The sequence below is a fragment of the Legionella sp. km535 genome (assembly GCF_003990085.1).
Lineage (GTDB): Bacteria > Pseudomonadota > Gammaproteobacteria > Legionellales > Legionellaceae > Legionella > Legionella moravica.
The window spans coordinates 57,672-115,342 of record NZ_RZGU01000009.1; the positions used below are offsets into that span (position 1 = coordinate 57,672).

Here is a 57,671-nt window from a genome sequence, read left to right on the forward strand (position 1 = left end):
TTATCATCAGCTGGGTATCAATGACATACTTTGTACCGACATCTCCTGTGATGGAATGATGTCTGGCCCCAATTTCAACCTGTACCAACAGGCGGTAGAACGTTTTCCCAATATATCCTGGCAAGCTTCTGGAGGAATTCGACACAGAGAGGATATCGCTACTCTTGAATCTCTTGGCGTTGCCGCTGCAATTCTGGGATTAACGCTGTATCAAGGGAGTTTTGATTTAACTGAATTGCAAGAGTATGCTTAATGAAAATGAGGTATCTATTATGCTAACCAAACGCATCATACCGTGCCTTGATGTACGTGATAATAAAGTGGTTAAAGGAGTACAATTCCGTAATCACCGAATTATTGGCGATATTATTCCCTTGGCTGCCCACTACTCAGATTCCGGTGCTGACGAACTGGTATTTTATGACATTACAGCCAGCAGTGATGCACGTTCAGTATCGCCTGACTGGGTCAATCAGGTTGCGGCAGCGATTAATATACCGTTTACGGTTGCTGGAGGAATCCGTACTGTTCATCAAGCCAAATCACTACTTCATGCTGGAGCGGACAAGATATCGGTGAATAGTCCTGCCTTGGAAAATCCATCATTGATTAACGAGTTAAGTGCGCAATTTGGTACTCAATGCGTTGTTATCGGGATTGATAGCCAATGGATTGTCGACGATTATTACGTGTATCAGTACACTGGTAATGAACACAAAAGCATCAATTCCAGACGCAAGACCAGGGAATGGATTAAGGAAGTCCAGGACAGAGGTGCAGGTGAAATTGTTCTTAATTGCATGCAGTCGGATGGTGTTCGATCGGGTTATGACCTGGTTCAGCTACAGGAAATGCAGACTCTCTGTGATGTTCCCTTAATTGCTTCGGGCGGAGCCGGATCAGTACAGGATTTTATCGAATTATTTCTTCAAACCCCAATTAATGGCGCTTTAGCGGCGAGCATTTTTCATGACAACAAAGTGACAATTGCCGAAGTCAAACAAGGCCTTAAGGCAAACACTATAGAGGTACGACTATGAATGAACTGAAACTAAACAGCCTGGATTGGGAAAAAATGAATGGTTTAATACCCGCCATCATTCAGAATGCAGAAAACGGTACCGTATTAATGTTGGGTTATATGAATCAGGAGGCTTTAAGCACTACGCTCTCCAGTGGTGAGTTGACTTTATACAGTCGTAGCAAACAAAAATTATGGCGTAAAGGCGAAACTTCCGGAAACAGCATGCTCATAGACCACATTAGCACTGATTGTGATAAGGACAGCCTTTTAATCCATGTGAGACCGAAGGGACCGGCATGCCACCTTGGCTATACCAGTTGTTTTCAACCCCCTTTAAACAGTACTCTTGGTTTTCTCGATGGATTAATCGAATTAATCAATGAACGAGCCAGACAGAACAGCAGCCACAGTTATACTGCTCAGCTTCTTAATGAAGGACTGAACAAATGCGCCCAAAAAGTCGGAGAAGAGGCAGTTGAAACGGTAATCGCAGCGGTAAACCGGAACAGAGAAGAGCTGATTAATGAAACCTCGGATCTGATCTTTCATTTACTTGTTCTGTTAAAATCCTGCGAATTGAGTTTTTATGAGGTTCTGCAGTGTTTACAGGATAGAGACCGCTCAGTTCATACTTGAAAATCAATGGACAGTCCGGGAAGGCGGGGACTTCCAATTAGCCTTAAGTTTTTCTTGATGAAATGGAAAATCTTAAGGCTAATTGGAAGGGCGGGGGGTCCAGGAATGTTAAGTCCAATAAGATTTGGGGATAGAACAACTGCCAAAAGTCCCTACTTACACAATGATTTTTTCATGCGAACAATACGTTGATACGCCTCATCAATTCGTTGCTCCGAAATCTCACCCGCTTGAACTTTCTGCTCAATAATATCAATGATTTCTTTAGGATCCTGAAATCGTTCAACCAACTGATTCCCAAATATCAACATATCCGCGCCAGCATTAATCGACAAAGTAAGCGCCTTAGCCAAACCATAGTGATTTGTAATGGCCTTCATCTGCAGATCATCAGTAATCACTACCCCATCAAACTTTAAATCATGACGTAAAAGACCTGTAATCATCCTGGATGAAAGTGACGCAGGAAGCCCGGTTGAATCCAGTTTTCTATTCACAATATGAGCAATCATCACCATACCACAATGCCTGGGTTGTTCTATTTGCTTTGCAAAAGGAATTAATTCTTGTGCAGTCCAGGTATCAGTTATATCAACAAAGCCGAGATGAGAATCTTCCAAAGAACTCCCATGCCCTGGGAAATGTTTGTAAGCACATTGAATGTGATTATCCAAAAATTGCGAAGTAAATACTGAAGCATACTGCGACACCACTTCAGGAACTGAAGAAAAACTACGCTCTTTTTTCCCGATTACAGGATTATTGGGATTCACATCAACATCCAGGTCCGGAAAAAAATCCAAATTAATTCCTACTGATCTCATGGTCATGGCCATTAATTTTGCAATGGATTGAGCTTCAGCAAGTGACATAGTACCCATTTTTTTTGCGGAGGGAATATCGGGAAAACCATACAATGGACTCAATCGTATTATTTGACCACCTTCATAATCAACTGAAATAAATAGAGGCAGATGAACTCTATGATGTACTTGATTGGTTTTTTCCGTGAACTCTTGTAACTGATGATTGAGCTTTTTCAGTTGTGCAGGGCTTTCAATATTTTTATCAAAATTCTGTGACTGTTGGTTATAATCAAACAGAATTACCCCACCAATATTATCTTGCTCTATTGATCGAACTATCGGTGACTGTGCATTGATCTCTTTCCCTTGAAATCCAAGTATCAACATTTGCCCTATTTTATCGCGAAGCGTCGGTTCTGTCGCATACAAACAGGAAACCGATAAGCCTAAAAAAACAGTAAGAACAATTCGGTAAATAATCAATTAATTTCTCGATAAAGAAGTAATATTAATTACAATTCTGACTGAGCTGAAATCGCTTGCTGACAAATTGTTCTTAATCCCAGGCTCATTTGTTTTAATGCAGGTATTTGCTGCACATCCAAATGATACTCACTCGCCAGTTTAAGCGGATCAGTAAAACTAAGCCAGACTTGTCCAGAACTGTCCTGAGTTGCCATGATACGCAATGGTAAATCAAGAGCAAAAGCAGCATTGGCCTGCATCAGGGCAGTACCCTTGGCTGGGTTGCCTATAATGATTACCTGAGTATCAGACAGTACCTGATTCGTATGATGCGCTTCCAATGCATGATCAATACGAGCAAAGACAGTTCCTCCATTTTTTTTAATCAAGCTGGAAACGCGATCCAGTGTTTCTGATACGGAATAAGGACTTTGCACCGTTTCAGACCAGTCGGAACCCACGGGCGTCCCCAGCTTCGCATCAAATGAAGCCGCAATTTTTCGTGCTAAACTATCCAAATCCGGCAAATTACCCTTATTTGCCAATAGGGTAACACAAAGCAATTCTGACGGATCTGTAAATCGACTTAAAAACGAAGAATAACCAGGAATGGATCCCTTAATCTCCATCAATCCCTTATGCCCGGGAAACAACCATCCCGCATTACCGGGTACAGAATGATTATTGATAGTTGGAGCACTGTACAAGAAACTCCTGTCAGCAGCGTCTTTAACCAAAATATCTCCCGCCAAGCCTATATCCCATAAGCTAATATCCTCAGCAGAGGCGATAATGCCGCTTGCAGCAAAAGTAGCAGACCAGGTTGGTGATGGAACGGCAACAAGACCCTGTTCCGATTGACTGTACCCCACAGCGGCTTCAACCGGATCTATAAACCCTGGTTTGTGGAGAAATGCGCTGTGTTTAAACGGATTCGTTCCATTTGTTATCTCATTTGCAATGGATTGAGCATTGGAGATAAAAAAGGTATGTTTTAAGCCCAAACGTTCAATTTGATTCTTGGTCACATAATCCTGATAACTCATCCCACTGACTTGTTCGATGATCAAACCCAATAAATAGGGATTGGATGCACTGCTCCGCATCTGGGATCCTGGCTTGAACAGCAGTTCTTTATCACTGATTAAATTCAAAATATCCTGGGTTTGATAGTTTTTGGCATAATTGAATCCGGTAACTAAGGTATAGTCAGGCAGTCCTGAACTGTGCGTTAAAAGCTGTCTGACGGTTATAGGTTGCCAGCGATCCGGTATATTAGGAAGATACTTCCCCAGGGAAGCATCAAGCTGCACTTTCCCCTCCTCCTTCAATTGCATTATCGCAACTGCGGTATAGGCATTGGTTATCTGACCGATATTAAAAACAGTTCTCGTGGCAGCCAACCGCCTGCTATTAGTGTCAGCAAGGCCATATCCTACAACTCGAGTGATATATGGGGCTTGAACTATAGCCAAAGTTAATCCCGGTACATTATTTTCATCCATATATCGGATGATTAAATCATCGACTGATTGCCCCTGATAAACTGTATGAACATCACCTCGACCATTTCCCGCATGAGAAGTTACAGAATCCATAAGAACCCCTGTTAAAATGATCACTATTAAACATCCTTTTATCCAGTTAGTATCCACGGATGAATCCTTGTTTAATCATTTTTAATTGTGTACTGATATTAAGATTAGAAGATAATTAAAGAACTTGCGTAATGTTTTATGTCAGAGTGTTTTGACAACTCCAATTTCGATATTCAGTGGACAATCCATAGAACATCGAAACCTGGAAATAGGCATCTATTGAACTTATTGAGAACTCCTGAATCCGTGAACCAATTTTTAATTCATTGCAAATACGTCGTCGTTGCCAACGAATTAAAGCAGTACATCATGTGAGCAAGGATTCTATCTGGCTTAACCAGGACTGTTGACAATTCAGATTTCGACGTCCCGCCAACAAATACCGAATTCCCGCGGCTCGACCGCGGGATCCAATATCTAAACTCCACAATCATGGATTCCGCGGTCAAGCCGCGGAAATTCGGAGAATAAACTAGCCTCTAACTTTTCGAGGAATGACATGCTTTGATACAATAATTAAATTTTGTTCACGGAACCTAGGTTCTGTTGACAATTCAAGTTTCGACGTCCCGCTACTTGTTCGCGGGATCCAATTCAATCTTTATAAGCGCAATATATTCTTGTTTTGCGCGAGATCTATCGATTCCGCGAACAAGTCGCGGAAAGTAGGCTTGAAAATAATGAAATGTCAACAGCCCCTAGACTACCGCAAATAAAACCGCTGTCAGATAATTTCCTTCAGGAAAAGAAGCCAAAGTAGGATGGCAACTTGCAGGACCATATACACCGAGAATTCGCACCTGTTTACCTACAGCTCCAGCTTGTGCACTGACCAAAGAACAAAATTCTTGCGATGAAAGTGCTGATGAACAGTTGCAGGTCATTAACAGCGAACCTTCTTTCATATGCTTAAACACTTCCCGGTGCAGAAAGCGATAATAATTTTTTGCTTTTTGCACGTGCCGTTGTGAAGGAACTAATTTTGGTGGATCCAGGACAACAATATCATACTCACCTGCCTTTACGAGATAATCACGCGCATCGGCCTCTATAAAATCAATAGTGCTAATGTCATTTAATTTGGCATTGTGTTTTGCCTGGTTGATTGCTTGAGCCGAACTATCAACAGCAGTTACTCGCGTAGCCCCTGCCTTGGCAGCATGCAAAGCAAAACCACCCGTGTAAGTATAGAGATCCAAAAGAGATTTACCTCTGGATAACTCAGCTACGCGTTTATGATTCTCTCTTTGATCAATAAATAAACCGGTTTTTTGCGCATGAGCGAATTCAACTTGAAATTTAATCCCCTCTTCCAGTACTTCTGCTGTCTGCTTGATTTCCCGAGCTTCAATATTGTTCCAACCATCCTGCGCTAATGGCTTGCTTTGCGAAATCCATATCAGTTGATCATTTGGAAGCAATTCGTGAAGTGCTTGAGAAATGAGTTCTTTATTCAATTCAACCCAATATGCAGAGCTGGAAATGACTGTGATCTGATTGAATCGGTCGATAGTCAGTCCGGAAAGACCATCAGCCTCACTGTTGAATAATCGATAAGCTGTTGTCTGCTCACTGGGTAAATTTAAACTTTGTCTTACTCTTTGTGCCTGGAGGAGTCTATGAGAAATAATTGATTTATAACTGCTTTTATCGAATGGCTCATTTGCCAAGGCTAAAACTCGAACACGATATAAAGAGTGCTCATTGTATACGCCAACACCAATGTACTCATCTTCCGCACCATGGATCGCGACCAAATGGCCTGTAACCAGTTTGCCGCTATTGCGAGCAATAGCTTTGGGAAAAATCCAGGGATGCCCTCTTAATACTGTATTTTGTTTTGCTGCTACTAAAAAAATTTTAGCACTCATTTCTATTTCCCACAGACCAAAAGTCGGCTAATCTACACTATTGAATGATATTTCTGCAATGGAGAGAAGAATAATTATGCTGCACTCTATAAAAAAGATATTCATCATCTTATGTTTATCAATTTTTAGCTCACTAACATCCGCAGCTCCCTGGTTTACTGGCCCCCTGCTTGCCCCAGCCGGGCATACCATACCTAAAGGTCACACGAACTTTGAAATTTATGGAATCGATGTATTTACCAATGGCTCCTACAATGCCGCTGGTGATCTCATTCGCACCCCTCTCTTTCGAACATTTAATATCAATCCAATTCTTACTCATGGATATACTGAATGGCTGGATATTCAATTGACGGTTCCTTACTTATTCAACTCCACACGTGGGGTTCACTCGAATCGCTTGGGAGACGTCTCCATTGCAGCCGGAATTCAACTATTTGAACAAAAAGGCGCTCTTAATCGTATTGACACCCGAGTCGTACTCCAGGAAACCATTCCAACAGGTCGATACGACAATCTCAATCCCGAACTTGCTGGTACGGATGCAACTGGGCTTGGCGCTTACCAAACACAATTGAATCTGGATCTGCAGTATTTGCTCCCAGTCTTTAAAACTCATTATTTACGTACTCGATTTATCATTTCCCGAATCTTTGCCACAAGCGTTTATGTTGATGGACTCAGTAGTTTTGGTGGCACACCAACCACTCATGGAAGAATAAGAATCGGAGCTGAAACAGACTACGATCTCGCATTTGAATACACCCTAACGCAAAATTGGGTTGCAGTCATGGAGGGATATATTGCTAAGGGGCAAAATACTCGTTTTAACGGTATCCTCGACATTGGGAATGTAGGAAGTCCACCCACAAATGTCAATATAGGTAATGGTGCTTATATTGAAAAGGCACTGGCACCAGCTTTGGAATATAATTTTAACGCAAATGTAGGTATCATTGGAGGTGTATGGTTTCCTGTCAGTGGGAAAAACACGTCTCACTTCATGACCTATATGTTAGCACTCAATGCATTTTGGTAATCAATAAAGGCTAATACGACTATGGAAAAAAAAAATAAATTCTCATATGGGCTTACGCTGGGGGCCTTGGGTGTCGTATACGGCGATATAGGCACCAGCCCTTTATACGCCTTAAAAGTAACTTTAGCTAATCTTCCTATAACCCAGTCTGCTGTTTTGGGGGTTTTATCTTTGATATTTTGGTGTCTTATCATCATTATTTCATACAAATACCTGATTATTGTATTTCGTGCGGATAATGATGGGGAGGGAGGAATTCTTGCTCTGTTAGCTCTTATGAAGCATAAAAGCACCAAGTACGAACCGTTATTCTATATTGTAGCCATCTTTGGAGCAGGGCTTTTATTGGGAGATGGCATGCTCACTCCTGCCATTTCCGTTATCAGTGCGGTTGAAGGTCTGGGAACTTTATCTCAGACCTTTACACCGTATATTCTACCTACTGCCTGCATCTTGCTTATCGTGCTGTTTATGATCCAATCTCGAGGAACGGAAAGCATAGGCTATCTCTTTGGTCCCTTCATTCTTATCTGGTTTCTTACTATAGCGATACTGGGCATAGTTCAAATCATCAAACTGCCTTTGGTTCTTGAAGCGATAAATCCATACTATGGCATTTCGTTTTTATATCATGAAGGATTACGAGGCTACTTATTACTAGGTGGAATCTTCCTGGTTATGACTGGAGGAGAAGCACTTTTTGCTGACATCGGGCATTTTGGTAAAAAACCCATAAGAGCCAGTTGGTTTCTTGTAGTTCTACCCTGTCTGCTGCTTAATTATTTTGGCCAAGGCGCTAATTTATTATCCCATCCCGAATCGATAAGCAACCCATTTTACATGATTGCTCCAAGCTGGTTTTATTTACCACTCATTATCATTGCCACTTTCGCCACCATCATTGCTTCCCAGGCTGTCATTTCAGCTACCTTTTCATTAACCAAACAAGCCGTATTATTAAGTTTGTGCCCACGTATACCCATCATACAAACGTCCCGAAAACACTCAGGCCAAATTTACGTGCCGCAAATCAATTTCATTCTCTTTGTAGGTACCCTGTTTTTTGCCCTGACATTCAGGACTTCAGACAATTTGGCACATGCATACGGTATTGCCGTCAATATTGATATGCTTTTGGTCGATGCGATGGTCGCTTATGCAGCCATATCCATCTGGAACTGGTCTAAACTAAAAGTGGCATTAATTTTTGGCTTATTCATCGCGGTGGATTTCGCATTTTTGGGTGCTAACTTCCATAAATTCTTTACAGGAGGCTGGGTACCGGTCATTTTTGCCTTATTCATCGCCTTTATCATGTACACTTGGAAGTATGGACTGGAGTATTTAAGAAACAACTTCTATCTTAATAAAGAAGATATTTCAAAAATATTAAAACAGCTTCAATATAAAAGCCTGAACCAACTACCGGGTGTGACTGCAATTTTCATCACAGACGTTTATGATAAAAGCGGAGGAAGCTTTCTTCACTTTTTAAAACTCAGCAGATCAGTGCCTGAAAACGTTCTGATTGTTAATTATGTCGTTGAAAATATTCCCTACGTTCATTACAGCGAACGTTATGAAATTGCCTGCCTTGACGAACGAGTGTGTAAACTGACCTTACATTATGGTTTTATGGAAACTATTTCACTGCCTCGAGCTTTAGAAAAAGCCAGTGAAAAAAATCTTCTGCCGTTCAAATTAAATATTGATCACGCCACCTATATGGTTGAAATCCCAAATGTAATGGCTTCAAAAGCCAAAAAATCGCTAACATTCTATACTCAGGAACGATTGTTTTCCTTCCTAATGCGCAATTATTCAGCAAATTTGAATATCGAATTTTTTAAATTGCCCTACAACCGAACTATTGCTATTGGGACGTACTGTATTTTATAAACTGTTTCAACAGATCAGTTATCCCCTTCATCCAGTGCGCCTGTTGATCAGGATTCAGATCGCAGCGTGCACTATTTCATGGTAAAATTTCATTTTTATTTAAAGGATATAACATGTGGTTTAATAATGCTCTTATATATCAATACGAATTGGATGAAGCATCTGATTTAAATGCTTCTTTAGCTGAAGAAATTCTAAAACCATGTCCTCCTCATGCACGATTTATATACGGATGGCTACCTGCAATGGGAGATGAGATGGTTCATGAAGTTGCTGGTTGTGCACTCATCTGCATGGGCAAAGAAGAGCGTATATTACCTCGTGGGGTAATTAACAAAATGCTTGAAGAAAAAATTCAAATGATCGAAATACAGCACGGCCGTACAGTAAAACGGGCTGAAAAATCTCAAATTGCAGAAGATCTGGAATTTGAATTACTCCCCAAGTCATTTTGTGTCCAAAAAAGATTGCCAGCTATTCTTGATACGGTCAGTAAACGAATCATCGTTAATGCATCAAGTAATAATCAAGCCTCTCAGCTTACCTCACTTTTGAGAAAATCAGTTGCAGGCATTACTATTGAGCCGCTTACTCATACCGAAAATCTGGCAGTACGATTTGCAGAATGGATTCATTCACCCGAAACCTTACCGGAAGATTTTAAGTTAGCGTCTGACTGTTTGCTGTTTTCCCTGGATGATGAAAAAAAACGAATACATTGTAAGGGATATGAATTACCTGCTGAGGAAATATTAACTTTGCTCTCTCAGGGAATGGCGACAGCTGAAATTTCATTAATATGGAAAGAAAGAATTCAATTCACATTAACTCATGATTTTACTTTTAAAAAACTGAAAAGCCTTGATTATTTGATTGATGATTTTAATGAAATCAGAGAACTTGATGAAGAATACCAACGCCAGGACGCAGCGTTAACGTTATTGGGCGGTGAGTTAAGGGAGCTGACAAATGATCTTCTCAAAGCCTTGCTTCCTTCATCTACATCATCGGCTTCAATAAGCACCGAAGAAGCAGCAGAAGAGGCTTTAGCTTAATTGAGTCATAATTTATTCTAATCAATAGTCTATTTAAATGAACCGGGTTGGAGCATCGCTTGTACCCGGTTTCCTTCCCTGTAAAGCCAACGCCCTGAGAAAGTTTATCTTTAGTTCACATAATTAATGTATTTATTATTCAATTAGAGTGAATCCCGGAGGGGAACTCTTCATTCCCCTCCGGTCAAATTATGATGCGACTCGCACCATATTAGACGTGTGATATGTGGCTTGGTAAACCGCCATTGCGTCTTCAGCGGCCTTATTAAGTCCTAATGCCATGTTGGCATCGTACATAATGACCAGAGCTTGTTGAGCACTTGGAGCCTGTGGATAGGTCTTTACCAGGTAATTGGCGCGCTCAATAGCAGCGACGTACATTTTACGTTTGAAGTAATATTGAGACACATTAAGTTCATGTTGAGCGAACATATTGCGTAAATAAACCATGCGCTGTAGGGCATTCGCTTTATATTTACTGTTGGGGAACTTTTGGATTAATGTTGCAAAATCAAGGAATGCCTGGGTTTGCGTACCCGGATCACGCCATGACTCATCCATAGGTAATACTTTGGCAAAAACACCCCTGGTCTGTTGGAAGTTAGCTAAACCTCTCATGTAATAGGCATAATCAACATTTTTAGCCCGCGGGTACAGATGAATGAAACGCTCGGCAGTTGCGGCGGCAGATGGATAATCCTCATTTTGATAATAAGCATAAATTAAATCCATTTGTGATTGCTCTGTATAATCACTAAACGGATACATGGATTCCATCGCTTCAAGCTGTTTCGATGCCGTCGCGTATTCCTTCTTTTGTAAGGATTTTTGTGAAGCAGAATAAAGCTGTTTTGCGGTCATTCCTTTGTATGGATTTTTTTCTTCGTCATCTTTATTCCATTTGGCACAAGAGGACAAAGCAACGATAAGACTGACGAGGAACACTATTTGAAATCGTTTCATAAACTACACCTATTTTTTGTATCTGTTGTATTCAACAACAGTGACAGGAAATTTTGGGACATTATACCTATGACGTACTCATTTGCGAACACTCTCTTGCTGATTCTTTAATTAAAATATCAAGAGCATAAAACAGAAGTACTTTTATCATTCCAATTAGCCAAAGTGCAATAAAAATTTCAAAAACCATTTGCAAATCATCGAGCGTTAGGATAGTATTCTTGGCTGTCGGAGAGGTGGCAGAGCGGTCGAATGCGGCGGTCTTGAAAACCGTTGAAGGGCAACCTTCCCAGGGTTCGAATCCCTGCCTCTCCGCCAAATCTTGTTACTAATTTACTGAATTCAAAATACATCCCTCAACTATCTTTTCAAAAATTGATCCCAAGAACTTCATTAAGAACAATACTTTTCAAGTAACCTATGACTTGAAGAACATTTCAATTTCGACATTCCTCGACATGTTGCCTAATCTTATGCACATCTTCGTAAAGTCCCCCTAGCTTTATTTACTGGATTCCGCAGTAAATGCCGCAGACATTCGAAGTAAAACCGATCCTGTTTGCGAGCACACAAGCTACATGTATTGCCATTCTGCATACAAAGCCTCGAAAATTCGAAGGGTAACACTGACTCACATCTCACCCGAATTCCCGCGGCATTGACCGCGGGATCCAATGTTTTAGCGCGGACAACCTGCGGTCAAAGACGTATAAAGTCAAAGCGTAACGCGGGATCATATCTCAACAGGATCTGCATACTCGGCACCCTGTTCAGGAACGCCCTCTCTAGACTCGGAATGATGTATTTTTGGGGATGAGCTTTCCTTAGCTCAATGAGTCATCCTCAGTTTACAGGATTAAACCATTTCTCCCGTTTTTTTATACACTTCATCAATAGCTTTCAAGGACTCTAACAGTTGTTTCATTTTTGCTAAAGGCCAACTATTCGGTCCATCACTCAAAGCTTTATCAGGATCAGGATGTGTTTCCATAAAAATACCGGAAATCCCAGCTGCTACAGCAGCCCTGGCTAAAACGGGGATAAACTCTCTTTGCCCGCCTGAAACGCCATTATTTCCTCCTGGCAATTGTACAGAATGAGTCGCATCATAAACTACAGGGCAACCTGTTTCTCGCATGATTGCCAAAGATCTCATGTCTGAAACCAGATTATTATAACCAAAACTGACTCCGCGTTCGCAGGCCATAATCAATTCATTGCCTTCAGCTTTGGCCTTTGCAATGACGTGTTTCATTTCCCAAGGTGCCAGAAATTGTCCTTTTTTGATATTCACAGGCTTATTCAATGCGGCAACCCTTTGTATAAAGTTGGTTTGTCTGCACAAAAAAGCAGGGGTCTGCAAAACATCAACAACACTGGACACTTCAAGTAAAGGAGTATCTTCGTGAACATCCGTCAACACCGGCACGCCAATTTGAGATTTTACCTTCTCAAGGATCAACAACCCTTTTTCAAAACCAGGCCCTCTATAACTCGAAATCGAGGATCGGTTTGCTTTATCAAATGAAGACTTATAGATAAAAGGAATTGTGAGTTGATTGCACATTTCCTTTAAATATCCGGCTGTTTCCAAAGCCAGTTCTTCGCTTTCAATAACACAAGGACCAGCGATTAAAAATAATGGTTTATCAATACCTACTTCAAATCCACAAAGTTTCATGCAAGTTCCTTTTCTTGATGTATTTTTCGAGCTGCAAGTACAAACTGTTTAAACAGAGGATGACTTTCTCTGGGGTTTGACGTAAATTCAGGGTGAAATTGACAGGCCAGAAACCAGGGGTGATCGGCTAACTCAACCATCTCCACAAGAGAACCATCAGCGGATCGCCCTGAAATAATCAAACCATGCTGTACTAAATCATGTACATAGCGATTATTCACTTCGTATCGATGACGATGCCGTTCTATAATTTGCGACTTATCATACACTCTACGAGCTAAAGTTCCCTCTTCCAATTGGCATAATTGAGCTCCAAGCCGCATTGTTCCACCCAGTTCGGTGTCTTCAGAACGAACTTGTCTGCTACCATCAGCATCCATCCATTCACTAATCAAACCTAAAACAGGGTAAGGGGTTTCTTTATTAAATTCTGTAGAATTCGCACCAGTCCAACCAACAACATTTCGAGCAAACTCAATCACTGCAGTTTGCATCCCCAGACAAATACCCAGGAAAGGAATTCGTTGTTCACGAGCATATTGGATGGCTTTAATTTTTCCTTCAACACCCCGCTCTCCAAAACCACCAGGAACAAGTATTGCATCCATTCCTTCAAGCAATGTTGTGCCGTGTTTTTCGATTAGTTCCGCATCCATGTAAATGATGTCTACTTTTGTTTGCGTATGAATTCCGGCGTGAAGAAGTGCTTCATTAATTGATTTATAAGCATCATTCAATTCAGTGTATTTACCTACCATGGCAATTTTTACTGTCATGGTCTGAATGGCCTGCATACCCACAACACGCTGCCACTCACTTAAATCAGCAGGATTAACGGTCAGACCCAATTTTTTGACAACAATTTCATCCAATCCCTGTTCATGTAAAATCATCGGAATTTGATAAATGCTTTTGGCATCCTCAAGCGCAATGACCCCTTCCTTTTCGACATTTGTAAACAATGCAATCTTGGCACGATCGGACGAAGAAATGGCCTTCTCTGATCGGCAAATTAAAATGTCAGGCTGTATACCAATTGATCTCAATTCTTTTACTGAGTGCTGGGTCGGTTTGGTTTTGGTTTCACCTGAAGTTGCGATATACGGCACTAAAGTGAGATGAATAAACAATGCTCGTTGAGCACCTAATTCAATACGCATTTGCCGGATGGCTTCAAGAAATGGCAGTGATTCAATATCACCAACCGTACCCCCAATTTCAACCATCGCCACATCAAACCCATCTGCACCGAGTTTGATACATCGCTTGATTTCATTGGTGATGTGGGGAATTACCTGAACCGTTCCTCCAAGATAATCGCCCTTTCTTTCTTTTTTAATCACATTTTCGTAAATTTTTCCGGTCGTAAAATTATTACGTTTTGTCATAGTCGTTTTAACAAAACGTTCATAATGACCCAGATCAAGATCAGTTTCTGCACCATCATTAGTAACAAAAACCTCTCCATGTTGGAATGGACTCATAGTGCCAGGGTCTACATTGATGTATGGATCAAGCTTTATGAGAGTAACACTAAGACCTCGAGCCTCAAGAATGGCTGCGAGAGATGCGGCTGCAATACCCTTCCCTAAAGAAGAGACAACTCCGCCGGTAATAAAAATATAATTTGTCATTTTTGACCCCGTTCAAAATGCCGAATCCACCAAATTGGCGCTAAATTAAATTTGCATGTAAACGGGATTTAATTCTACCAAAATGAGACTATAAATAACACAAATTTAAGAAAATTATTCTCTGGGCTTCAGGATCGCTTGATAATGACCTGACTGAAGCGATTAAAATCCGGTTCAATAAATACACTAACCACCCTATAAAAGCTCAACACAGTCATCACTTAGAGCGTAGTGATTGTTGTTCTGAATAGATAATTGTCCCTGAATTTGGAAACTCCTCATTCCAGTCGGATTCCTGAACGCCGGAAAGAATCTCCTCTATAGGACAAAACCTTCAATTCCTAATCACGTTTGAGAGGCCAATTCTTGCCGAATTTATGTAGAAATTAACGTAATTGCTGGCTGATCAAGTACATCTCAACCGCACAATCTGCCGCATCTCTTCCTTTATGTCCATGACGTCCACCCAGTCGATCCCACGCCTGCTCTTCATTTTCAGTAGTCAAAACACCGAAAACAACCGGAATATCATGATCGAGCATCACTCTCTGACATCCCTGACTCACTTGGTCACACACATAATCGTAATGACTGGTTTCACCTCGAATCACAGCACCTAATGCGATTACCACATCGACTTGTTTATTCTTTGCTAAAATTTGTGCAACAAAAGGTATCTCAACAGCTCCAGGCACCTCAACCAAGGTAATATCCGTTTCTTTAAAGCCAAGTTCTGCCAAACGCTCCAAAGTTCCTGTCTTTAAGGCACTCGTAATCGCGTCATTAAACGTGCTAACCACAACTGCGATAGGGAACGAACTTTTTATTTCATTGCAACGTGCTTTAATTAATCTCATTTCTATCCTAATCTATAGCCAACAAATGTCCCAGCTTTTGTTTTTTTGTTTTTAAATAACCACGATTTTCATCTGTAGGTTCAACCTCCAGAGAAACGCGTTCAGCACAAATACCATAGTGCTCCATAGCTGATATTTTTAAAGGATTGTTCGTTAACATGCGTATGGAATCAATACCTAAATGCTTCAATATTTGATACGCAATCGCATAATCGCGATCATCAGCAGGCAAACCCAGTTTTAAATTCGCATCAACGGTATCGAATCCTTGCTCTTGCAGGGCGTATGCTTTGAGTTTATTCGCTAATCCAATGCCTCTTCCTTCCTGCCTCAAGTAGATTAATACTCCCCCTTCTGCTGCAATTTGCGCCAGTGAAGCATGTAATTGGTTGCCACAATCGCATTTACAGGAGCCAAAAACATCCCCGGTAATACATTCCGAGTGGATTCTAACCAGAGGAACACGATTACCGAATAAAGGAGGTTTAACCAGAACAAAATGCTCTGCAGTATCCAATTCATTTTCAAAAACAGTCATGTCAAATAGACCATTGTCTTTTAACGGTATCCTGGTAGTCGCTGCGGGAGTAACTAACTGTTCGTGTTTAATTCGATAATCAATCAAATCCCTGATCGTCACTAACGGAATTTGATGTTTTTCTGAAAAAGCTACCAACTCATCACGACGGCTCATGGTACCGTCTTCATTAATAATTTCACAAATTACCGCAGCAGGAATTAATCCCGCCATCCGAACCAAATCGACGCTGCCTTCAGTTTGTCCAGCCCGTTCAAGGACCCCTTTACGTCTTGCCCTTAAGGGAAATACATGGCCAGGGGAAATAATATCTGCCGGTCCACTTTCAGGATCGATGGCTACTTTGATAGTCTGAGCTCGGTCCTTTGCGGAGATGCCCGTTGAAACACCCTCTGCTGCCTCAATTGAAACAGTAAACGCGGTGCCGTAAGGCGACTTATTATTATGAGCCATCATCGGCAATTGAATTTTATCAATTAACTCTTCAGCCATGGGCAAACAAATTAATCCACAACCAAAACGTGACATGAAATTTATTGCTTCTGGCGTAGCAAATTCGGCAGCCATTACCAAATCGCCCTCATTCTCCCTGTCCTCATCATCGATTAAAATGATCATTTTACCGGCTTTCAGGGTTTCCATTGCCTGTTCTATACTGACTAATGAATGCTTCATGACTCTACCTCATAGTTCAACTTCCCGGCAATTTGAAGCTGATGAGCAACAATACGGGTAAGATAATCAAATTCTATATTAACTTGCTGCCCCACTCGCAACGACCCTAAATTAGTGTGTAACAGAGTGTGGGGCACCAGCATTACTTTAATGGTTTGGTTTATAACCTCATTAATGGTCAGGCTTACACCTTCCACTGTAATGCTGCCTTTGGGTATCAAATAAAACATGGAGTGTGAATTAAATCCTTCAAGTTCCATTTCAATATATTCATTAAGAGAATGAATGGATTTTATTAAAGCCGTCATGTCCACATGACCACTCACATAATGGCCACCAAAACGTGTTGAGGCAACCATGGCTCGCTCAAGGTTAACAAGATTACCGACCGACAAACTGCCTAAAGTAGTTATTTTTAAAGTTTCAGGAGAAACATCAAAATGCAACTCACCACATTCAGACGGTAATAAGGTGAGGCATACTCCATTGACGGCAATGCTTTCACCAACCTGCAGATGTTCATAAGATGAGGAAACAATCAGTCTGTTTCCACCATTATTTTCATGATTCGCAAGCACCTTACCTGTTTTTTCTATTAAACCAGTAAACACTAAACCTCCTGCCAATCGATACATGCTATCATATTGTCACCCATTTCATGCCAGGAAACTTTATGTTCACGATCAAATAATTCACTGAACTGATAAGCTGAAACGGCTTCAGTACCTAAAAAGATTGGAACCAGGTATAAATAGGTTCTATGTACCAAACCCTCTTGATGCAATGCACTAAAAATTGCTCCCCCAGCCTCTACCCAGACGTCATGGAAACCCAACGCCCCCAAATGGTTGAGAATGGAGTTCAAATCCATTTTCCCTGACTTTAAAGGCATTGCATGGTATGTAGTATTAGGATAAAGAGAATCAGAGCTGCCCGGATAAATGTGCGCGGAATCCATTTTATTTCTATCGATATCACGTGATAAATAGTGTTCGTCGAAATACACGTGACAATGGCTGGCGTTGGAAAAGACCAAAGATTCTGGATTCAGCTTGAGATCACGATCGATAATGGCCACCGGTTTTCCCTGGATCTGATGATTTAATCGAACATTCAATCGGGGATTATCCAGTGCTACTGTTCTCGAACTGGTTAATATCACATCACTTGCGGCACGCATTTGATGAGTAAACTCATCGCACAAGGAATTTGACAACATCACCCGATCATGACTCAAACGCCCTATTTTACCATCCAAAGATTGAGCTATTTTAACGGTAACTCGTGGTCTGTGAGTTAATGTCCAATGAGTGTAGCTTTTATAAAACTCATCAATTTCAGGCAAAGGCAAATGAGTAACTTTTATACCATGTTCTTGTAAAAGAGCTGTAGAATTATTCTTGGCAACAAGAGGATTAGGATCCAAATAAGAAAAATACACCTCTTCTATGCCGTGATTAATAATCGCATTAACACAGGGGGGCGTTTTCCCCCAATGATTACAAGGTTCGAGAGTAATATATAAACTAACCCCTGGCGTTTTAGGGGTAAGTTGTGCTAACAATAGTTGTTCTGCATGTGGCGAACCTGCACCTCTATGCCAGTCCTGTGCTATAATGTTTCCATTTTGCACAGCTACGGCTCCAACACTGGGATTGGGCGCACAGCTCCCCTGACCTAGTTTGGCTTGTTTAAGTGCCGCAAGCAAAAACTGTTCGTGCATCGATTAACCACCTTTTAAAAGTGCACGAATGATAACAAATTATTCAATTTATGAGTAGCCCAATGATTCAATTGAATTTAAAATATAAGCTAAAACCAATTATTTCCAGATTATTTATCTTGGGACGGTTATTTATACTGTTTATTTTGAGTCAACCTTCCTTCTCTGAAGGGCTGTCACCTTATTCAACAAAAGAGCTGGAACAACTGGAACATCAATTCATTCAATTGATTAATCAGTCGGACAGCGTAGAACGCAACCCTTTGGCCAGTCAATACATCAATCATATTGGAAAAAAGCTCGCACACTATGGACGTATCAAATCTCCCTATTTTTTTATAGTCAAATCCAGGGAAATTAATGCTTTTGCAGGGCCTGGAGGGTATATTGGAATAAATTCCCAGCTTATATTAACGACCCAAAATGAAAGTGAACTCGCTGCGGTAATGGCCCATGAAATAGCTCACGTTCGTCTTCACCACTTGTACAGTATGATTGAGCATCAGAAACAGATGCGAGTACCGATGTTAGCCTCTATGTTGGCATCGATTGCCCTTGGTGCGATGAATCCCACGGTAGGAATGGGAGCCATGATGGCATCAATTTCCGGATTTTCTCAGGATAATATTAACTTTACCCGATCCAAAGAAAAAGAAGCAGACCGGATAGGCATCGACATGCTGATTAAAGCAGGCTTTGATCCACGCGGCATGGCGGCTTTTTTCCAAAAAATGCAAGAAAATTCACGTTATTATTATTCAGCGGATGTTCCCGCTATTCTTCGTACCCATCCCATGGACGCGGATCGTATTGCTGAAGCAGAGAACCGCACGGCCCGCCTTGAGAGAAAACGATACTCTGATTCACTGGACTATTCTTTGTTTAAAGAATTGATACGTGTTTCCGTGACGCCACAGAGCAAACAAATACTGGATTACTATGAGCATCAATGTAACAAAAGAAATAACTCCATTGCCTGCCAATATGGATATGTACTCGCGTTGTTAAATAACAATGAATATGCAAAAGCAGCGGAGCGTTTAAGGCCTGTTCTCGACAAGTATTCAGACAATTTATACTTTCAAATCGCTATGGCTCAAGCGGAGCTGGGTTTGTCACAAAATAAAGCAGCAATAAACCGCCTGGCAGATGCACAAAAAAACTATCCGGATAATTACGCCGCGCTAATGGCTTATGCCCAGGGTTTACTTTCTGCCAACCAGGCAGAGAAAGCGACCAGCGTATTGCTTAAAGGCAGCAGAATATATAAAGAAGACTTGCCTTTATGCAGAGAATTGGCTCGAGCTCAAGCAGAGTCGCATCAAAAAAATTATGCTTATTTTACCCAATCTCAATGTTTAGTGCTTGAAGGACAACATCGAGCGGCTATAGCACAATTAAAGGTCGCAAAAAATTTATCAAAAAATGATCCATATCTCTTGGCGCGGATAACCGCAAAAATCGATGAAATCAAATTCATGACCGAAAACTAAAGTTTGTTGCCAACTGTTCTCTTTTCCTTCCGCGCTTGATGCCTGAGGATTGAATTCAATCGAGCATTAAAAGTTTAGATGTAGACTAATAAGTGAAATTAGTCTATATTTAGACTAAGCAATGAATCAGGGCACATTATTATGATTCCAGATAAAACGAATACCGCACTAGCCAAAGAGCACATCCAAACGGCTTTTAAAGTGGTTTTGAATATTTTTGATAAATGGCATTGCACTACTGAAGAAGCACTTATATTGTTAGGCCTGAAACGTTCTACCTGGTTCAAATACAAAAACTCCCCGGAACATGCTTCTTTCAGCCATGACATTACAGAACGTATATCGTATATTTTAAATATACATGCCGCATTAAGAATACTGTTTTCCAATCAGGACTCTGTATACCAATGGGTAAGGAAACCCAATACGGCTCCATTTTATAACGGCCGATCTGCAATGGATGTAATGCTTCAGGGACGAGTTGTTGATTTATGGTCCGTTTCCAGCAGGCTTAATGCAGAGCGCGGTGGAAAAGCTTAATGGCATCACTGGATTCACTCAATAAATTAGCCTTTGTGAAACAACGTTGTTATCGCATCATTCCCTCTCAGTTTCCACCAATTCACTTATTTGAAGATGTCGCTAATCCGGAGGAATTCGAAGCCGTTTTTGCGGTACAAATGCTTACCAATCCAAGAATTCAGGAAGAAATTGGCCTGGTGGAAAAAATACCCAGGGATCAAAGACTGTATGCTGTTCCAGGCTGTGGTTATGTTATGGCAGCGTTTACACACATTAATCCCAATGGAAGCAGATTTTCCAATGGTGACTATGGGATATATTATGCTGCTGAATCAATCGCGACAGCTATTGCAGAAACCGTCTATCATAAAGAGCAATTTCTATCCTACACACAGGAACCCGCTCAGGAGTTAGCGATGAGAAGCTTGATTGCTGAATTCAGTGCTGATTTATTTAATTTAACCTTGCTGGATAAAAGCAGCCACCCCCTATATTCATCAAGTAATTATACGCATAGTCAATTCCTGGGTTCTCAAATTAAAGAACAGCAGGAGGAAGGTATCGTCTATCATTCCGTTCGAGCTGAAGGGACAAATTTCGCGTTGTTTAAGCCAAATTCAATTCATCAGTGCCAGCAAGGCGCTCATTTTAGTTATGTATGGGACGGATCACGCATTTCGACGGTATATCAAAAAGTACTTCAAAATTAAATAGGTCCATTCATGTTCCTGAGGTTTATTTAGCTCTTGTTCTAGGCGTAGATGGTTTCCATTCCCTCTCCCCAACCCTCTTCCCGCGAATGGGCATTATCATTTTATTCTAATTCCTTGCGCGGGAGAGGGAGCAGATTGATGCACGGTGGAGTTCACAGCCGATTAAAACACTGGAATAAATAAAAAATCCAAATCAAATGATAACCGGATAGGTTTGCGTGAAGGTTGAAAGATCGCCATCTTAAAAAAGCGAGGCACACATCAGGATAAAGTACCGGAACAAATCAAAAATCCAAATCAGGTGATAAATGGGTAGATTTGTGTGAAGGTTGAGAGATCGCCATCCTAAAAAATCGAGGCACACATCAGGATAAAGTACCGGAATAAATTAAAAATCCAAATCTGGTGATAAATGGGTAGATTTGCGTGAAGGTTGAGAGATCGCCATCCTAAAAAAAGCGCAGTGCACATAAGTGCATGAGCATTTTTTTAGGATGGCGATCTCTCAAGATTCACCAAAGATGCCCGTTTATCAGACAGCAACCTCTTTCCACCAACTTGTTTTGGTCTCAGCAACCCAATCAGCATTTCTTAAATTTTTAACAAAAACTGCTGTTTCTTCTGGAGTTGAATGCTTAGGATCCAGTTTTATGCACCAATCCCAATCACCAGAAGTAGACCAAAGGCTCTGAACGCCATTCATTTTGGCTATTGAAGAAGAGTCTGACCACGCATTTTTTGTCTTTAAGAAAACAACACTATTCCATGAGTTCATTATTACTTTCCTTAGTATTTAATTATGAAAAAGCGCGTTGAATAAAATTCATCGCGTCATATAAAGTTAGACTATGAATTAAGAGAATTCAACGAATCAGAAAATATTAAAAAGGCTAAGATGGCTTTAATTAGGAGCAGTATGACGAGCTACCAAGCCCCCCCCCTATAGAATTCATCATTATTGTTTATCTCAAAAATGTTCTGAAATATAGTGTCTTATTTCTGCGAAGGCATTTAACAAATCCTGCTGAATCACTAAGGCCTCTTGCCAATTTTGCTGGAGAACCAGTTCTTCCTGTTTCATTGCCAAATCATACATCACATTTGCACCAGTATTTCCACAAGTGCCTTTTAATCGATGGCATTTAGCTTTTGCTGCCAAAACATCGTGTTGAGTAATAACATCACCTACTTCTTGTAATAAATTCTCTGTATTATGAAGAAAAGCGTGGAAGAATTCTTTTATGGCAAGTTCGTTAGAACCAAATATCATTTTTATTCGTTCAATATCGAGAATTTTATTGATTTGTTTTTGTTTCAATGCCGTTTTTGACGCATACGATATGTCATTCTTTAACCAGTGAGATAAAACTTGATCTAATTTAACAACACTGATGGGCTTTGGAATATAATCATCCATCCCTGCTTTCAAACATTGCTCCTTATCACCTTTTAAGGCATGTGCGGTCATAGCAATTATAGGAACATGCGTTAATTTCTTTGAGGCCTCGAGTGTTCTTATCATTCCTGTTGCAGTATACCCATCCATTTCTGGCATTTGACAATCCATTAGAATCAAATCATAGGGGCGCTCCTTATAGGCCCCTATGGCTTCAGTACCATTATTTACAATCGTCACGCGAGTATAACCAAGACGTTCCAGCAAATGTATTGCTACCTGCTGATTTATTGAATTATCTTCAGCTAGTAAAATAGTGGCTTGTTTTGATTCTATGGGTTGAATGGGATCCTGAATTTCATGGGACACTAAATTGTCGATAAATGTTCCACTTTTTAATGTAGAAAGTATTGCTTCATATAATTTTGACTGACGAACAGGCTTGGTTAAGCACGTTACAATATTCAGTTCATCCAATCTATCTCGTGCAACGGGCAAACCCAGAGAGCTTAACATTAAAATTGGAATGTGTGCCAAATCGTTTGTTTTTGCTATACGTTCAGCCAGCTCCAGGCCATCCATTCCCGGCATATTGTAATCCAAAAGGATTAGCTTATAGGAATCATCCGCCTCAACAGCTGCTTTTAGTTGTTCCAATGCTTGATAACCATCAACAGCTGTATCACAATTCATTCCCCATGAATTGGTCTGGGATTGCAAAATATTTCGATTGATCTCATTGTCATCTACTGCAAGAACTCGCATATTTTTTAGTTTCGGGAGATAGCTCTCGAACACCTTAGGGGCATTTCCCTCAACTACTTTAACTCTACAAGTGAACCAAAAACGACTTCCTTGTTTCGGAGTACTTTCAACGCCTATAGTTCCACCTAAAAACTCGCACAATTTCCTTGAGATAACCAGGCCAAGACCGCTCCCGCCAAATTTACGAGAAACAGATGCATCTCCCTGAGAAAATGATTTAAATAACCGCCCCATGATTTCTGGTTCAATACCTATTCCAGTATCGATTACCTCAAATAATAAATGAATATAATTCCCTGGTTTGAGTTTTTGTGACTGTTCCTTTACTCGGGATACCTTTAATTCAATTTGTCCTTTTTCTGTAAACTTAATTGCATTACCTAATAAATTAATTAAGATTTGACTTAATCGAGCTCCATCACTATTGACCCATTCAGGAATATCAGCATCAATTAAAGCACCAATAGCCAAATTTTTTAAATGAGCTTTATAAGCCACTATTTCAACAGCATCTTCTATGACCTGCCTTAAATCAAAGTCGGCATAATCCATTTCAAAATGACCTGACTCAATTTTGGAAAAATCCAGAATATCATTTATTAGCGTGAGTAAGGTTTCTCCTGATAACCGGATAGCCTTTACAAACTCCATTTGCTCGTGTGTTAACACAGTTCCCTCAAGTAAGCTGGTCATCCCAATCACACCATTTAAGGGAGTACGAATTTCATGACTCATGGTCGCTAAAAAGATACTTTTCGCTTGATTGGCCTGTTCAGCCAACTCCTTGGCTGTTCTGAGCTTTAAATTTGTTTCCTGTATTTCCTGTGCTCGCTGATAAATTTCACTTTCCATTTGACCCGCTCTGGATCTTAATAAATCATTAATTTCCTGTTGCTGGGTACCTAACTCCTTCAGGCGAATAAATTCAGTGACATCCTCCGCACGATGAATGATGTACAGCACATTATTATGATCATCAAAAACTGGGGTATTAATAGGACTCCAATAACGCATTTCAAAATGATCAGGATCCATTTCTGAACAACGGACATCGTATTGTTGCACCGCCATAGAATCCGGAATTTTATTTCTTAATACATTTTCCAATGAGGTACGTAAATTCCTTACCCCGGTCGCATTGATATCCTTAGGATTATCTGGAAAAACATCAAAAATATTACGGCCTAAAATGTCGTTACGATTTACCAAAGTAGCCGCAATATAGGTATCACTTGCTTCAACAATTTCAAATTGAACATTTAAAATCAGGTAAAGATCGGGAGATGATCGTAAGATACGCAAAATGTCTTTTTTAGATAGTGCTTTATGGACCATATAACCGTCCTGTCAAATATTGGTATTTTCAATAAACCCCTTCAATCAGACTTCTTATTTTTAACTGTTTTAACTGTTTTAACTGATTTATTTTGTTCCGTATGTATCGCTTTATGACCATGACTATCTCGTTTCTCAACCAAAGAGCCCAGATTTCGTATTTCCTGAGTGAGTTGATGCTGTCTGGCATAAATGTCATGTGCTAATTTTTGAATGGCCAACTGCTCCTCATTACGAAGTTCCCCAAGATTTTGCATGTATTGTTCTAATATGCTCCATTCGCTGTTAATGAGCTGGCTCAATTCAGTCATTTTACTGAAGACATCAGCTAAATCTTTTGTCGATTTTCTTTGTGTTGGTTGCTGTTTCTCAAGCATTCCTTCAAGTTTGTTAGTGAAATTAACAATACGTTGTGCAACAAATAATCGGCTGCGTAATTCAACATAGTTAAATGGCTTGGTAAGAAAATCATCAGCTCCTGAATCTAATGCATTGACTATGTTTGCAGTTCCGGAAAGGCTGGTTAACAAAATCATATAAGGAGGCTTGCTCAAATTTTTTGCTCGGCGACATAAACTAAGCCCATCAATCTTTGGCATCAACCAATCGACAGTAACTATTTGAGGACTGTGCTTACCTTTTAATATATCCCATGCTTCCTCTCCATCAATTGCTTCTATGACCGGATAATCCCATTGAGTAATGGTTGCCCGAAGTAACATACGTGTGGAAGGATCATCATCAGCGATTAATACAGTCGGTTTATTCTCTACACCACAAATAGTACTCATATAAGTCCTTAATCCACATACATCCCATTGTTATCTATTTTATTTTTATACCAGGTAACAAAATCAACCGCAGCTAATGGCTTGGAGATTAAATATCCCTGAATGTGTTCACAGCCTAAATCGATAAGATTATCTACTGCTTCTTTTGTTTCAACGCCTTCAGCAACTAATGATAATCCCATGTTCTGCCCCAAATTAATGATCGCACGCACAATGTGTTTGTTTGCCTTGTTGGTCATTAAATCCGTTACAAAGGACTTGTCTATTTTCAGTTCAGTAAAAGGTAATCGTTGCAATTCTACTAAAGAGGAATAGCCAGTACCAAAATCATCAATGGATAAGGAATAACCCTTCAAACGTAATCGAGTCAGTACTTCTAATACAATATCAGGCCAATGCATTGCTGCTGATTCTGTAATTTCAAAACAAATATGGTTTGGGTTAACTTTATATTCTCTAGACAATTTGTCCAATTCATCAGGTAAAATCAGATCAGTTAAAATTTTGGGGGATAAGTTAATTGCGATATTGATTTTAATATTCTCTTTGCTCCAGAGGGCATATTGGCAGAATACTTCCTTTAATATCCAGTAGGTCATTGGAATAATAAGACCGCTCTCTTCAGCTAGTGGTATGAAACGATCTGGGGAAGTAAGACCATGGTTAGGGCGGTCCCAACGAATTAAGGCCTCCACTCCAACTAACTTTTTATTATGAAGTGCAATTTTAGGCTGGTAATGCATACAAAATTGTTTTTTTTCCAAACCAATAGTAATCGCTTCATCGTCAATAATAACGCTTTTTTTATCAATCAAATCAAGGATCTCTTTTATTGAATCATCACCAAGGGAACTTTGTGGCATCACATGTACAGTTAATCCTTTTGAAACCCCAATTCGATTAATGGAGAGAAGAATTTTTTCTTCACAATCACCTACAACCAATATTGGAATGTTACAGTTCAAATTAGCCAGCAAATCGAGCAAATCGATAATGCATGGCTCCTGAATAGATGTATCCAGTAATATAAAAGCAATATGAGAGGAATCAATGGCCGTGGGCAACTCCCGTCCATTATGTATAAAGAGCACGTCAAGTAAAGAGATTTTACATAAAGAAGAAATCAGCGAGATTAATTTTTTATCGTTGGTGCAAGCAATTATGTTTCTTTTTACAGCCATTTTTGTTCCCTTTGCAGCAAGACGAACCTGCTTCACGCTTTCTTTTTAATCACTATTAATTAATTATAGTCAAGCGAACAATAATAACCAAATGGCGCAGAACAAAGAAAGAGGATCAATACCTCAATCAAGATCCAGTTTTTTTAATTTATAGCGTAAGGTCCGAAAACTGACTCCTAATAACCGGGCAGCAGCCGTGCGATTCCACTTCGTTTTATTTAACGCATCCAAGATCAGTTCTTTTTCTTGATCATGGATAAATCCGGGTAAATCGGCTGATCCAGTCATTATATGTGAGGGTATTGGTGAAGGCGCTTTGGGTAAAAGCAGATCGCCTGGCACTATTACTTCGCCTTCACTCATGGCCATGGCACGTTCCAGAATGTTTTCCAATTCTCTGACATTTCCGGGAAAATGATAGTTTTGTAACAGCTTTAAACATTCATCGCTCATCGTGACTGGACTTCTGTTCTGATTTTTAGCTAATTTTTTTAAAATTGCTCGGACTAAAACAGGAATATCTGAAAGTCGCTCCGCCAGAGTGGGTACACGCAGCTCAATGACATTGACTCGATAATACAAATCCTGTCTGAATGTTCCTGCACTAATCTCTTCCAGCAGATTTTTATGGCTGGCACTTAGAATTCGAACATCAACAGGAATTTCATACAATTCACCAATTGGTTTAATCGCTTTCTCCTGAATCGCTCGCAATAATTTAACCTGCATGGCCAATGGAAGCTCTGCAATTTCATCAAGAAACAGAGTCCCGCCTTGTGCGGCAACAAACAAACCAGATTTATCTGCTATTGCTCCTGTAAAACTTCCTTTTTTATGACCAAAAAACTCGGACTCCATCAACTCGCTGGGTATTGCACCGCAATTAACAGGGATAAAGGGTTTATCTCTTCTTGGGCCATTTGAATGGATCAATTGTGCGGCCAACTCTTTTCCCACACCGGAATCACCCTGAATAAATACCGGAGCCTGACTCCGTGCCAGTTTATGAATACTCTCTCTAAGCTGATTGATTATAGGACTTGTACCAACCAAGGTATCATCCTGATCATTATTTTGCGTGTTTTGCATGGCCAACGCTGTTTTTACAAGATCTTTCAACATCATTAAGTCAACGGGTTTTGAAACATAATCAAAAGCCCCTGCTTTTAAAGTATTTACGGCTCCTTCAACATTCCCATAAGCAGTAATCACAGCAACAGGTAACTGCGGTTTGTATTTTTGTATGTATTTAACCAACTCAATGCCATCACCATCGGGTAAACGCATATCCGTAAGGACAAGTGCATAATCATTGTGTTTCAGGCATTCTATCCCTTTATTAAGGTTAGAAGCGGTATCACAGTTCAAACCCATGCGTGACAAAGTAAGGCTTAATAACTCCCGAATATCTGGCTCATCATCAATTACCAGAACAGTACTTTTTGTCATATCAATAGCTCTTCCGATGGATTTAAAGTAATGGCAAAGCAACTTCCTTTACTGCACTTCACCAAATCTAATCGCGCCTGATTAATTTCGCATAAATCCCTGGCCAGAAACAAGCCCATACCTGTTCCTGTTCTCAGCGTTGTGAAAAATGGCTCAAACACATTTTCCCAATTCTCGACTGGAATCCCGGGACCTGTATCACTAACGGTAATGATGGTTTTATGCGATGATGATTTTACTGCAATCACAATATCTACATTTCCTTGTTCATCACGTCCATGTTGCATTGCATTATCACACAGTATCACCAATATCTGTTCCAGTTGGCTTTTATCAAATACACATGAAACCTGTTTGTTTCTGGGTAATTTAATGGATAAATTACAACGGTTATTATGACAAAAATTTTGCTGAAACTGATCTAATAAGCTGGCAATGTCATAAACCTGAGGATGAGACTGTTGACGTCGGGTCAATTGCAAAACATTTTTAATAACCCCATTCATTCGTTCACAATTATTAATAATTAATTGTTTCAGACGAGCGTCTTCTTTATTCAAACCATGGTCATCGCCAAATAACTGGGCTGCATGAGCAATGGCTCCCAGAGGATTACGTAGCTCATGGGCTATACTTGCCGAAAATCGACCTAATGCAGCCAGTTTGAGTTGTTGTGCCTGTTGCCCTATGTACGACATGTCTTCCAAAATAATAAGCACTTCAGGATTATTGGCCACATCTGTTGAAAAAAAATGGACTCTTAAGTGAGGTTCTTCAATTAAAGTCTGGGCGACACCTTCATTGATTTTATTTTTCATTAAAAAATGATCAAACTTACTGGCAATTTGCTCTGAAAGTTGGTGTAAATTATCTGGATTGTTTTTTTTGTTAACATTAAAAAATTGTCGTGCAGCAGAATTCATTAGTTTAATGTGCTTTGCCTCATCCACATAAATGATTCCTGAGTGCAACCGCTCCACGATGTATTCGTTAATTCGCTGCATACTAGCCAATTCATAACTGCGATGACGAGCCAAATGCTCCGATTGACGGACCCAGTTGGAGAGATACCAGGCTGTAATCGCAGTAGCAAAGAAACCGGCACCATAAATTCCACTATAATAAAACGTACTTAAATCTCGTTGATTATCTATTAAAAATTTTAATACATTGCCACATAACAACAGACAGCTGGCAAGTGCTGCAAAAAAAATCGCCAAGCGTCCCGGAACCAAAATACTCAGAGCGGCAATGGTCACATTAAGGAGAACTCCATACCCGGAATCCATATTTCCTATAATGCTCAACATACTGGAAATCGCAATGACATCGAGGGTTCCAGAAAGAAACACTTGCTTGTCAAAGCTTAAGATTCTGTGATGCCAAAAAGCTAAAAAGAGCAAGGAGAAAACAAAATAAACAACAAGAATACTGTAAAATAAAGGCGAGTGAGGTCGATAAATGAAACTAAAAAAATACATCCCCAATAATAAAATTACACTCAGAAGTCTATAGACATCATAAACTAATAAAATTCGCCATTGTCTGTCTTCTGGATTGTGCATCGGGCGAATAGACATTGAATTAATCCATCCGAGGCTGTTGAAAATTAACTGGTTTAATTACTCCCAACCCCCTGCGTACCGAGGTTAGACTCTGACTCTTGGTCATAAATATGGAATCTTGGAGTAAAGTCAGGGCTAGTCCGGGGTATCCAGTGGTCTTGTGAATGACGAGGTCAAGCCTCACCATATAAGGGTCATAGCGCAATTGTCAGCAACCTCTGGTTATTTAAGATTTATCTTAGTATAGAACCATAAAAATGAGTTTTGCGATAGAGCAACGGAGATCAATACTTCCATAATTTATAGGACACCCAAATGTCGCGTGCATCCTGTGAACCATTATCCTTGGCCTTGGCTATCCAATATTTCGCTTTGGCCAGATCACGCTTGACACCCTTTCCATTAGCATACAACAAACCCAAATTGATTTGTGCCAGGGTCAGGTTTTGTTCTGCTGCTTTGGTATACCAGTAAATGGCTTTATTGATGTCGCGTTGAATACCCTCGCCATTCATATACATCACGGCAAGATTATTCTGAGCCAAGGGCTGTCCCAGTTCGGCTGCTTTGGTATACCAGTTAATGGCCTGTTTATTATCCTTTTTAACCCCAAGGCCATTCATATACATCACAGCCAGATTGTGTTCCCCCAAGGGTAAACCCTGTTCCGCAGATTTTTTGTACCAGGAAACAGCTTCCTTATAATTTATGGGCATGCCCTGGCCTTTCATGTACATTAAACCCAGGTTATTTTGTGCTTCAGCATCACCTTGATCTGCTGCTTTCTTAAACCATTTGAATGCCTGCTGATAGTCTTTATACTGTCCCTCGCTAGAATAAATTATGCCAAGATTATTTTGAGCCATGGCAAAACCCTGCTCTGCGGCCTTTGAATACCAGGAAATCGCTAATTCCATGTTTTTAGACACACCTTGTCCATGCTCATACATAAAGGCCAGATTATTTTGCGACTTCATATTTCCTTGAATTGCAGCTTTCTCAAACCAATACAACGCCTGTTCAGTATTTTGAACTGAGACATCGCCATCCATGTATAAAACACCCAGATTGGTTTGAGATAAAGCTGAGCCGTTATTGGCTGCTTTGGTATACCAATAAATGGCCTTTGTTAAATCCTTTGGTACCCCATCACCCCGTTCATACAAGACACCAAGATTATTTTGTGCGTCCAAATCGCCTTGAGCAGCTGCTTTTTCATACCAGAAAATAGCCTGTGCCGTATTTTTTTTAACGCCGGTACCGTTCATGTACAAAACAGCTAAATTATATTGCCCATCAGAATTCCCTTGATCAGCTGCTTTTTTATACCAAACAAAAGCTTGTTGTGGATCTTTTTCCACGCCATTCCCATTTTCATACAGTATTCCCACGTTATTTTGGCTCAGGGCTAAACCTTGATCTGCTGCTTTTTTTAACCAAATCATTGCCTGCTTGCTGTCCTGAGGCACTCCCTGACCATTCAGATACAATAACCCAATATTATTTTGAGCTTCAGCATTCCCTTGCTCAGCTGCCTTTTGATACCAAAAAGCAGCTTTTTTATAATCCTGTTCTACACCATCCCCTTTCTCATAACTGATTCCTAGCTCCAGTTGCGATTGGGCATCACCATCCTCAGCCTTATCCTGAGAATTTAACTGCTCCTGAGAGCTTCTATGTGAATCAAAATCCAAAGCCCATCCTGGAAATACCAGGACGGTTAAGATTAGAGCTGTAAAAAGAAATCGTTTCATAATAGCTCCTGCACAACACTGTTCAATTATAGCACAACACACACCACCATGAATTGATCAAAAACTCATCACTTAAGATACAAATGCAACCAGAACGACCCATTGTTGCCCATAATGTATTATACTGTATATGTGTAAGTGTGCTGCGATTCATCTGCATGAGAGGATACAATGGCAAAGAAATTTTATGAGGTTCTGGGTGTTAGCGAAACTGCCACACCTGAAGAGATTCGAAAAGCCTATTATAAACTGGCATTAAAAAATCACCCGGATAAGGTCGCTGAAGACAAGAGAGAAGAAGCAACGGAACTGTTTAAAGAAATAAACCTCGCGCACGAAATCTTAAGTGATGAAAATAATCGCAAAGCTTATGATGATGGATTAATCGATGATAAAGGGAGCAAGGTCTTCTATCAACAGAACGAGTCTCCTGAACCGCAACAAACGGATGAACCAGAACAAACTTATGAGTCTCAAGAGGCCTATGAATCTGAACCCACCTATGAGGCTTCAGAAGATTATCAATCTGAAGCAACATATAAGGCAGAAGAAGCTGATGAACCTGAAGAAACTCTCACATCAGAACAAGCAAGTGAATCACAAGAAACCCAGCAAAAAGATGCGAGTCAAAAACTAAATGAAACGCTAAAAGCACTTAGGGACAAAGATTTATCCAACAAAGAAAAAGCTCGATTAATTTCAGAATTGTCTCCAAAAGAAGTTTCAGAATTCATAAAACTGTTGGATGAAAAAATTGAAAATAAAGAAGAATACGTCGATGATTTACATTCTGATAAAGAATTTCATCAATCCGCACGCAACTTATTTAATGCGATAGAACAAGCCCCCCATGTTTCTTCTGGTTCAAAATCAAACGGCTCGTTTATAATGCAGTTGATTACATCCTTTATAGATTGGCTTTTTGGTAAAGATAAGGAACCCGTTTATACCGCTGCTGATAATACAGAATTTAACAACCATATTAATGATGTATTTGAAGAACGAATTAGTGAATCCGAGGATGCAATTGCTCATCAAGAAGACAAATTAGCTGATCTGGAATCTCTGCGGGATGACCTGCAAAGCAGTCAAAATTCAGAAAATAAGAATCCTGTTTTTGGTCAAATGCAACCCATGGGAGAATCAAATAGCATAGACAATTTAATGAGTGATATAAATCAATCTCAATATCAATCAACTCCTAGCGAAGCCAAATCCAAAGAGGAAAGAGCAACTGCGTATCTGGAGGAAGCGCCTAAGGGACCTTAAAAATAAAATTTCATATGAACTTTTTTTTCAAACCAAGAGTTCAATGCGGTAACACCATTGATGAGTAGTATGGCTAACCCATTGAACTTTCTTGATAAAAATTAATACATCTGCTATATGCTATATAAGCTTACGTAAATGACAATCTCAATGAGCATCAAACATTTAAATTTAAATTTATTACGCGCTCTGTATGCTCTGCTCTCATGCAGGCATGTTACCCTTGCCAGCAAACAAATTGGCGTAAGTCAATCGTCAATGAGTATTTCATTAAAACAATTAAGAGAATTTTATAATGATTCCCTTCTGGTGCCTGGACGACATAACATCATGCAACTGACCCCATTAGCTTCATCGTTGATTGAGCCAACCCGTATTGCCATGTCGCAGATTGATGCTATATTTTCATGCCACCAACCCTTTAATCCAGCAACAGATACCCGAACTTTTCGTATTGGTATGTCGGATCTGGTTTCGTATTTAATGGCTCCAAACTTGATACACAAAATAGAAGAATTGGCTCCTGACATCAAAGTCAACATAGTACACCCAAGGTATCTGACATCATCCGATGTATTTGAATCAGGTGAGTTAGATGTCATGGTAGGTATGTTTGAAGGTGCACCAGGGGGGTTAAAACACCAATCTTTGTTTCATGATGAAGCGGTCATTGTTGGGTGTAAAGATCACCCTGCTTTTGAAAACGGAACGATCAGTATGGAAAATATCCTCAAATATCCCTTGATTCAATTGTCCTTAAGCGGCACACCGTTTCACAATTACTTTGATCGATATCTGGCCAAGCTGGGTTATGCCAAACGGGTATCCATCAGTGTAGGACATGGTTTAGTTCCACTCATCACTCTACCTGGCACCAATTACCTGACTCTGACTATTCGTTCAGCAGCAGAAAAATTAAACAGTTATCTTCATCTCAGTATAGCTTCCGTCCCCTTTCCAATTGACGTTTATAGCTGCTATCAATATTGGCATCAGAAGGACAATGAAGATCCCGCCCATCAGTGGTTACGTTCTCTGATAAAGGACGTTGCCAAACATGCAAAAAGTTCACAGAAACCAGGAACACATTGAAACTCGACCATATCAATCACAAAAGAGTATCAATAGCACACCTCAAACAACCAGATTAATAACTCACCTCAGGAACGACGTAATTCAGAATTCAGGTGCGGAAGGATAATTTTAACTATATCATGAGGCAGCATAGCTGCCTCAAAAGAAAGCGGAATAAGGAGATTATGGGGGTTAAGGATTAAAAAGCACGCATGCAACGAACAGTGCGAGGGTTGATCTCACTGACGAGGCTGACGCTACCCGATGGGAAGTTAACCCCGCGCGCACCGGCAAAGGTTTGGTCCTGAGATGAACTCCAAATGAACTCGGCTGCAAACCCGCCAAAGTTACAGGGAATTGCAGCGTTGGAACACAATACGCTATAGACTAAAGAAAGCTCATTTACTGCAGGAAGATACCACTCAGCACCGATATTTCGGCATGGTAGGGCTGCGCAGAAAGTAGGATGAAATACACAAGAGGCGTTTCCCACAATAGCATTGGTATTGAGAACGCCATTATCCAAGCTCGCTGCCCCAGGGACTGTTGTAGCACCCCATATCCATGTAGAGCTAAAACTTTGGGTCTCATCAATGATGATCTTGCCACTGCCTCCGCTTTCTTGAAATACCAATCCTCCTAGGTGAAAGAAGGCTATCAAGGCGGTGGGACTGTTGGCAGTATTACTGCCGCTGACGGTAATCGTACACGGTGCGTAAGGGGTGTTTGACGTGAGTTCGAGTGTACAGCTGGCACCTGGAGCCACACTGGCACAATTGCTGTCATCAACAGACAAGTTAGGGCAGGCTGCATCATCGCTGACTGTAATAGCATTGGCATTTACGGGGCTACCAGCATCATTAGTGACTTCTAAAGAGAGTGCCGCTCCAGCTACTGTGACAACTCTGCTTGATTGCACAGGATTGCTAATGCTTATTAGCGGTTGGCTAGTCACAGTAACATCCACATTCGCCGTACTGGTATTATCTCCTGAGATGGGAATAGTCGTTGGTCCCTCCTGGGTGGCTGAAGCAAAAGTAATCGTACAGCTTGCACCAACCGCCAGAACTGCGCCACACGTTGTGCTTTGTACGCTAATATTGCTGCCTCCCGGGATTGTTGCAGTGACATTCTCTGCCGGAAATGGAGAGTTTATGTCGTTGGTTACGGTAATAATGCCCGTTGAGTTTTCAGCAAACAGTAATGTGGTTTGATTGACACTAAGGGCGGCTACTGGTATTGGTGTAACGGTTATCGCAACATTTAGGGTATTGGTGTTGTTACCGCTGATGCCAATGTTAGTTGGGCCCTCTTGTGTGTTTGAAGTAAACGTAATCGTGCAGCTTGCTCCAATCGCCAGAGCTGCGCCACAAGTTGTGCTTTGTACACTAATGTTGCTGCCTCCCGGGATTGTTGCAGTTATATTTTCTGCCGGCTCTTGCGAGTTAATACTGTTGCTTACAGTCACCAATCCATTATTTCCCACTGCTGCGGTAATCATCGATTTTGTTGCGGGGCTACCGCTAATGCGCAGAATATCAGTTTTCCCCGGTTGATAGCATTGATTACGGTTCGATTGTTGACAAACTACCGGCCCCCCGGTAATCGAACTGTTTAATTGGCTACCGTTTATCTGTAAAGACAGAATACAGGAGTTTTTGTTTTTGAGTACAAAAGGACTACCGCACACATTGAGTCCCGTGGTGATTTGCATAATGCCACGAATGGGCTGCATGGTTAAGGTGCGTTTTTTTTTTGATTGATTGGTGATGCGATACTGTACTACAGCCGTTCCATTGGCAGGTACTGTAATAGTTGTGGCTGTGAGTGGCTCGAAGGTCCACATTGGTTTTCCTGCGAAAGCGGTTGTGATCAGCAGCATGGAGCACAGTAAGGTCAGCATTCTCCTAAAAAAAACAATGTTGTAGTCCCTTTGCATGGTTATTGTCCTTATGTAATAATCTTTTATGTCCAATAGTCTTCAAATGACAATGTTATAGCAATTGATGTATCGAGACAAATGGTTGAGTTAGTGACGTCACTAAGAGCCTCATTTACTGATGTTTAAAGATGAAGGCTATTTTGTTAACTGTTTCAAAGATGAAACATTAACTGTCAATTGTTCTGATAAACAGATAACTCTGCTTTTTGAAATACAGATAATTCATCTCGTTTGTTGAGCAGATGTGGCAGCCGTGCTGCCTCAAAAGAAAATTGAAACTCGACCACATCAGTCACAAAAGAGAATCAATAGTACCCCTCAAGCAACCAGATCAATAAGAACATCGAACTATTAAATGATGGATTATTCAACGACGTTTCGCGTGATAGCCCTTATAGTGGATTTAAACCTAATTTAACCATCACTCTTCTTGGTCCCCAGGTTCCTGCAAGCCCTTTAAAAACGCCAGCTATCTGCGTCCCACAATGAAGGCAATGTCCCATCTCATCAAGACGATAGCTTAGTAATTGGTACCAATCTCTGACAATCACCGGACTCTTGCAGTTTGGGCAATAGGTGGTACTACCAACAGTATCATGCACATTACCGGTATAGACATAATGTAAACCTGACTTTAGAGCTATTTCTCTGGCTCTTTGGAGGGTTGAAGCAGGAGTTGGCGATTTATCCTTCATTTTCCAGTCAGGATGAAAAGCAGTAAAATGCAAAGGAACATCTGGCCCCAAATGATCCATTATCCAGGCCGACATGTTCTCAATTTCAGTTGTGGAATCATTTTCATCAGGGATAAGCAAAGTGGTAATTTCAAACCACACATCCGTCTCTTTTTTTAAATATTCCAAAGTATCCAATACTGGTTGTAAATGAGCCCCGGTGATTTTGTAGTAAAACTCTTCGCTAAAAGCTTTCAAGTCAATGTTCGCAGCATCCATATAGGTATAAAACTCCTTGCGTGGTTCCGGGTTAATATAACCTGCCGAGACCGCAACAGAGTAAATACCCAGTTGGTGACATTCTTTAGCCACATCGATTGCATACTCCATAAAAATCACGGGATCGTTATACGTAAAAGCAACACTACGGCACTGCAAATCTTTTGCGGCATAGGCAATATCTGCAGGCATGGCACTATCCGCTAAAGTATCCATATCCCGTGATTTACTGATATCCCAATTTTGACAGAATTTACAGGCCAGATTACACCCTGCAGTCCCAAAAGATAAAACCGGAGTCCCTGGCAAAAAATGATTTAAAGGTTTTTTTTCAATCGGATCGATACAATAACCACTCGACCTGCCGTAAGTAGTCAGTTTTATTTGATTGTCCCTATTCGCCCTGACAAAACATAATCCTCTTTGCCCCTCACGCAATTTACAATTGCGAGGGCATACATCACATTGAACGCGCCCATCATCAAGCTTATGCCAGTAATGAGTTGAAATAATATCGGTCATCAAATACACCTGCTGTGAAACACTATTCTATACTTATAAGTATAGTACCTGCATGAAAACTGGAGTTTGGTAATGACTGTTCGGCAACCGGCTGTAGCAGGGATTTTTTATCCTGGCGATCAGTTCACACTTCACAATACAATTCAGCACCTGTTAAGTCAGAGCAAACAGAGCAGTCTTCCTCCCAAAGTTCTGCTAGTTCCTCATGCGGGATATCGTTATTCAGGCTCCATAGCAGCCTCAGCATACGCTTCGTTAATCCAACTAAGAGACAGGATCAAGAACATTGTATTACTAGGCCCAGCGCACACCGTGCATCTACGAGGAATTGCTTATGATCCAGTCAACTACTTTGCCACTCCATTAGGAGAAATCGCACAAAATCAGGAGCTGATAACCAAAATAAGTACCCTTCCTTATGTTCACGCCTTAAGTCAGGCCCATCAACAGGAACACTGTCTGGAAGTGCAATTGCCATTTTGTCAGGAACTATTCAACGAATTTACTGTACTGCCTTTGGTGGTTGGCGAAACCAGTGAACAGGACGTGGCGGATCTGTTACAACAGGTTTGGGGAGGAGAGGAAACTCTGATTATAATCAGTAGTGATCTCAGTCATTATCTTCCTTACGACACCGCACAACAAAAAGACAGAAACACCTGCCTGTCCATCAGCACCTTAAATCCAGAATCGTTACATCACCAGGATGCATGCGGTTATTATCCTTTACGTGGATTGTTACATTTTGCCCGTCAAAACCAAATATGTGGACGCTTACTGGATTTAAAAAACTCTGGAGACACATCGGGAACAAAAGATAGAGTAGTCGGATATGCTTCCTATCACTTTTATCAAGATCTAAAATTTACTGATCATTGTGCTGATGAACTACTTTATCTAGCTAAAGAATCACTCCGGCTTCAGGCGACTGAAAATAAACTCCTTGAATTTAATCCTATGCAATACAATGAATTATTACATATCCGCATGCCTTCATTTGTTACGCTAAAAAAGAGAGGAATGCTCAGAGGATGCATGGGAAGTCTGTTTTCTCAGGAAATGCTGGCCGAGAACGTAATCAATAACGCCATTCGTGCCGGATTCATTGATCCACGTTTTCCCAAATTAACCACAGAAGAATTAAATGATATCTCGGTGTCTATATCCATTTTAAGCCCGCTGGAAAAGTTGTATTTTGACAGTGAAAACGAACTTAAATCCCAGATACGAAAGGGAGTTGATGGATTGCTCCTGACCTATAAACAACATCAGGCAACCTTTTTACCGTCTGTTTGGGAATCCATAAACAACACCGATGAATTTCTTGAACATTTAAAGATAAAAATGGGGCTTCCTGCCCATTTTTGGTCAGCTGAGATGAACGCTCAGCGCTATACAACAGAAATCATTAAATAATATGTAGTAATAAACAAATAGTTTAATTAGAATTCAGATTCTTGTACTGTATTGTCGTATTTAAATCGATGAATCATCAACACTCCAGGATATGTTGACAATTGCTCTCTTAGCCTACGTTCCGCGCTTTATGCGCGGAATCTGGTAATGGTCGCATTAAAAGTAGGTGCATTTGGTGAAATCCGCATAGATCCCGCGCATAAAGCGCGGGAAGTAGGAATTAATATTTAAGGAAAGGGTAAATAGATAAAATGTCAACAAATTTTGGTAAATCAAGGACACTGCATGAATATAATCAATATTAATCTATTCTTTGTTTTTCTTTTGCTTAGTGCACCTCTCGCAGCTGAGTCCTCAGGCAGTAATAAATTTAATTCAACAAAAAGTCCTGAAATGCCATCCGGAGCATTCTGGATAGACAATCATTGGCGCAAAAACCCACAGACAACACAAGCAGAGCCCTTTCATTGGAGAAGTACAACCGGAATCAATGATGCAGTTAAAAAAGAAATGAACCCAAAAGGTTTAGACCATTTATTCATTTCAGGAAGTGCTAACCCCACTTTGGCCAATATGATGTGGTTGAAAAAACAATATGGAGCTGATCATCAACTATTTATTATCGATCTGAGACAAGAAACCCATCTTTATCTCAATGGCTTACCCATCAGTATTTTTTATAAAAAAGATGAAATTAACTGGGGCAAAACCTTGGTTGAAATAAATAAAGAAGAACAAAACTGGGTTAACTATCTGTCAGGCACAAACTCCATACTGATTCATATTCTGGGTCGACCCGTTTCAGGGTTTAAAGTTCCCACACATCCAACAATAATTTCAATCAAAAATACCCGTACTGAACAGCAAACCACAGAGCTTGGCGGGATAGGTTATTTCAGAATTCCTGTACCCGACTACCACCCTCCTGCTCCCGAACAGGTTGATGAGTACCTGGCTTTATTGAAAAAATTACCAGCAAATGCCTGGCTGCATTATCATTGCGCCGCAGGGAAAGGGAGAACAACCACCTTTATGGTGATGCACGACATTATGGCCAATGGAACGCAAGTGAATCTTATGGATATCATCAATAGACAAATGCGTTTGGGTGGAATCAATGTATTAGCCCCCTCTGGTTCCATATCTGCCCAACCCTGGAAAAGTCAATCTCATAAAGCCCGGGCTGATTTTATAAAATTATTTTACACCTATGTCCACAATGGAATTTACCCGAATCTGAGTTTTACGCAATGGATAAACAATCAACCCAACGGGCCTTATAAATCGATATTAAAGACCAAAGCGTACCCTCAATTGTAATCGAAAACTGTTCATCCAGTCAGGGAAGCCTCCTTGCTGCACCTGAAAAATTGCCCTTTACCTGATGATTTTCTTTAGATTTCAAGAATATTCCCAATTTTATATGCTATTTTTTATATAAAGGACTTTGAATCATCTACCAGATGCTTAAACAGAGAGATCTGATTACATGGAACATTCATTTGTATTTAATGAAGTTACTCTAAAACGAATACCTCAATTCTTGGTTCTCATCATTATCCTGTTATTAGGCTTGCCCTATATTGGTTTGTATTTCGGCTTGGATTTCAGCACAATTGCCAATAAATTAAATCCCCAAACGGAAGTTAATGCGTTCTTTTTCGAATCTCAGATTCGTGGTTATTTCAGACAAACATTATTGCAATGGTCTGGTTTTTCACTAGCTGCAGTCACCATTTTACTGGCTTTTACTCAATACAGATTAAGCAACGACAAAGTCGCTTTAATTATAGGTTTGGCTGTTTTATTTTCCGGATCCACAGAAGCACTGCATACATTGGTTATTGATGGCTTATCTTTGGAATACACCCAAAAAAACAATCTGGATGCCTTAATATGGACTTTCTCCAACAGCATCAGTGGGTTAATATTAGCTATCGGCTTGATTATATTAATTACCTCGAATGACAGGCACAATGTAAGTTTTACTACCTTTATTTTACTCACCACACTACTGGTACTGAGTGCCATCACTATCATTTATTATGTAACCGAAGTGAATGAACTCCCGCAAATGTGGTTTTCTGACTTCACTCTATCTCGCCCCTATGAGTTAATTTCTGTTTTTATTTATTTAATGTTAATACTATTCATTTACCCCAAAGCATATAAAGCACACCCAACAATTTTGGTTGATAGCATTTTCTATATGGCTGTAACTCAGATAGTCACTTCGTTTTATATCATGATACTGTCCAGCTCTCCCTATGACAGCGCATACAATATTGCTTACGTGCTCAAGCTTGTTAATTATTTTATACCCTGCACCTGTCTGGTTATTAATTATGTGTTTTCGTATACCGCTGTTTTGAAAGCACAAAAAAGATTAAAAAGAAAACAGGAGGAGCTAGCCTATATCGCGTCTCATGACTCATTAACCAATCTGTATAACAGACGTGAATTCGAAATCTTGCTGGATAAATCAATTTCAAACGCAGCGAGAACACAGAGTTCAGTCGCCCTTTTGCTTATTGATCTTGATAACTTTAAATCAACCAATGATACCTTTGGTCATGTTCATGGTGATGAGCTTCTTAGACAATTTTCCAATCGACTGGTTTTACTAACCCGAAAAGGAGACATTCTCTCCAGGGTAGGTGGTGATGAATTTACCTTGATTTCACCCAATTTGAAATCACATTCCTCCGCTCGCCAACTCGCTGAGCGTATTTTAAATGAATTAAACAGTCCTTATCCAATAAACGGAAAATTGATTACCGTAACAGTGAGCATAGGCATCTCAATCTATCCTGAGGACAGCAGGAGTTCCGAAGATTTGCTGATCAGAGCAGATCTGGCCATGTACAAAGCAAAACACAGTGGAAAAAACACCTATCAATTTTATACTGAGCAGCTCAGTTATCTGCAACATAGGGAATCAGAGATCGAAGCGCATCTCCGTAAAGCACTCCAAAATGACGAATTTGAGCTGAATTATCAGCCCAAGTTCAATTTGTTGACCATGGAAGTTATTGGTGCTGAAGTATTGTTACGCTGGCACAACGACGTTTTGGGTGAGGTATCCCCAAATGAATTTATCCCTGTTGCCGAGGCTACTGGCTTAATCATTGACCTGGGACTCTGGATTATCAAAAAATCGTCTGAGCAAATCATGTCATGGATGCTGAAACACCCCAAAAAACTGTCATTTTCCATTAATATCTCACCCATTCAATTAGCCAATAATCAATTTCTTAAAAACCTTAAATGCACATTGAAAGACAACAGCTTTCCATCTGAACACATGGAACTGGAGATTACAGAAAGCCTGCTAATGGGCGACAATGATGAAGTGAGCTCTGTACTTAATGGCATCTCCGGATTAGGAATAAAAATTTCACTCGATGACTTTGGTAAGGGCTATTCCTCTCTCAGCCGGCTTAAAATGTTGCCCATAGACACATTAAAAATTGATAAAGACTTTATTTCTGACATACATAATGAAAAAGACAAGGTCATCCTGGTAGATATTATTATCAAATTAGCTCACGAACTGGGAATGAGCATTGTTGCAGAAGGGATAGAGACGACACACCAATTAAAATATCTTATTTCAAAAAAATGCCACATAGGACAAGGGTTTCTCCTCAGTAAACCCTTACCACCAGATCAGTTTGAAGTGCTTGCCTTTGAACAGACAGCAGAGAATAACTCGTTCTCAGAAAAATCGGTATAAACCATGTAGGCACATCACTCATTAACCGAAATCCCGCGGCATAAGCGCGAGAACTCGGTGAATAAAGCTGAGCTAATTTTTAAAAATAAGCAGAAGAATCCAGTATCACCAAGCCTTGAAAAAATTGCCGAGCAGCGAGCTCCAGCCCGAACTCATGAAACAAGTTAATCACGGAAATTTTCAAATTGCAGTGGTAATTCGATATCGGATTTCTTTAATAAAGCGATTGTATCCTGAAGATCATCGCGTTTTTTTCCGGTAACTCGAATTTTCTCCCCCTGGATGGATGTTTGAACTTTCGCCTTGCTGTCTTTAATAAATTTAATGATTTCTTTGGCCGTAGGTTGATCAATCCCCTGCTTAAAGGTCATGTTCAGAGAATAAAATTTTCCGATATGAACCGGCTTCTCTTCAATATCAACCCCGGCAGTAGTCAGATTACGCTTGGTGCAATGAGTACGAAATAAATCTTCAAGCTGACGCACCTGAAATTCCGATTCAGATCGCAGGGTAACAGTGAGTTCTTTAAGTTCAATTGTTGCTTCAACACCACGAAAATCAAAACGGGTCCCAACTTCCCGCGTCGCATTATCTACGGCATTCCGTAACTCAACTTCATTTATTTCAGAAACAATATCAAATGATGGCATAGCACACCTATAAAAATCAAAAGTCCTAATTTAACAAAATTCAGGTGTCGGTGGAAGATTGGATTGATGTGCAACTTAAGAACTATTGCTTATTAAATGAAAGAATGTTATCAAATTAATTGGTATAAAAATAACCTAGTTGGTTATGGATATTATTACCAGGCTGTAAAACAACCTATCATAAACCAGGCAATATCCTTAGGGTTATTTGCTTTCTCAAGGAGTGAGAAGTATGGGAAAGGAAAAGAAGGAACATTTGGCATCATATAGACCAATACCTAATAAAGCACGATTTTGGCTTCACTCTGAATACGGTTATACAGAGCAAGAATTAAATTTTCGTGATTGGGTTTTAGCGATTCGCTCCAAATCAGGCATCCATCCGGATTATTTGACCAACCAGGGTTCGTGGTTTGCTGACTCAGATCAGGCTTTGGTTAATATTTATGAGCACGCGTGGCTTTACTCCGATTCGTTCAAACCTCGTCAAGTATTAACTCGTGATGATTTTCATGTACAGCCCATTGATAGTCAAAGACTGCAATGGCCATCCTTGTATGATTTAATGCAAAATGTAGGAGACTACCTTCTGTTACGAAATCAGGAATTACCAGAAGAACATTTAAACCAACCGATGAATTATGTTCTTCTGGATGTAAATAATATTTTAAAAGGCTTAAGTCAAAATACCAACATCCAACAAGTCCAGGAACAATTGGAATTACTCACTCATTACTTACGAACCATTGAAAAAAACATTTCACCACTGGAGGGCTCGGATCGTTTGTTTTTGGCCAATTTTCGTAGCGTGATTGATAACAAAATTCATCCTCATTTAACTCATTTAGTGGAATCTCAGCTTCTCAGAGAGCGCCTTGGTGAGTTATCAAAAACCATAAAAAAACTATCAACTGACAGAAACAGAATTTTACATTTTGCTCTGAATATAAGTCCAGTGAACCCACATCCCTATGATTTTACACTGGGGCACATTACAGACTCCAGTGCATATCCTACACAGGTAGCAAAAAACTGCGGAAAACACGCTACAGAATTAGTTGCTGATTCAGCCCCTGTCCTTCATTTAACGATGGAGCAATTAAAAAACTGCCCAAAATTTCATTTAATTGCCATGGATGAAGATATTTTAAATCACTATGCCAATGCCGTTTCAGATTTGGATGAACTGGATAGATTTCAGAAAGTAGTCGCTCAAATCATGGATCTTTTGGGACAAGCCGGAGAAGTCTATACTATCCATCAATTCAAAGAGCAAATGCTCTCCCTGCTCAATCAAATTGATGTTTTTATCGATGAATCGTCGCACCATATTGATGCAATTATTGATAAAAATACCCAGGCATATCATAAAGCCATACAGCAAGAACAGGATTTATCTGTTTGGAAACGATTATTTACAGCGGAGCAGGCAAAATTACAAACCTTTAGAAAAAACCATGATACCTTATCCCAATTTCCCTCCAGCAGTTCTGATTTGCTTAAAACCAATAAGGCACTTAAAGGACAGGTCAATCAGGTAATCACTCATCTTAGTGCATCTCAAATAAAAGACACTTCTTTCGAAGCTATTGCAGGCCAGGCGCAAGAATTGGACAAACTTATGGGATCCATGCACCACTGGGTTAAACATCAACATACTAAACAAGGACGAATCGGCCCCAGCGCTCCCGAACCTTTAACTCGAGTTCTCCATACGGCTAAACCGCAAAGAAACTCAATCACAGCTCACACTCCTGCGCCACATTATTCTTCGTTATTCCCACCAACATCATCTACACTTACTGAACCAATCTGTCAGACTCATCCCAATGAATGTCCAGAACGCTATACTCCTCCAGACCCTTCTACAAATTCAATGTTTTATTTAGGATTAATTACACTAATTCCTGTAACGATCATTGTATTGATTTTTATCTATGAATGGAAAAAAGGGGAACAATCAGCTCCCCCTGCTCAAGGTACCAAGAAGGACTTTAAGCATATTAAACTACAAATCGATGATGTATTAACTAAAATCAAAGAACATGAGCATGTTAATAATACCGACTTGACTGATGAGTACGATATTTACATTGACCAATACAAAGAGTTAATTGGAAAAGCTCAATTAGGGACTTATTATTGTGACAGCCTGGCTGAACTATTGGAAGATTTAAATCAATTCTATCAGGAACTGGTTCAATCACCCGATGAACTAGATACTGGGTCAAAATGTCCGAGTATTTAATCCATCCAGCGAATGTAGCAACTGTTTTGAATTAAAAATCAAAACACTTGCTACTCTACCTCTAAGTCAGCAAATCAATTTTCCTTCACACGCAAATCAGGAGATTCTGCAGATATTAGTCATATCTGGTTCTTCACCTGAGGTGTTTGCAGTGGTATCAGATCTTGCGGTTTCAAGCATATTATAAAACACCCCAAAGGCCAGACCAATTTCAGGCCTTGGTGCATCAGAACTGCTGGAAGATGATTCTTTGATCAGACCAGAAATAAACTGTTTCAAGTCACTGTTTTCATTACTTATTTCTGAAAGTGAAGCTGAGGCTTTATCTTTTATTGCCTGAACTGGATCATGCTCCCTGTTCAGCAATAATTTCTCAATTTCACCCATCCTGATCAAAATCATATTTAAACGTGCTATAAATTTCTTTTCATCCCTGGTGGGTTTTCGTTTAAGCTGGATGACGCAACTCAGTAACTCCTCTTTATCAATCGCTTCATCCCTAAGATCAACAAACTCCAGTATCAAAATTTGCTGTCTTACCACATCCCTTTTAATTTCTTCAAATGAAGGAACTTCTGCAAGATTCTCAATTCTGTTTAATGAATTGCTGATTAATTCAAAATTGACTTCAGTAAAACCAGCAATCGCTTTATGCTGAACACGTGGTAATCTTCGAATTAATTGAGTAACTCTGCGTTCAATCGATTGTTTATAAAAACGAATTTGCGGATCATCAAGAAGTTGTCGTACCATCTGCTCACCCAAAGTTTCTTCCAAGTAGAATGGGACTTTCGTGGATTCATTTGAATGTATGTGATGTTTCAATAATTCAATTTTGTGCTGATTTGACAAGATTAACTCAGCTACCTGTCCTTTAAACTCTGGGGCACAGGTTGATTTATCCAATACCAGACGCAGAACCTGATTCAGCTGTTTATAAAATAAGGGATTGTTAACCGTAAGTCCGGAATTTTGTTCCAGTACTTCTCGCAAAGGATGGCCCTGTTTCAAAAGCAGAACTGCAGCGTATGGCAAACCAGAACTACTCTCTATATCCAACAAGGAAACACCATGTTTAACCAAAGTATTAAGACACTTCAGAGCCGGAAACTCTTTAGTTGAATTTTTGAAACAATAATCAACTAAAGATGGGTATTCTTTGTTCGCAATAACAAATCCTTTGAAATTAATGGGTATAATTTTATGTTTCAGCAAAAAGTCCAACAATTCAGCTTTAAAGTTTTGTAACGCTAATAAAGCGATAGTTTCTGGCAACATTGAGTGAAAAGAATTTAATTGTGCCGCTTGCTCATAGTGCTCTCGAATTAACGCTCTTTGCAATAAACCAATACCCAATTGCTTGACTCGATCTTCGAGGATTCTTAAATTAGTTAAATCCTTTAGAGTAACCTCATAATTATGTTTTGATTCCAAAGTCCACTCGAGCCCCAAAACATCAAGGTAGAGTTTTTCTATTTGAGTTATCAGTTTTTCATCAGTCATTGATTGATATGCGTCAGTACGCAATTTTAACTGCTGAATTTCTGCTGCAAAACTCTCTTTAGGGGCCACTTTATCCTTTGCGACATCTTCTGCAAGTACTGATTTTTGGACAGTGTGATGTTTAAAATGGGTGGCTTGATAACCAGTGCCTTTTTTGGAAGAACGTGATTTTCGTTCAACGCGCTCCGCCTTATCACTGGACGTAGCTTCTTCCTTCGACGCAGCAGAAGGTGCATCCATGGTCAGGACGTTGGCTAGTGTCATGTTTAGCCAGCTCATTTTACGAAATATTGGTGCAGGATGATTCGAATAAAGGATTATTTGATTTAAAACCTCTTTTTGCCGTTTGATCGTTTCAATATAAGCATTCTTGTTAAGGTGTATGTTTGCAGATAAAACCAGAATCCTGGCCTCCAGCTCCTCGTAATGCGCTTCCAATGATTTAATAACCATGGTCTGAAATGATCTTAATTTCCCGACAAGTTCGCGGGTAGCAGTGTCTGCCAGTAAGGTAAACGCAGCATCGTGCTCCTGACAGTTTACGGTTATGAATTCATTTTCTGATTGAATTTCCGCAAAATTGGGGTGAGAAAAAAAATAATCACGGGAATCAAAATAAACATGTAATCTGTATTCAATTCCTTCTTTTTCAAAATAAGCCGTATAATGATATTGGCTTTTATAATCTATTTTTCCAACAGCATCCGAATAAACACTCAGGTGATGATTGGTTAAACGATAACCCCCTATTACCAACTGTTCCTTTAAAGGCAGTTCAAACAAGAAATATGGAGTGCCCAGTTTGTGAGTGCGCTCTAATAAATGAACATTATCAGGCATTTCAAAATGCGCAAACTTGTTTCTGGCATTGATTAAATTAAAAAGTGCATTTTTGGACATTTTTGAACCCCGATGAACTTAGAGATCAAAAATTATACTTTAAGGAAATTGAGCAATCAACAAGCTGGGTAAATAAATCACAAGTTTAATAGATGGAGCACAATTCACACTACTTTATATTTTACGTACAGCAATCCTGTTAAAGCGATCAACGACAGTGCGGCTCCTGTGCAAGAGGTAAAAGACTATGGATGATTTCCGAGGAAATATCCATCAACATACTCACAAAACCCAATATCCATATTCCCGAGGGGATTTGAGTCAGTGTACGAAAAGCATAATGCTTTGCCATAAATCAATCCTTTGACTTGAATGTCCTTAAAAATAAATTAATAAACCAAAGCAAATGACATTTTTGAATACAAAAAGGTCATCAGCCGGTCCAATTTATCTTCAATAATCATTGGTACTTTAGATGGACTGTCACTCGAACTGGCCACTGGCTGCCAACTGTTATCAATTACTATATCAGATGAAGTCATGTGTGGCGCTACATAATGAAATAAACAAAACATCTGATTCGCTCTCATAGCCTTGATATGCTCAGGTGTTTTTTTCCTTTCAACACTGTCTCGATCAGCTTTTCTAGTGTAATTATCATTTAATTGTGGAGAGTGTAAATAAACACTTAATTGTTCTGTATCTCTTTTAAGATAACGTTTGTATTCCCCGGCAAAAATTCCCTCAACAATAATGACATCCTGCGGAGAAAAAGTAACTTCCCCCCTAGGGACTCGATCACTGACTGTCATATCATAGGTAGGTCGTTCAATAGCGTTGCCTGATTCTAAAGCAATTAGATGGCCAATAATCATCTCTTGCTCCAGAGCTTCCGGAACATCAAAATTCTTTGGCTTATCAGGATCCAGTTTGCTTTGAGGAAGATAATAATGATCCAGATTCAAAGTAGCAACACTGAATCCTTTCTCTTTTATCAAGAATTCCATTTCATCGGCTACCGTTGATTTTCCGGATCCCGTTGCTCCAGTTACAAAAATAAATTTAGGCATAACAATCCCTTTTGGACAAAAAGAAGGCATTATATTCTTGCTAAAATAAATTACAATAGACTATCTTGAATCCGTACAAAATGTTTAATCGGGCTGCCCAATTAATTGAAAATCAAAGTGTTTTTTTTGATTTTAAATCAATAAGTTAGTATATTAATTCGCAATGGTCGTTCAATATTAAATAACATAAAGGATGCTGGTGCTGAGTTTGACGACTGGGGGAAAGCGAAATGATTCATGCTTTGGAGCTGACTTTGAATTCAGGCCTGGCCCATAATCCCCTGCACCAATGTTTTTTGTTTAACATGAATTACATCGTATAAGGACAAAGGCTATGCAAAGAAACAGCAACGTGATTTCTATGAAAAAAATACTGGCTTTCTTGTGCTCAGCATGGATGATCACAACAGTGTTCGCAGGGACTCCATTGTGGACCTTTGAGCCGCTGACGGCCACCACAATTGCAGTACCTGCCAATGGTACAGCCACGGTGCAATATCAAGTCACGAACCAATCCACTAAGCCACATACCTTAACAATGCGCCCCATTTTGGGTATTACGCAAATCACCACAGGACTCAATGTATGCGGCAATCCTTTTGTACTCAGAGGCAAGAATTCCTGCATACTCTCTTTGCAGATAAATGGTAATCAGTTAAACGATCCAGTTACGGGTGGTCCTGTGGTTTGCCAACAAGGGTCCATGAATCAGTGTTACTGTCCAGGTAGTGCCAATATTCTGCGCATTACCCAAGCGCCACCGATAACGGATGTGGTGATTGCCGTCACCGGGTCTCCTTTAACACTAACGGTCAATGGGCCAACGGGGCAACTCACGATTAACAACACGTCAACGCAAGTGACTGCCACCAACATCACCTCCAATTTAACAGGGACTGACCTGGATGGCAATGTCACCGAGACAGGGAATACCTGTGCAAATGTTCCGCCAGGAGATAGTTGCACACTGACGTATACGCCAGGCAACACGATGGTACCGCAAACGAACTTCTCCATTCAGGGCACCAATACCAATGCGCTGACAGCAGCCATTGCTATTCAGTCGGGCAGTACGCTGACTGCCATCAACCCAGCTTCAGGCACGGCGTCGGGGGGAACGGGATTTACCTTAACGGGGACTGGGTTAACCGGTGCTACGAGTGTCACCTTTGATGGGATGGCGGCAACAAGCCTCAATGTGGTCAATTCGACAACGGTGACTGGCGTCACGCCTGCCCATGCGACTGGAGTTGTGGATGTTGTGATTGACACACCGGCAGGTGGTGCAACACTGAATAATGGTTATACCTACGTGACCACCGCAGTAGGGCAACCTTCAGGCGGCGGCATCATTGCTTGTTTAAATGGAGGATTAAATAATCTGATTATAGCTACCACCGATGCTAGCTGGAACATTGAATGGGGAGGATTTGGTACAGTTGCTACTGGAGCGCAAAGTAATACCGATGGAGCCAGTAATACTACAGCTATTGTTTTGGCACTCGGTAACAACAGCGGTGTTCCTTATGCAGCACAATTGTGTAATGACTTTGAGGTGGACTCCCAAGGCAATACCCCCTGTCAGGCAGGAAATACCTGCTATAACGATTGGTTCTTGCCGGCTGGAAATAACCTGACAGCGTCAGGCCAGCTCAACTGCTTATTTACTAATCGCGTGGCCATAGGCGGTATTTCCTTTGACCACTACTGGAGTTCTACCGAGTTTTCCGGCAATCCTACGTTCGATGCCTGGTTCCAGGACTTCAGCAATGGCAACCAGTACGTCGGCGGTAAGAGCAGCGTTCTTCGGGTTAGGTGCGTTCGGGCTTTTACCCCTTAACCCCTTTATCCCTTTTCTTTTGAGGCAGCGCACAGCTGCCTCATGAATTTTTTTAAAGATGAATAAGCTGGATTTGCAGGAGAAATGTGCCAAAAAGCTGACAAGATGGGCCATATTTCAGTAAACGATGCAAATAGTGTGACGGTGCTGGTTGGGTTCCATCTTATTTTAGTTACACGTTAGTGCATCAAATCAGGGTTTTTCGATTGTTTTTCGAGCAAATCACTGCGCAACAGCGACAGGTTATCCACAAATTCTGTACATAACTATGTGAATAGCCTGTAAAAGTACTTGTATAATCTAAGAAAAAGGCTCTGCTTAATCACTTATCAGACTGCATGTTCAGAAGAAATGGCGATTGCAACAAATCGATTATAAACTGTTCGCAAGATACCAACTGATCTATAGCAACGTATTCATTGGCACGATGTGCCTGCTCGATACTGCCAGGACCACAGACTATGGTTGGAATGTGTGCTTGCTGAAATAATCCAGCCTCTGTTGCGTAAGCAACCTTGTGCAATTTATCACTATGACAAATCTGTTGTGCTGCCTGAACAATTGGCTCAGATGGATTAGTATCCAAACCGGGTGCTTTTGCAATAGTCTCCAGACTCACATCTGCTTCTGCGTGTTCCTGTTTCAAAGTGGGTCTTAAATGCTCATCAACAAAAGCACTGATCTTTTGGTCCAGCTCGTTGGGGTTATCTACAGCCAGATTTCTAAATTCAAAAATAAAGTCACATAAACTCGGTAAAGTATTATAGGAATTTCCCCCTTGAATCAGATTAGTAGTTAACGTGGTATAGGGTACATCGTAGGCAGGATCCCGAAATCCCTTGTTTTTAAACTCGGTAGCAATGCCCCTCAAATAGCTGATCATAGTGGCCGCATGTTCGATAGCATTGGAGCCTTGATCCGTTAAAGAGGAATGTGCGGCAACCCCATGTATCTGACAGCGGTATGATTGTTTCCCTTTATGCCCAATAACTGGCTGCATCAAAGTAGGCTCACCAACAATACAGGCATCAGGCCTGTAATTCAGCTCTAAAATTTTATCTATTAGATAAGGGGCCCCCAAACACCCTATTTCCTCGTCATATGAAAAGGCTAAGTGAACTGGAAAATCTAAATTCATGCCTTGCAATTTCGGAATTAAAGCCATAACAACAGCGATAAATCCTTTCATATCGCAAGCCCCCCTTCCATAAACACGGTTTTCTCTAATGGTTGCTTCAAAAGGATTGCTGTCCCAATTTTGCCCATCAACGGGCACAACATCGGTATGACCGGACAAGACGATTCCACCATTCATCCTTCCATTCTTACCTGGAAGAGTAGCGAATAAATTGGCTTTAGGCTGCTTGCTGTCATGAATTAAAATTGGATTGATTTTATAATCTGTTAAAACATTGGCCAAAAATTCAATGAGAGATAAATTCGAATAGCGCGAAGTTGTATCGAAAGCAATTAATTTAGCTAGCCAGTCAAGTTGATTCATAATACTCCTTTTAAGTTGTGACTAATCGATCGTACTGCATTTCTTCTGATTTACCTGTCTCCTGATAAACAAAAGCACCAACCAAACCGATGGATACCGCAGTCAATAAATAATAAGTAAAAACCATAGGGCTATGGGTCTTTTCTATTAGCACAGTAATAATAAAAGGGGCAAACCCGCCAAAAATCATCACCGCCAAATTATAGCTAATTGCCAGACAGGTGGATCGTATCGCCATAGGAAATAATTCACTTAAAACTGCAGTCACTACACCAAAATAGGCACCTGTAAACACTCCAAAAATACTCTCAATAAGAATTAGCGTACTTAAGGAAGGGTGTTGAGTAAGTAGAGAAAATAAAGGATAAACAAGAATAAAACAAAAGAACATAGAACAAAGTAAAACCGCTTTTTTACCTATTCGATCAGACAATGCACCAAACAATGGAATGGTAATGATGCTGACTGATATTCCAGTCATCGTTCCCAGATAAGCATCGTCCATCGATAAATGTAAATACAATTTACTATACGTCGGCATGTAGCTGAATAATGTATAAAATGACCCAGTACAGCCAATGACAAGGCATAATGCAATAGCCAACAAACGCTTTTGTTGAATAATAATACTCGATAAACTCTCTGTCCTGAAATGTTGTGGGATCCCGGTGAATTGCCGTTGCAACTGTCGCCGAAGTAACCATCCGATGGGCAAGATGAAAAGACCAATAGCAAATGGAATCCGCCAGGCAAAGTCATACAAATACTCTTGAGAGCAACTAACAGTCAAAAAAAAGCAAATTGAAGATCCTGACAACACAGCAAATAATTGTCCCACCATTTGAAAGGAAGTATAGAGTCCTTTTTGGGATTCTGGCGCCAATTGGCTCAGCAGGGAGCTGGCTATGCCAAACTCCGCACCAGTAGCCAAACCCTGAATTAATCGAGCCCATAAAATCAATACAGTAGCCCAAAGACCAATGTGTTCAAAGGACGGAGTGAAAGTAATGAGGATTGTGGCAAGCGCCATGAGATTAAAAACCAGCATGAGCGCTTTATGATGCCCATGCCTGTCAGCCCATATTCCTAAAAATACTCCGCCTAAAGGCCTAACGACCAGAGCAACGCCTGAACTTGCCATAGTCGCCAATATAGAGGTGATCCGATTTTGATTTGGGAAATATGCCTGAGCAATAAAAAGAAGCATGAAGTTATAAATCATAAAATCATACCATTCCATTGCGTTACCAATGCATATAGCAACAACGCTTTTTAATGAATTATTCGAGTTGGACATAGTCTAAATCACTGTTATATTTTTGTGTTTACCAATACACCATATCAGATCACTAAAGAAACCTGCATAGAGTAACGCATATTGATGATTATTTAAATTGGACCTAATTTCGGAATATGGCACAAAGATTCTTATGGAGTTATTTATAAAATGAGCGCGCTTTTGCTCGCAAATATTTTACCCCCCTCACCCTAAACCCTCTCCCCCACGCTACGCGCAGTGGAGAGGGGATTTGATCGAGAGAAACTCATTTTCTCCGGACGCTACTGCGCCTGCGCGGGCATGGCTGTTTTTTTTCATGTACAGAGAGTTCACAAATCTTAAATAATTTTACTGGCAATTCAAGGCCAACTGTTTTAAATTATCGCTGTTTTTAAATAATAATATACATGGAACGAGTTACTAAATCATGAAAAAATCAACCCTGCTCTCTTTATTATCTGCACTATCCTTGAGTTCTGCTATCCATGCCGGTGGTATGGGTGATTCTAATTCCTGCTGTTCTACTTTTTTTGCGCTTGAAGGTGGATATACCTGGAATACAATTGATGGATATGACTTTGCACTGATTGGCGCCAATACAGTGATCACTTCAGCTATAACCAACGATCAATATACTGGCCGTCTAGCAGTTGGAATGGTAAGTATGTTTGAAGATCAATTTGGAGCGACTGGAGAGTTAGGCTGGGGATATTATGGAAAAACCACGATTAATCCCGCAGTAAACGGTGTAACCATTCAGCTTCCCGCATCATTTACCATGAGTCACACAATATCAGGCTTTGATGTGTTATTAGGTGTTGCCTATATGCAACCTTATTACAGTTTATCCATCAAGGCAGGCGCCATGATACAAAATATGCAAACACATACAACTTCCTTGTACTCCCCTGCCTTTGCATCTCCGCTAATCAATAGCTACAGCGAAAAGAGCAATCAGACAGCGGTATTACCTGAAATAAAATTAGGTGCGGCCTATAACTTTAATGAAAATTGGGCTTTAACCGGTTCTTATTTATTCGCGTTAGGAGCAAGCCCTAAAACAACAGGAACCTTCAACCTGAATAATTCCACTGGAAATATCAACATGGATACTCAAAATCCAACACTGAACGCTCTGTTAATTGGTGTTCAATATACCGTTTAGGCAGTAGTCTACACAATTATAGAACGCCCAGGTACCCTTGCAACGGGTACCTGCACTGCTGTCCCATTAAAAATGTGACGTCTTTCCGAGCGTAACGAGGAATCTCCTGCAAATTGGCACAATCTGAATTAATGCATTAATTATCATTACCTTTTAAACTCTTTTTTTTACAAGGAATTGAATGATGTCATCAGAAGATGTACCTGGATTTTTATATCATTTCGACTGATATGATTTTAATGGCCGCATTGTAATGGGATCGTGCAACCTTGCAGGAGATTCCTCGCTACGCTCGGAAAGACGTCATTTTTTTAATGGGACAGACGTGCGGGTACCTGCTTTTTACGAATAATGAATGAGTAAGCCCCAACAAATCCTCTTGATTCAATAGCCCACCATCATCACACCACATTTGACTTTATTGGCTCTCGATTCATATACTATGCCATTTTTTAGAACAGCAACCTCTATTTCAAGGTGATTCTAATGCCCTTTCTCTACAGCAGTATTTTTGATGGCCCGAACATAATCACTAAAAAAGATTTGTGCGAATTATTAAATCTTGATTTATCAAGGCCCAATCTTAACTTTAGCCCAGCCGAAATTAATAAAGCGTATCGAATGAGAGCGATAAGATTTCATCCGGATGGCCAACAAAGCAGATACGCACAACCCATTCCGGAACCAATCTGTAATACACTCATGGGAGACATCTTATTAGCCAGAGATTATATGCTAGCAGGTGAAGACAACATTCCAGGAAAAGCATTTAAAGACAATCTTGCTAAATTTACCCCTTCAGACTGGGCAAGCGCCCTTACAGATATGCTGAAAGTAACAAAAAACAGTTCAGCTACCCTGTCACAGACAATAAGCTGGCTGCATTTCTTCAGCAGCAGTCTGTTAGTAACCATACCTCTGTCGACTTATTCGGATGGGCAATTAAATTTTCGTTATATTAATACTTTTTCCAAACAATTGGCTGCTATTCGCCCCTATATAAAGGATGTAGATGGCAGTTCGGTTGCGGTATTTTTACTGATTCTTAGAGATTATATTAGCAGTGCCGAACAAATCAACATGGATGAAATTCTTACCCATATCAAAGAACTATCGCCAGAACTTCTTGATTCCATTGTAGAACAGAAAAAACTGGATGAACTGCTTCTGGCGATAGCAGAAGCCGGTCAGGAATTAAAAATCACTCTGACTGATGAGCTTATTAATAAGATTCAATACATCTTCGGATTTTGGCCGCAACTTATCGCGAATATGCCCACATGGAAAAACATTATGACTGTTTTTTTCATCTCAACCCTGTTTACCGCGACCAGTTTGCCCAAATTCTTTAATGCATTAAAAGTAATTGCTGAGACAATCATTCAACACAAAGGCTGGATTCAGTTTTTATTAACCGCCCTCCCCATGCTGCTGCTCAGTACTTTAATGCTCCCTGTTAACCTTGCGCTTCAACTGAGTCTGCCGCTTGCATGGATTGGCTTAAAGGCAACCTATCAACTCCTAACCAATGGCTTTATTTTATTGTTTTCAGGTATAAATCTATTATTATCACTGCTGCCAAACAGCAACACATCCCCTACTCATGCAGCATTCTCCCTTTTTGAAGGGAGCTTTAATTTAATGGTGCGATTAAGCCTAAATGTAGCAATTGAAATTTTGGATTCGATTATTTTTATACTGAGCAACAAAAGCCCTCTAAGTTCAATACAAGCAAGTTTGAATACAAAGTTTGATTCGGTAATGGATTCATTGCGTCCGAAAATCAAACCAACACAGCAATTAGAGAACGAATCCAGTACGCTGGCATTAATTCCCATTGAAAGCCAGACTGATGATCGTCCTCAGGCCAGCGCTGCAAAACCAGCCCAGCCATTTGGATTCTTTCCAAACAGTAAATTTACAAACGATGAAGATCTTTGGCTTAACAGCTTACTCAAGCATATTTCAGAAGCTGAGCGCAATGAATCTGAACTAATCAACACTGCAACCATCTAATAAGCATACTTTTCTTTAAACTAACTGAATAATCCTCTGCCTTTGAGGATTATTCAAAGTCAAATCCACAACTAATTGATTAAAATTTCACCCTGTGCTAGCATGGCTTTTTTTTAACCTTTATGGTCATAAATACAAATGATAGCACAACATGATTCTACCCTGATATCTCAAGAAAGCGACAGCAATGCTCTTAATGAAGAATTAAAACAATTAATCGCCTACATTCAATTACGAGAAAAAGAATTTCACGAGGCCGAGGAATCATTCAAGCCCTTCATATTAGGCACCGCATTGAATGCCATACAAAAAAGCCTTTACAGCCCGACATTACAAAACATCAAAACAGCACACACTATTCTCGATTATTTGGCTGAAATCATTAAAATACAAAGCACAATACAGCCCTATTTATCTGAACCTCACAATCCTCTGATTACCAAGATAGTTGATAGTGAATTTGATCTGCTGCTCAACATGGCAACAAAGGCACTGCATGAAAGCGGTGAGCTTCCGTTAGATCACGCCTGGATTACCTTCGGAAGAATTTTAAAACTCCATAATCAATTAACCTCTGAATCGACGCCATCTGCTAAAGCTGCTGATGTTAAAGAAGCACTAAAAACACTAAGTGGTATTTTACTCTCTCGAGAGCTTCGACAAAAAATTGATGAAGAACTTAACCGTTTTAATTCTTTGAAACTGGAGGCTTATACTGAATACAATGACTTGATTGAAGCGCTTAACCCTATCAAGGAACGATTAATTGCCTTAAATCAGGAAGCACAAAAAGATCAGGTTGTTGACTCAATCGCCATGATTTCCGTGGTATTACATCAAATCGATGTAATGGTAGCGCTCTTTATGAAGAGACAGCTCGATAATACCATTGAACAGATCCAAAGAAATCAATGGGCCACGGTATATAATAAACAACAATGGTACTTTAATATCCTCAGTCCGCTTAATAAAGTACTTAACGTATTCACCCTCCTCGAATGGTCCGATGAAGACAAACAAAACTACATTAACCAATTGCATGCCGGATATGAATTATGTCGCGATGATGATTTTTTAGAACTTCTTGCCCGATGCGCTAAGTTATTCTACAGTGATAAACCGGAACAGTTACTGCCAATTACTCAATTTATAAATCAATCTCGAGACACGGTTAATTCAGCACGTTCCATTCTTAAAAAGAAACGAGTTCATTTTAGTG

44 protein-coding genes and 1 tRNA gene (2 of these 45 cut by a window edge) are annotated in these 57,671 nt (G+C 40.2%); 20 read left to right on the forward strand and 25 right to left on the reverse strand.

Annotated elements, in window-relative coordinates; translation table 11 throughout:
* The 3 genes in view from ELY21_RS06985 to hisIE are tightly spaced (at most 19 nt apart) and all read left to right on the forward strand, a layout consistent with a single transcriptional unit that may run on beyond the window.
* Window positions 1–253, forward strand: the 3' end of a protein-coding gene (locus ELY21_RS06985) for a HisA/HisF-related TIM barrel protein (RefSeq protein WP_127108153.1). It extends 473 nt beyond the left edge of the window; 253 of the gene's 726 nt are visible here — the last part of the coding sequence; its start codon lies off the left edge, out of view; the stop codon is at window positions 251–253.
* A 19-nt stretch (window positions 254–272) separates the two neighbouring features.
* On the forward strand, window positions 273–1,040 hold the full coding sequence (gene hisF / locus ELY21_RS06990) for an imidazole glycerol phosphate synthase subunit HisF (protein WP_127108155.1): 768 nt from the start codon (window positions 273–275) through the stop codon (window positions 1,038–1,040).
* A complete protein-coding gene (hisIE, locus tag ELY21_RS06995; protein ID WP_127108157.1) occupies window positions 1,037–1,660 on the forward strand; it encodes a bifunctional phosphoribosyl-AMP cyclohydrolase/phosphoribosyl-ATP diphosphatase HisIE in 624 nt (207 codons plus the stop codon). Before hisF ends, hisIE begins: the two co-directional genes overlap by 4 nt.
* A 152-nt stretch (window positions 1,661–1,812) precedes the next feature.
* Here hisIE and ELY21_RS07000 read toward each other — a convergent pair whose 3' ends face one another.
* From ELY21_RS07000 to ELY21_RS07010, 3 genes are all read right to left on the reverse strand, one after another.
* A complete protein-coding gene (locus ELY21_RS07000; RefSeq protein ID WP_127108159.1) occupies window positions 1,813–2,949 on the reverse strand; it encodes a glycoside hydrolase family 3 protein in 1,137 nt (378 codons plus the stop codon).
* 29 nt (window positions 2,950–2,978) lie between these two features.
* Window positions 2,979–4,529: a serine hydrolase gene (locus tag ELY21_RS07005; protein WP_127108161.1), complete on the reverse strand. Its 1,551-nt coding sequence runs from the start codon at window positions 4,527–4,529 to the stop codon at window positions 2,979–2,981.
* A 698-nt stretch (window positions 4,530–5,227) separates the two neighbouring features.
* Window positions 5,228–6,400, reverse strand: a complete 1,173-nt coding sequence (locus ELY21_RS07010) for a class I SAM-dependent rRNA methyltransferase (RefSeq protein ID WP_127108163.1) — start codon at window positions 6,398–6,400, stop codon at window positions 5,228–5,230.
* Between the two features lie 58 nt (window positions 6,401–6,458).
* Between ELY21_RS07010 and ELY21_RS07015 the strand changes: the two genes are divergently transcribed.
* From ELY21_RS07015 to ELY21_RS07025, 3 genes are all read left to right on the forward strand, one after another.
* Complete coding sequence (locus tag ELY21_RS07015; RefSeq protein ID WP_233588676.1) at window positions 6,459–7,439, forward strand: hypothetical protein; 981 nt, start codon at window positions 6,459–6,461, stop codon at window positions 7,437–7,439.
* Window positions 7,440–7,460: 21 nt separating this feature from the next.
* On the forward strand, window positions 7,461–9,338 hold the full coding sequence (locus ELY21_RS07020) for a potassium transporter Kup (RefSeq protein WP_199741663.1): 1,878 nt from the start codon (window positions 7,461–7,463) through the stop codon (window positions 9,336–9,338).
* A gap of 113 nt (window positions 9,339–9,451) precedes the next feature.
* Window positions 9,452–10,393 carry a recombination-associated protein RdgC gene (locus ELY21_RS07025; RefSeq protein ID WP_127108167.1) on the forward strand — a complete coding sequence of 314 codons (942 nt, stop codon included), beginning with the start codon at window positions 9,452–9,454 and terminating at the stop codon, window positions 10,391–10,393.
* Between the two features lie 189 nt (window positions 10,394–10,582).
* Here the strand turns inward: ELY21_RS07025 and ELY21_RS07030 are convergent, their stop codons facing one another.
* The gene (locus tag ELY21_RS07030) at window positions 10,583–11,356 is read right to left on the reverse strand and encodes an outer membrane protein assembly factor BamD (protein WP_028385034.1); all 774 of its coding nucleotides are present in this window, start codon (window positions 11,354–11,356) and stop codon (window positions 10,583–10,585) included.
* Window positions 11,357–11,586: 230 nt separating this feature from the next.
* On the opposite strand from ELY21_RS07030, the gene ELY21_RS07035 reads away from it, so the two are divergent.
* Window positions 11,587–11,674 (forward strand) — tRNA-Ser (locus ELY21_RS07035).
* Between the two features lie 538 nt (window positions 11,675–12,212).
* Here ELY21_RS07035 and kdsA read toward each other — a convergent pair.
* The 6 genes from kdsA to ribD form a co-directional block, all read right to left on the reverse strand.
* Window positions 12,213–13,037, reverse strand: coding sequence for a 3-deoxy-8-phosphooctulonate synthase (kdsA, locus tag ELY21_RS07040; RefSeq protein ID WP_127108169.1), 825 nt, complete (start codon window positions 13,035–13,037; stop codon window positions 12,213–12,215).
* Window positions 13,034–14,671: a CTP synthase gene (locus ELY21_RS07045; protein WP_127108171.1), complete on the reverse strand. Its 1,638-nt coding sequence runs from the start codon at window positions 14,669–14,671 to the stop codon at window positions 13,034–13,036. Before ELY21_RS07045 ends, kdsA begins: the two co-directional genes overlap by 4 nt.
* 386 nt (window positions 14,672–15,057) lie before the next feature.
* Window positions 15,058–15,528, reverse strand: coding sequence for a 6,7-dimethyl-8-ribityllumazine synthase (gene ribH, locus ELY21_RS07050; protein WP_127108173.1), 471 nt, complete (start codon window positions 15,526–15,528; stop codon window positions 15,058–15,060).
* Window positions 15,529–15,535: 7 nt separating this feature from the next.
* Complete coding sequence (ribB, locus tag ELY21_RS07055; protein WP_127108175.1) at window positions 15,536–16,741, reverse strand: 3,4-dihydroxy-2-butanone-4-phosphate synthase; 1,206 nt, start codon at window positions 16,739–16,741, stop codon at window positions 15,536–15,538.
* Complete coding sequence (locus tag ELY21_RS07060) at window positions 16,738–17,352, reverse strand: riboflavin synthase (RefSeq protein WP_028385029.1); 615 nt, start codon at window positions 17,350–17,352, stop codon at window positions 16,738–16,740. The genes ribB and ELY21_RS07060 overlap by 4 nt, the downstream gene beginning before the upstream one ends.
* Window positions 17,352–18,464: a bifunctional diaminohydroxyphosphoribosylaminopyrimidine deaminase/5-amino-6-(5-phosphoribosylamino)uracil reductase RibD gene (ribD, locus tag ELY21_RS07065; protein WP_127108177.1), complete on the reverse strand. Its 1,113-nt coding sequence runs from the start codon at window positions 18,462–18,464 to the stop codon at window positions 17,352–17,354. The genes ELY21_RS07060 and ribD overlap by 1 nt, the downstream gene beginning before the upstream one ends.
* A gap of 62 nt (window positions 18,465–18,526) precedes the next feature.
* Between ribD and ELY21_RS07070 the strand changes: the two genes are divergently transcribed.
* From ELY21_RS07070 to ELY21_RS07080, 3 genes are all read left to right on the forward strand, one after another.
* On the forward strand, window positions 18,527–19,957 hold the full coding sequence (locus ELY21_RS07070; protein ID WP_199741664.1) for a M48 family metalloprotease: 1,431 nt from the start codon (window positions 18,527–18,529) through the stop codon (window positions 19,955–19,957).
* Window positions 19,958–20,098: 141 nt separating this feature from the next.
* Window positions 20,099–20,497 (forward strand): MbcA/ParS/Xre antitoxin family protein, encoded by a 399-nt coding sequence (locus tag ELY21_RS07075; protein WP_127108182.1) that lies wholly within the window; start codon window positions 20,099–20,101, stop codon window positions 20,495–20,497.
* Window positions 20,497–21,189, forward strand: a complete 693-nt coding sequence (locus tag ELY21_RS07080) for an RES family NAD+ phosphorylase (protein ID WP_127108184.1) — start codon at window positions 20,497–20,499, stop codon at window positions 21,187–21,189. The genes ELY21_RS07075 and ELY21_RS07080 overlap by 1 nt, the downstream gene beginning before the upstream one ends.
* Window positions 21,190–21,724: 535 nt before the next feature.
* Here ELY21_RS07080 and ELY21_RS07085 read toward each other — a convergent pair.
* The 7 genes from ELY21_RS07085 to ELY21_RS07115 form a co-directional block, all read right to left on the reverse strand.
* Complete coding sequence (locus ELY21_RS07085; protein WP_127108186.1) at window positions 21,725–21,967, reverse strand: hypothetical protein; 243 nt, start codon at window positions 21,965–21,967, stop codon at window positions 21,725–21,727.
* Between the two features lie 192 nt (window positions 21,968–22,159).
* Window positions 22,160–24,688, reverse strand: a complete 2,529-nt coding sequence (locus ELY21_RS07090) for a response regulator (RefSeq protein WP_127108188.1) — start codon at window positions 24,686–24,688, stop codon at window positions 22,160–22,162.
* A 41-nt stretch (window positions 24,689–24,729) separates the two neighbouring features.
* On the reverse strand, window positions 24,730–25,479 hold the full coding sequence (locus tag ELY21_RS07095) for a response regulator (protein WP_127108190.1): 750 nt from the start codon (window positions 25,477–25,479) through the stop codon (window positions 24,730–24,732).
* Window positions 25,480–25,487: 8 nt separating this feature from the next.
* Entirely contained in the window at window positions 25,488–26,660 is a 1,173-nt protein-coding gene (locus ELY21_RS07100) for a bifunctional diguanylate cyclase/phosphodiesterase (protein WP_127108192.1), read from the reverse strand.
* Window positions 26,661–26,783: 123 nt separating this feature from the next.
* On the reverse strand, window positions 26,784–28,109 hold the full coding sequence (locus tag ELY21_RS07105) for a sigma-54 dependent transcriptional regulator (protein WP_127108194.1): 1,326 nt from the start codon (window positions 28,107–28,109) through the stop codon (window positions 26,784–26,786).
* On the reverse strand, window positions 28,106–29,689 hold the full coding sequence (locus ELY21_RS07110) for an ATP-binding protein (RefSeq protein WP_127108196.1): 1,584 nt from the start codon (window positions 29,687–29,689) through the stop codon (window positions 28,106–28,108). The genes ELY21_RS07105 and ELY21_RS07110 overlap by 4 nt, the downstream gene beginning before the upstream one ends.
* Window positions 29,690–29,958: 269 nt before the next feature.
* Window positions 29,959–31,428, reverse strand: a complete 1,470-nt coding sequence (locus tag ELY21_RS07115; RefSeq protein WP_127108198.1) for a tetratricopeptide repeat protein — start codon at window positions 31,426–31,428, stop codon at window positions 29,959–29,961.
* A gap of 171 nt (window positions 31,429–31,599) precedes the next feature.
* Here ELY21_RS07115 and ELY21_RS07120 point away from each other — a divergent pair, with 171 nt between their 5' ends.
* Complete coding sequence (locus ELY21_RS07120) at window positions 31,600–32,697, forward strand: J domain-containing protein (protein WP_127108200.1); 1,098 nt, start codon at window positions 31,600–31,602, stop codon at window positions 32,695–32,697.
* A gap of 150 nt (window positions 32,698–32,847) precedes the next feature.
* Window positions 32,848–33,789, forward strand: coding sequence for a LysR family transcriptional regulator (locus ELY21_RS07125; RefSeq protein ID WP_233588677.1), 942 nt, complete (start codon window positions 32,848–32,850; stop codon window positions 33,787–33,789).
* A 181-nt stretch (window positions 33,790–33,970) separates the two neighbouring features.
* Here the strand turns inward: ELY21_RS07125 and ELY21_RS07130 are convergent, their stop codons facing one another.
* Both ELY21_RS07130 and amrS read right to left on the reverse strand, forming a co-directional pair.
* Entirely contained in the window at window positions 33,971–35,617 is a 1,647-nt protein-coding gene (locus ELY21_RS07130) for a DUF1566 domain-containing protein (protein WP_233588678.1), read from the reverse strand.
* Between the two features lie 488 nt (window positions 35,618–36,105).
* Entirely contained in the window at window positions 36,106–37,188 is a 1,083-nt protein-coding gene (amrS, locus tag ELY21_RS07135; RefSeq protein WP_127108202.1) for an AmmeMemoRadiSam system radical SAM enzyme, read from the reverse strand.
* A 72-nt stretch (window positions 37,189–37,260) separates the two neighbouring features.
* Between amrS and amrB the strand changes: the two genes are divergently transcribed.
* From amrB to ELY21_RS07150, 3 genes are all read left to right on the forward strand, one after another.
* Complete coding sequence (gene amrB, locus ELY21_RS07140; RefSeq protein WP_127108204.1) at window positions 37,261–38,604, forward strand: AmmeMemoRadiSam system protein B; 1,344 nt, start codon at window positions 37,261–37,263, stop codon at window positions 38,602–38,604.
* A 285-nt stretch (window positions 38,605–38,889) separates the two neighbouring features.
* Window positions 38,890–39,924 carry a hypothetical protein gene (locus tag ELY21_RS07145; RefSeq protein WP_127108206.1) on the forward strand — a complete coding sequence of 345 codons (1,035 nt, stop codon included), beginning with the start codon at window positions 38,890–38,892 and terminating at the stop codon, window positions 39,922–39,924.
* 169 nt (window positions 39,925–40,093) lie between these two features.
* The gene (locus ELY21_RS07150) at window positions 40,094–42,340 is read left to right on the forward strand and encodes a bifunctional diguanylate cyclase/phosphodiesterase (RefSeq protein WP_127108208.1); all 2,247 of its coding nucleotides are present in this window, start codon (window positions 40,094–40,096) and stop codon (window positions 42,338–42,340) included.
* Between the two features lie 164 nt (window positions 42,341–42,504).
* On the opposite strand, the gene ELY21_RS07155 is transcribed toward ELY21_RS07150, so the two are convergent.
* Entirely contained in the window at window positions 42,505–42,990 is a 486-nt protein-coding gene (locus ELY21_RS07155; RefSeq protein WP_127108210.1) for a YajQ family cyclic di-GMP-binding protein, read from the reverse strand.
* Window positions 42,991–43,222: 232 nt separating this feature from the next.
* Here ELY21_RS07155 and ELY21_RS07160 point away from each other — a divergent pair, with 232 nt between their 5' ends.
* Complete coding sequence (locus tag ELY21_RS07160; protein WP_127108212.1) at window positions 43,223–45,238, forward strand: hypothetical protein; 2,016 nt, start codon at window positions 43,223–43,225, stop codon at window positions 45,236–45,238.
* A 96-nt stretch (window positions 45,239–45,334) separates the two neighbouring features.
* Here ELY21_RS07160 and ELY21_RS07165 read toward each other — a convergent pair whose 3' ends face one another.
* From ELY21_RS07165 to ELY21_RS07175, 3 genes are all read right to left on the reverse strand, one after another.
* Complete coding sequence (locus ELY21_RS07165; protein WP_127108214.1) at window positions 45,335–47,641, reverse strand: hypothetical protein; 2,307 nt, start codon at window positions 47,639–47,641, stop codon at window positions 45,335–45,337.
* Window positions 47,642–47,789: 148 nt separating this feature from the next.
* Complete coding sequence (locus ELY21_RS07170) at window positions 47,790–47,933, reverse strand: hypothetical protein (RefSeq protein ID WP_199741667.1); 144 nt, start codon at window positions 47,931–47,933, stop codon at window positions 47,790–47,792.
* A gap of 37 nt (window positions 47,934–47,970) precedes the next feature.
* Entirely contained in the window at window positions 47,971–48,651 is a 681-nt protein-coding gene (locus ELY21_RS07175) for an AAA family ATPase (RefSeq protein WP_127108216.1), read from the reverse strand.
* 334 nt (window positions 48,652–48,985) lie between these two features.
* On the opposite strand from ELY21_RS07175, the gene ELY21_RS07180 reads away from it, so the two are divergent.
* A complete protein-coding gene (locus ELY21_RS07180; RefSeq protein WP_233588679.1) occupies window positions 48,986–50,491 on the forward strand; it encodes an IPT/TIG domain-containing protein in 1,506 nt (501 codons plus the stop codon).
* A gap of 322 nt (window positions 50,492–50,813) precedes the next feature.
* On the opposite strand, the gene argE is transcribed toward ELY21_RS07180, so the two are convergent.
* Both argE and ELY21_RS07190 read right to left on the reverse strand, forming a co-directional pair.
* Window positions 50,814–51,992: an acetylornithine deacetylase gene (gene argE, locus ELY21_RS07185; RefSeq protein WP_127108218.1), complete on the reverse strand. Its 1,179-nt coding sequence runs from the start codon at window positions 51,990–51,992 to the stop codon at window positions 50,814–50,816.
* A gap of 10 nt (window positions 51,993–52,002) precedes the next feature.
* On the reverse strand, window positions 52,003–53,289 hold the full coding sequence (locus ELY21_RS07190) for an MFS transporter (RefSeq protein WP_127108220.1): 1,287 nt from the start codon (window positions 53,287–53,289) through the stop codon (window positions 52,003–52,005).
* Window positions 53,290–53,698: 409 nt separating this feature from the next.
* Here ELY21_RS07190 and ELY21_RS07195 point away from each other — a divergent pair, with 409 nt between their 5' ends.
* The 3 genes from ELY21_RS07195 to ELY21_RS07205 all read left to right on the forward strand — a co-directional run.
* Window positions 53,699–54,436 (forward strand): hypothetical protein, encoded by a 738-nt coding sequence (locus tag ELY21_RS07195; protein ID WP_127108222.1) that lies wholly within the window; start codon window positions 53,699–53,701, stop codon window positions 54,434–54,436.
* A 486-nt stretch (window positions 54,437–54,922) separates the two neighbouring features.
* Window positions 54,923–56,452, forward strand: a complete 1,530-nt coding sequence (locus tag ELY21_RS07200) for a hypothetical protein (protein ID WP_127108224.1) — start codon at window positions 54,923–54,925, stop codon at window positions 56,450–56,452.
* A gap of 138 nt (window positions 56,453–56,590) precedes the next feature.
* A protein-coding gene (locus tag ELY21_RS07205) for a hypothetical protein (protein ID WP_127108226.1) crosses the window boundary here: on the forward strand, window positions 56,591–57,671 show its beginning. Its footprint extends 1,298 nt past the window's final position; only the first 1,081 of its 2,379 coding nucleotides appear in the window; its start codon is at window positions 56,591–56,593; the stop codon falls past the right edge of the window.

Excerpts from the sequence above, each read along its gene's own strand:
- hisF (WP_127108155.1), top strand. The coding sequence starts at position 273 with ATGCTAACCAAACGCATCATACCGTGCCTTGATGTACGTGATAATAAA.
- hisIE (WP_127108157.1), top strand. The coding sequence starts at position 1,037 with ATGAATGAACTGAAACTAAACAGCCTGGATTGGGAAAAAATGAATGGT.
- ELY21_RS07005 (WP_127108161.1), bottom strand. The coding sequence starts at position 4,529 with ATGGATTCTGTAACTTCTCATGCGGGAAATGGTCGAGGTGATGTTCAT.
- ELY21_RS07010 (WP_127108163.1), bottom strand. The coding sequence starts at position 6,400 with ATGAGTGCTAAAATTTTTTTAGTAGCAGCAAAACAAAATACAGTATTA.
- ELY21_RS07015 (WP_233588676.1), top strand. The coding sequence starts at position 6,459 with ATGGAGAGAAGAATAATTATGCTGCACTCTATAAAAAAGATATTCATC.
- ELY21_RS07020 (WP_199741663.1), top strand. The coding sequence starts at position 7,461 with ATGGAAAAAAAAAATAAATTCTCATATGGGCTTACGCTGGGGGCCTTG.
- ELY21_RS07025 (WP_127108167.1), top strand. The coding sequence starts at position 9,452 with ATGTGGTTTAATAATGCTCTTATATATCAATACGAATTGGATGAAGCA.
- ELY21_RS07030 (WP_028385034.1), bottom strand. The coding sequence starts at position 11,356 with ATGAAACGATTTCAAATAGTGTTCCTCGTCAGTCTTATCGTTGCTTTG.
- kdsA (WP_127108169.1), bottom strand. The coding sequence starts at position 13,037 with ATGAAACTTTGTGGATTTGAAGTAGGTATTGATAAACCATTATTTTTA.
- ELY21_RS07045 (WP_127108171.1), bottom strand. The coding sequence starts at position 14,671 with ATGACAAATTATATTTTTATTACCGGCGGAGTTGTCTCTTCTTTAGGG.
- ribH (WP_127108173.1), bottom strand. The coding sequence starts at position 15,528 with ATGAGATTAATTAAAGCACGTTGCAATGAAATAAAAAGTTCGTTCCCT.
- ribB (WP_127108175.1), bottom strand. The coding sequence starts at position 16,741 with ATGAAGCATTCATTAGTCAGTATAGAACAGGCAATGGAAACCCTGAAA.
- ribD (WP_127108177.1), bottom strand. The coding sequence starts at position 18,464 with ATGCACGAACAGTTTTTGCTTGCGGCACTTAAACAAGCCAAACTAGGT.
- ELY21_RS07070 (WP_199741664.1), top strand. The coding sequence starts at position 18,527 with ATGATTCAATTGAATTTAAAATATAAGCTAAAACCAATTATTTCCAGA.
- ELY21_RS07075 (WP_127108182.1), top strand. The coding sequence starts at position 20,099 with ATGATTCCAGATAAAACGAATACCGCACTAGCCAAAGAGCACATCCAA.
- ELY21_RS07080 (WP_127108184.1), top strand. The coding sequence starts at position 20,497 with ATGGCATCACTGGATTCACTCAATAAATTAGCCTTTGTGAAACAACGT.
- ELY21_RS07085 (WP_127108186.1), bottom strand. The coding sequence starts at position 21,967 with ATGAACTCATGGAATAGTGTTGTTTTCTTAAAGACAAAAAATGCGTGG.
- ELY21_RS07090 (WP_127108188.1), bottom strand. The coding sequence starts at position 24,688 with ATGGTCCATAAAGCACTATCTAAAAAAGACATTTTGCGTATCTTACGA.
- ELY21_RS07095 (WP_127108190.1), bottom strand. The coding sequence starts at position 25,479 with ATGAGTACTATTTGTGGTGTAGAGAATAAACCGACTGTATTAATCGCT.
- ELY21_RS07100 (WP_127108192.1), bottom strand. The coding sequence starts at position 26,660 with ATGGCTGTAAAAAGAAACATAATTGCTTGCACCAACGATAAAAAATTA.
- ELY21_RS07105 (WP_127108194.1), bottom strand. The coding sequence starts at position 28,109 with ATGACAAAAAGTACTGTTCTGGTAATTGATGATGAGCCAGATATTCGG.
- ELY21_RS07110 (WP_127108196.1), bottom strand. The coding sequence starts at position 29,689 with ATGTCTATTCGCCCGATGCACAATCCAGAAGACAGACAATGGCGAATT.
- ELY21_RS07115 (WP_127108198.1), bottom strand. The coding sequence starts at position 31,428 with ATGAAACGATTTCTTTTTACAGCTCTAATCTTAACCGTCCTGGTATTT.
- ELY21_RS07120 (WP_127108200.1), top strand. The coding sequence starts at position 31,600 with ATGGCAAAGAAATTTTATGAGGTTCTGGGTGTTAGCGAAACTGCCACA.
- ELY21_RS07125 (WP_233588677.1), top strand. The coding sequence starts at position 32,848 with ATGAGCATCAAACATTTAAATTTAAATTTATTACGCGCTCTGTATGCT.
- ELY21_RS07130 (WP_233588678.1), bottom strand. The coding sequence starts at position 35,617 with ATGTGGACCTTCGAGCCACTCACAGCCACAACTATTACAGTACCTGCC.
- amrS (WP_127108202.1), bottom strand. The coding sequence starts at position 37,188 with ATGACCGATATTATTTCAACTCATTACTGGCATAAGCTTGATGATGGG.
- amrB (WP_127108204.1), top strand. The coding sequence starts at position 37,261 with ATGACTGTTCGGCAACCGGCTGTAGCAGGGATTTTTTATCCTGGCGAT.
- ELY21_RS07145 (WP_127108206.1), top strand. The coding sequence starts at position 38,890 with ATGAATATAATCAATATTAATCTATTCTTTGTTTTTCTTTTGCTTAGT.
- ELY21_RS07150 (WP_127108208.1), top strand. The coding sequence starts at position 40,094 with ATGGAACATTCATTTGTATTTAATGAAGTTACTCTAAAACGAATACCT.
- ELY21_RS07155 (WP_127108210.1), bottom strand. The coding sequence starts at position 42,990 with ATGCCATCATTTGATATTGTTTCTGAAATAAATGAAGTTGAGTTACGG.
- ELY21_RS07160 (WP_127108212.1), top strand. The coding sequence starts at position 43,223 with ATGGGAAAGGAAAAGAAGGAACATTTGGCATCATATAGACCAATACCT.
- ELY21_RS07165 (WP_127108214.1), bottom strand. The coding sequence starts at position 47,641 with ATGTCCAAAAATGCACTTTTTAATTTAATCAATGCCAGAAACAAGTTT.
- ELY21_RS07170 (WP_199741667.1), bottom strand. The coding sequence starts at position 47,933 with ATGGCAAAGCATTATGCTTTTCGTACACTGACTCAAATCCCCTCGGGA.
- ELY21_RS07175 (WP_127108216.1), bottom strand. The coding sequence starts at position 48,651 with ATGCCTAAATTTATTTTTGTAACTGGAGCAACGGGATCCGGAAAATCA.
- ELY21_RS07180 (WP_233588679.1), top strand. The coding sequence starts at position 48,986 with ATGCAAAGAAACAGCAACGTGATTTCTATGAAAAAAATACTGGCTTTC.
- argE (WP_127108218.1), bottom strand. The coding sequence starts at position 51,992 with ATGAATCAACTTGACTGGCTAGCTAAATTAATTGCTTTCGATACAACT.
- ELY21_RS07190 (WP_127108220.1), bottom strand. The coding sequence starts at position 53,289 with ATGTCCAACTCGAATAATTCATTAAAAAGCGTTGTTGCTATATGCATT.
- ELY21_RS07195 (WP_127108222.1), top strand. The coding sequence starts at position 53,699 with ATGAAAAAATCAACCCTGCTCTCTTTATTATCTGCACTATCCTTGAGT.
- ELY21_RS07200 (WP_127108224.1), top strand. The coding sequence starts at position 54,923 with ATGCCCTTTCTCTACAGCAGTATTTTTGATGGCCCGAACATAATCACT.